General features: G+C 37.5%; 29 protein-coding genes (1 of these 29 running past the window's edge). 15 read left to right on the forward strand and 14 right to left on the reverse strand.

All coding sequences use genetic code 11. The features are described 5' to 3' along the window. Nucleotides 1-405: 405 nt before the first annotated feature. From VB248_RS17845 to VB248_RS17860, 4 genes are all read left to right on the forward strand, one after another. The gene (locus VB248_RS17845; RefSeq protein ID WP_323298176.1) at nt 406-975 is read left to right on the forward strand and encodes an RNA polymerase sigma factor; all 570 of its coding nucleotides are present in this window, start codon (nt 406-408) and stop codon (nt 973-975) included. 78 nt (nt 976-1,053) lie between these two features. Then, nucleotides 1,054-2,136, forward strand: a complete 1,083-nt coding sequence (locus tag VB248_RS17850; protein WP_323298177.1) for a FecR family protein — start codon at nt 1,054-1,056, stop codon at nt 2,134-2,136. 304 nt (nt 2,137-2,440) lie between these two features. Beyond that, nucleotides 2,441-5,656, forward strand: coding sequence for a TonB-dependent receptor domain-containing protein (locus VB248_RS17855; protein WP_323298178.1), 3,216 nt, complete (start codon nt 2,441-2,443; stop codon nt 5,654-5,656). 91 nt (nt 5,657-5,747) lie between these two features. Further along, a complete protein-coding gene (locus tag VB248_RS17860) occupies nt 5,748-9,032 on the forward strand; it encodes a glycosyl hydrolase (RefSeq protein ID WP_407652917.1) in 3,285 nt (1,094 codons plus the stop codon). A 130-nt stretch (nt 9,033-9,162) separates the two neighbouring features. Here VB248_RS17860 and VB248_RS17865 read toward each other — a convergent pair whose 3' ends face one another. The 3 genes from VB248_RS17865 to galB all read right to left on the reverse strand — a co-directional run bounded on the left by VB248_RS17865 (nt 9,163) and on the right by galB (nt 17,557). Then, nucleotides 9,163-11,832, reverse strand: a complete 2,670-nt coding sequence (locus tag VB248_RS17865) for a sialate O-acetylesterase (protein WP_323298179.1) — start codon at nt 11,830-11,832, stop codon at nt 9,163-9,165. Between the two features lie 156 nt (nt 11,833-11,988). Beyond that, complete coding sequence (locus VB248_RS17870) at nt 11,989-14,553, reverse strand: glycosyl hydrolase 115 family protein (protein WP_323298180.1); 2,565 nt, start codon at nt 14,551-14,553, stop codon at nt 11,989-11,991. 223 nt (nt 14,554-14,776) lie between these two features. Beyond that, on the reverse strand, nt 14,777-17,557 hold the full coding sequence (gene galB / locus VB248_RS17875; RefSeq protein WP_323298181.1) for a beta-galactosidase GalB: 2,781 nt from the start codon (nt 17,555-17,557) through the stop codon (nt 14,777-14,779). 283 nt (nt 17,558-17,840) lie between these two features. On the opposite strand from galB, the gene VB248_RS17880 reads away from it, so the two are divergent. From VB248_RS17880 to VB248_RS17900, 5 genes are all read left to right on the forward strand, one after another. Further along, nucleotides 17,841-18,746, forward strand: coding sequence for an AraC family transcriptional regulator (locus tag VB248_RS17880; protein ID WP_323298182.1), 906 nt, complete (start codon nt 17,841-17,843; stop codon nt 18,744-18,746). A gap of 159 nt (nt 18,747-18,905) precedes the next feature. Then, nucleotides 18,906-19,928 carry an efflux RND transporter periplasmic adaptor subunit gene (locus VB248_RS17885; protein ID WP_323298183.1) on the forward strand — a complete coding sequence of 341 codons (1,023 nt, stop codon included), beginning with the start codon at nt 18,906-18,908 and terminating at the stop codon, nt 19,926-19,928. 308 nt (nt 19,929-20,236) lie between these two features. Further along, complete coding sequence (locus VB248_RS17890) at nt 20,237-23,359, forward strand: efflux RND transporter permease subunit (RefSeq protein WP_323298184.1); 3,123 nt, start codon at nt 20,237-20,239, stop codon at nt 23,357-23,359. A gap of 130 nt (nt 23,360-23,489) precedes the next feature. Continuing rightward, nucleotides 23,490-24,776, forward strand: coding sequence for a TolC family protein (locus VB248_RS17895; protein WP_323298185.1), 1,287 nt, complete (start codon nt 23,490-23,492; stop codon nt 24,774-24,776). A gap of 4 nt (nt 24,777-24,780) precedes the next feature. Next, a complete protein-coding gene (locus tag VB248_RS17900; protein WP_323298186.1) occupies nt 24,781-25,374 on the forward strand; it encodes a TetR/AcrR family transcriptional regulator in 594 nt (197 codons plus the stop codon). Between the two features lie 196 nt (nt 25,375-25,570). Here the strand turns inward: VB248_RS17900 and VB248_RS17905 are convergent, their stop codons facing one another. Next, on the reverse strand, nt 25,571-29,209 hold the full coding sequence (locus VB248_RS17905; protein WP_323298187.1) for a family 78 glycoside hydrolase catalytic domain: 3,639 nt from the start codon (nt 29,207-29,209) through the stop codon (nt 25,571-25,573). Between the two features lie 278 nt (nt 29,210-29,487). Then, nucleotides 29,488-30,537 carry a sugar phosphate isomerase/epimerase family protein gene (locus VB248_RS17910; RefSeq protein WP_323298188.1) on the reverse strand — a complete coding sequence of 350 codons (1,050 nt, stop codon included), beginning with the start codon at nt 30,535-30,537 and terminating at the stop codon, nt 29,488-29,490. 406 nt (nt 30,538-30,943) lie between these two features. Between VB248_RS17910 and VB248_RS17915 the strand changes: the two genes are divergently transcribed. After that, a complete protein-coding gene (locus tag VB248_RS17915) occupies nt 30,944-31,312 on the forward strand; it encodes a hypothetical protein (protein ID WP_323298189.1) in 369 nt (122 codons plus the stop codon). Nucleotides 31,313-31,693: 381 nt separating this feature from the next. Then, nucleotides 31,694-32,041, forward strand: coding sequence for a hypothetical protein (locus tag VB248_RS17920; protein ID WP_323298190.1), 348 nt, complete (start codon nt 31,694-31,696; stop codon nt 32,039-32,041). 761 nt (nt 32,042-32,802) lie between these two features. On the opposite strand, the gene VB248_RS17925 is transcribed toward VB248_RS17920, so the two are convergent. Together VB248_RS17925 and VB248_RS17930 are read right to left on the reverse strand one after the other, a co-directional pair. Then, nucleotides 32,803-35,610: a DUF7133 domain-containing protein gene (locus VB248_RS17925; protein WP_323298191.1), complete on the reverse strand. Its 2,808-nt coding sequence runs from the start codon at nt 35,608-35,610 to the stop codon at nt 32,803-32,805. 262 nt (nt 35,611-35,872) lie between these two features. Beyond that, nucleotides 35,873-37,762, reverse strand: a complete 1,890-nt coding sequence (locus tag VB248_RS17930; protein ID WP_323298192.1) for a peptidase U32 family protein — start codon at nt 37,760-37,762, stop codon at nt 35,873-35,875. Nucleotides 37,763-38,116: 354 nt separating this feature from the next. Here VB248_RS17930 and VB248_RS17935 point away from each other — a divergent pair, with 354 nt between their 5' ends. Genes VB248_RS17935 through VB248_RS17945 form a run of 3 tightly spaced genes read left to right on the forward strand, consistent with a single transcriptional unit; the run spans nt 38,117 to nt 41,532 of the window. Then, on the forward strand, nt 38,117-38,938 hold the full coding sequence (locus VB248_RS17935) for an SGNH/GDSL hydrolase family protein (protein WP_323298193.1): 822 nt from the start codon (nt 38,117-38,119) through the stop codon (nt 38,936-38,938). 2 nt (nt 38,939-38,940) lie between these two features. After that, complete coding sequence (locus VB248_RS17940) at nt 38,941-40,122, forward strand: glycoside hydrolase family 172 protein (RefSeq protein WP_323298194.1); 1,182 nt, start codon at nt 38,941-38,943, stop codon at nt 40,120-40,122. A 36-nt stretch (nt 40,123-40,158) separates the two neighbouring features. Beyond that, nucleotides 40,159-41,532: a glycoside hydrolase family 140 protein gene (locus VB248_RS17945; RefSeq protein ID WP_323298195.1), complete on the forward strand. Its 1,374-nt coding sequence runs from the start codon at nt 40,159-40,161 to the stop codon at nt 41,530-41,532. Nucleotides 41,533-41,584: 52 nt separating this feature from the next. Here the strand turns inward: VB248_RS17945 and galA are convergent, their stop codons facing one another. The 5 genes from galA to VB248_RS17970 all read right to left on the reverse strand — a co-directional run bounded on the left by galA (nt 41,585) and on the right by VB248_RS17970 (nt 52,052). Beyond that, the gene (gene galA / locus VB248_RS17950; RefSeq protein WP_323298196.1) at nt 41,585-44,995 is read right to left on the reverse strand and encodes a beta-galactosidase GalA; all 3,411 of its coding nucleotides are present in this window, start codon (nt 44,993-44,995) and stop codon (nt 41,585-41,587) included. A 142-nt stretch (nt 44,996-45,137) separates the two neighbouring features. Then, nucleotides 45,138-46,178, reverse strand: coding sequence for a glycoside hydrolase family 53 protein (locus tag VB248_RS17955; RefSeq protein ID WP_323298197.1), 1,041 nt, complete (start codon nt 46,176-46,178; stop codon nt 45,138-45,140). Between the two features lie 2 nt (nt 46,179-46,180). After that, entirely contained in the window at nt 46,181-47,236 is a 1,056-nt protein-coding gene (locus VB248_RS17960; protein WP_323298198.1) for a SusE domain-containing protein, read from the reverse strand. A 237-nt stretch (nt 47,237-47,473) separates the two neighbouring features. Further along, on the reverse strand, nt 47,474-49,081 hold the full coding sequence (locus VB248_RS17965; RefSeq protein ID WP_323298199.1) for a RagB/SusD family nutrient uptake outer membrane protein: 1,608 nt from the start codon (nt 49,079-49,081) through the stop codon (nt 47,474-47,476). A 19-nt stretch (nt 49,082-49,100) separates the two neighbouring features. Next, entirely contained in the window at nt 49,101-52,052 is a 2,952-nt protein-coding gene (locus VB248_RS17970) for a SusC/RagA family TonB-linked outer membrane protein (RefSeq protein ID WP_323298200.1), read from the reverse strand. A gap of 321 nt (nt 52,053-52,373) precedes the next feature. Here VB248_RS17970 and VB248_RS17975 point away from each other — a divergent pair, with 321 nt between their 5' ends. Next, entirely contained in the window at nt 52,374-56,525 is a 4,152-nt protein-coding gene (locus tag VB248_RS17975; RefSeq protein WP_323298201.1) for a hybrid sensor histidine kinase/response regulator transcription factor, read from the forward strand. A gap of 28 nt (nt 56,526-56,553) precedes the next feature. Here VB248_RS17975 and VB248_RS17980 read toward each other — a convergent pair whose 3' ends face one another. Together VB248_RS17980 and VB248_RS17985 are read right to left on the reverse strand one after the other, a co-directional pair. Continuing rightward, complete coding sequence (locus VB248_RS17980) at nt 56,554-57,504, reverse strand: type II toxin-antitoxin system HipA family toxin (RefSeq protein WP_323298202.1); 951 nt, start codon at nt 57,502-57,504, stop codon at nt 56,554-56,556. Then, nucleotides 57,494-57,671: the 3' portion of a HipA N-terminal domain-containing protein gene (locus VB248_RS17985; RefSeq protein ID WP_323298203.1), read on the reverse strand. 158 nt of this gene lie beyond the right edge of the window; the window shows 178 of its 336 coding nt (coding positions 159-336); the start codon falls outside the window, past its right edge; it ends in the stop codon at nt 57,494-57,496. The genes VB248_RS17980 and VB248_RS17985 overlap by 11 nt, the downstream gene beginning before the upstream one ends.

Genomic DNA, 57,671 nt, shown 5'->3' on the forward strand with positions numbered 1-57,671 from the left:
TAAAAAAACGACCGTTTTAATTTTAAAATTAAAATTGGCTTCGCCTCATATTTTAGTCACTTTACAAACCATTCACCGCACGCATATAAAGGCTTCTTAACATTTTTTAGTTTGATTATTTGTGTAGAAATACATTTTTATCAATGAAAAAGTGATTTGAACTACATTTTTTCAAAGGAAAAATAGTGAAAAGGACTTTTGATGGGCTATTTATTGCTTTGAAGATGGTTCTTAGTCGTTCGATTGTAGAAGATTGTAATGCTATTTTTTACCCGAATTATTCTTAGGCATTCTGGTAATAACAGTACAGTACATGAATGTTGGTACTGTGTATTTGTATTTTTTTGTTTAAAAATAAAACTATTTGTTTATTTTTTGACTGAATAACGATACAGAACCACTAAGATGAGCAGTAAATTAACTGAAAATGAGCTATGGGAGGCGTTTAAGCAAGGGGATGAAAAGGCATACTCTTTCATTTATAAACAACACGTAAGTGCAATGTATAGGTATGGAATGAGCCTCTCGTCGCTTTCTGAATACTTTGTTTTTGACTGTATCCACGATGTTTTTACGGATATTTGGGCAAAACGTAATTATATTATTACGCCCAACAATGTCCGTTCGTATCTGCTGAGGGCTTTAAAAAACCGTATGCAAAATCAGATTTTACGAAAAGAAAGTAAATACTTGGCAATGAACGAAGGTGATTTTGATGAACTTTGGGACGAAGCCATTACCGAAGAAACAATTCATCTCAATAATCTTGAACCTATCTCAAAAGAGGAATTGGTAAATAAATTAATTAGCCAACTTCCCCCTCGCCAGCAGGAAGCCCTTCGCCTGCGTTTTGTAGAAGATTTGGAATATAATGAAGTAGCTGATATGATGAGTATCAATAGACAATCGGCACAAAATTTAGTCGTGCGTGCCGTAGAAAAATTACGTAAAGCAATTCCAAGTTTTAGTTTATAATTTTTTCGATATTTTTTTATATTTAAGTGAGTATATAATAAATGTGCCTGTGTCTATTTTGTAAATAGTAACAAACTTATGGGCAATCATTATTTAATATACTCAGTAACAGACTTTTTGACGGATGATTATTTCGTCACGAGTCAATTACACCCAAGTCCTGAAAGCGAGCATTTTTGGCAAACTTGGTACGCCAATCATCCACAAAAAAGAAGCGAATATACTGAGGCAAAAAATATACTTGTTTCCCTTCAAATGGGTTTGAAAAGCTACGAGCAAACCAATATTTCGACAGAAGCCAAAAACTATATTTTTCTAAGAATTCAAGAAACCAATCAGAAACGAGCATTTTTAAAACCATTACTTCATTTTCGTTCGCCCATTATTTGGGCCGGAGCAGCGGCTATCATTGTACTAATCGGACTTTTTTATTACTCTGTGGTGGTTGATACCTCTTACCACAAAAATCTTAGTGTTTTACCCAAAGCCAGTATCGAGCAGAAAAATACGCTTGATAAACCCATGCTTGTGCATTTGCCAGATGGTTCTGCGGTACTTTTAGCCCCCCAAAGTAAAATTACTTATCCCGAAAATTTCGAAAAAGACAGACGTTTGGTCATTCTTTCGGGTGAAGCCACTTTTGATATTTCAAAAGATGCCAACCGACCATTTTTGGTAATGGCAAACGAAGTAACGACCAAGGTTCTCGGCACAAGGTTTAATGTGAAGGCTTTTGAAAGTATGAAAGAAGTAGTGGTGTCGGTGCAAGAAGGGAAAGTAAGTGTTTTTAAAAACATGAATGTTAGAAAAAAGGAAAATGAACTGAAAGGCGTGATTTTGTTGCCTAATCAGCAAGCCATTTTTAATAGAAGTACCGACCAGTATGATAAAAAGTTGATAAGCTCACCCATGATTGTAAACGCCAATGGCATTTCATTTGAGTTTAATGAAGCTCCTTTGAGTGAAGTTTTTAAAAGAATTGAGCAGGCTTATAGCGTTGAGATTGTCTATAATGAATCGCTTTTGGCTGAATGTCAGGTAACTGGGACTTTTGAAAATGAAAGTCTTTTTCAAAAATTGGACATCATCACCAACATCATTGGCGGTTCTTATGAAGTATTGGAAGGTAAAATTTTAATTAATTCAAAAGGATGTAAGTAATTAGGAATTATGAGTTTTGAATTATGAATTATGGTGAAGTATGAAAGTAATGAGGCAAAATTGAATTTAGGATATATGCTTTTATCGTGAAATAATAAATATTTTGCTTATAGCCTACGGCATAGAGCCTAAAGCAAATAATACAGTTCAAGTAAATGTTTTAATTAAGTTTCAGTAAAAAAAAGAGCCAGAAGGTGTGCAGACCTACTGGCTCAAAAAGTCCCCGATGAAGCACAGTCTAAAAAGGCTTGAAGGGGATTGTTGTGTTCAAAGTTTAGCAAAATCAAACAAAACAGTCAAAAGTATGAAAAAAAAACATGTTTTATTCATCCAATGTATGAAAATTTCGTTGGTACAAGTTTTTATTACACTATCTTTTATCAGCATTGGCGTGGCAAAAGATGTAGAAGCACAAGAAATTCTTAACAAAAAAGTAAGTGTTCTGTCGAACGACGAGAAGTTGAAAAATGTACTTTCTCAGATTGAGAAGTCGGCGAATGTAAGATTTTTTTATAGCCCACAAGCCATTAAAGCAGAGCAAAGAGTTTCTTTTAAAAGTCAAAATGAAGTACTTTCTTCGGCTCTTGATAGACTTTTTAAGAACTTAAATATTGATTATCAGCTAAGTGGCAATCAGATTGTTCTCCGACAAAGAGAAAATGTAGTCATGCCCATTGACGATAAAAGAACGTCTGCTGAAAATACTCCGAGCGAAATTGAAGTGCTAAAACAAGTAGTAACAGGGACTATCAGCAACGAAAAAAACGAACCATTGGTAGGCGTAACCGTCCTGTTGAAAGGCACACAACAAGGCACCGTTACCGACACCAAAGGACAATATCGCATAGAAGTACCTAATGGCAATGCGGTACTTGTTTTTTCATTCATTGGTTATTATTCACAAGAAATAAAAGTAGGTTCGCAAGGCAATATCAGTTTGTCTTTGAAAGAAAACGTGGCGGCTTTGGAAGAAGTAGTCGTAACGGGGGTTTTTGATAAACGTACTCGTATGGAATCGTCGGTGGCTATTTCGGTTTTAAATAGCAGACAATTAGCGATTCAAGCTCCCACCAGTGCGGCGGATTTATTGAAAAATATTCCGGGCGTATTCGTCAATTCATCTTTAGGAGAAATCAGAAATACCGTTTATTCTCGTGGTGTTTCGGTAGGTTCAAACGACGGAGCTTCTGGTTATTATTATGTTTCGATGCAAGAAGACGGTTTACCCGTAACTAACGCAACTTTCGGCAATTACGGCCCAGATTACTTCCTTCGTACAGATGCAACTTTAGGGAAATTAGAAGCAGTACGTGGCGGAACTGCCTCAATTTTAGGGAATAACGCTCCGGGCGGAATTTTTAATTATGTTTCAAAAACAGGAACAACCGAGTTTACGGGCGAAGTGCGTGCCAAGTATGGTTTGGAAGGAAATGGCAAAAATCCATTTTATCGTACAGACCTTAATTTCGGTGGGCCTTTGAATGTTGATAAATCGTTGACTTATAATATTGGCGGTTTCTATCGTCAGGCAGACGGAGCAAGATACCCCGGCTATCCGATGAATAATGGCGGACAAGTAAAAGCCAATTTAGTAAAAACTTATAAAAGCGGTAGCTTAAAATTGTACTTAAAATACCTAAACGACCATAATGCATGGTTTGAATTTTTACCAACTATCGGTTTTACAAATCCTACTTTACCAGCTGGCGTAACGCAAACAAATACGGTTTTGATTCCATCGGTACAAGCAGATTTTACGATAAATGATACGGGTCAAAAAGTACATTTTGATTCGAGAGATAAAATTCACTCAACCGACAAATCTATTGGTTTGAACTGGGAGCAAAGTATTGGCGAGGGTTTAACAATAGAAAACAAGGCAAGATATTCTGATAAAAGTTCCGTTTGGAATACTACTGCCGTAGCCTATCCTTTTGCGGCTGATGGTTTGGTTTTCTATGCGATACCGGGTCTTTTGGGACAATTTGGTACTTATTCTTACAAAGATTTAGCTTCTGGAACACAATTTGGCTCTATTACGCAAGCTCCAAATATCATCAATGGTAATTTTGCAGGCTTCAATTTTATTGATAATGGTAGCAATTTCCCAGGAGCTTCTATTCAGAAAAACTCACTGTACTTCAATCCATTGTTTTATTCAGACAATAGAATGAAAGAATTTATCGACCAGTTTACGATTACCAAAAAAGTAAAAGACATGAGTTTTACGGCTGGTTTATTTTATGCTAATTCTAATTTGGATAGAATGAACACAACAGATGCTGGAATTGCATTTTCACAAATGACTTCGCCACGTCCAACCCTAACAGCCATTACTTTGTCAGGTTTTGATGGCAAAACTTATCAAATCACAAATCCTGATGGTGTAATTGGTGGTTCAGGAAAAAGTGCTGCCGTAAACGTTATCACAGCAAATCAGCAACAAACTGCTTTATTTTTTGGACATAACTGGACGCTTAGTTCTGCTTTAAATTTTGATTGGGGCCTTCGTTATGAAAAAGTGGCTTACTCTGGTACAAACCAAATTGCTACGGCAACGGCTTCAACAACTGGTGGAACAGATGGCAATCCTTTGACTTTTTATGATAATTCGAGCGGGAAAATCACCGCAAAATATAGTTACGATAAGCTAAGTGTGAATACTTTCTCATTCTCTGGAGGTTTAAATTACAAATTTGCTGATGACCAGGCCGTTTATGCCCGTGTTTCGCAAGGAAGTAAAGCACCAGATTTAGATATGTTTGTTACGGTAAATACTGCTTTCGGGGCAGCCAATTTAAATCCAATTGCTCAGAAAATTCAACAAGTTGAAGTCGGTTATAAAGTGAAAAAAGGAAGTACGAACCTCTTTGTAACGCCATTTTTCAGCATCTTGAGTAACGTACCGCAACAAGTGACGGGACAAGAAACAGCAGATTTGTCGTCAACTTACAATACGCCAGTGTTGTACAATAAAATCACGACGATGGGTATTGAAATTGAGGCCAATCATAATTTCACAAAAAACCTAAGTATTCGTGGTGTAGCCACTTTCCAATCTTCAAAAGCAACCGAATACAGAACTTGGATTTTGGGAGCAAACGGCAAAGCGGATGATAAAATTCAGGATTTTTCAGGCAATGAAACAGACAATAATGCCAGAGTAATCGTTAGAATTTCTCCTACTTATAACAAAGGCAATTTCTATTCATCACTTGATTTTTCTTACATGGGCAAGCGTGCTGCCAACGTAGCCAATACCTTTTATTTGCCAGCTTTTACACAATCTAACTTGAATTTGGGCTATAATCTGAATGCTAAATGGCAATTACAAGCCAATATCAACAACATTTTTAACCAAAATGGCGTGATGGGCTGGTCGGCTCCGGGCGGTTTCCCTGCTGCTTTGGACAGACAAGGTTTTACAAAAGCACAGTTAGAAGCAAACCCAAATGCGGTTTATTCAACATTAAGTTTGCCTCCAAGAGCTTATTTCTTGACGGCTACATTTAAGTTTTAAAATACCAAAACACTCATGGCATCAGTGATTGATGCCATGAGTAAATGCTAAAACCTAAAAAATATTAATTTAAACGGTTTATTCAAAAACAATGAAGAGAAAATATCAGCTCCTCCAGACAGCCATTGCTGCACTGATGGTAGGTGTAATGGATGGCAATGCACAGAAAGCCAACCCTTTACATCAAAATTTCCAAACGCCACCTAATACCGCTAAACCCAGAGTTTGGTGGCATTGGATGAACGGAAACATTACAAAAGACGGTATCCAAAAAGATTTGGAGTGGATGAGTCGTGTGGGAATTGGTGGTTTCCAAAACTTTGATGCCAATTTGATGACTCCCGTAGTTGTGCCTAAAAAATTGGTGTTTATGACACCCGAATGGAAAGATGCTTTCAAGTTTACAACTGAATTTGCCACTAAAAAAGGACTTGAAATGGCGATTGCTGGTTCGCCTGGTTGGAGTGTTACGGGTGGCCCTTGGGTTGAGCCTCAAGATGCCATGAAAAAGTATATCTGGACAGAAGCAATCGTTGAAGGAGGAAAAAAACAAAATATTCAATTGCCAAAATTGCCCGAAGCAGTAGGTAAATTTCAAGAAATCGGTACAGAATCAGGCGGATTAATGGGCGGTTTTATTGGTAAAATGCCACAATTTGCAGCGGATGCTCTTGTAATTGCCTATAAATTACCTTCAAACGAAAAACATTTGATGGATTTGAACCCCAAAATGACAAAAAGTGGGGGCGATTTTGATACAAAATTGATGTTAGACCATGACTTGAGCAAAGTGTATGAGCTACCAGCCATGGAAGTTGGCAAAGATATGTGGGTGCAGTATGAATTCGATTCTCCACAGACTTTCAAGGCTTTTGCCGTTGGCGTAGGTGCAGCAGGCGAATTGGCTGAATTCAACGGCGGGCCAACCAACCGTAGTTTAAAAGTAAGTGACGATGGCGTAAATTTCAGAACGGTAGCCAAAGTTCCTAACAGTACTTTGCCATTTATTACCGTGGGCATTCCTGCAACTACGGCTAAATATTGGCGAATTTGCTTTGAAACACTTCCAGGTGTAGCAAATCCTTTTGCGGCTATGGTTGGCATACCAACAGGCGAGCCAAAACCTGAGGGTACTAAAATCTCTGAATTTGTGCTGTTTAATACTTCTCGTATCGACCAAACTGAAGAAAAAGCAGGTTTTGCTCCGTGGAAAGAAGACTCAAAAAGCTATTTGCCCGAAAATGCTGACGTGATTCCTGCGGAGAATGTGGTTGATTTAACGAGTAAATTAAAAGCTGACGGCAGTGTAGAATGGGATGTTCCTGCTGGAAATTGGATGGTAGTGCGTTTGGGATATTCATTAACGGGTCGTCAAAATCACCCTGCATCGCCAGAAGCTACGGGTTTGGAAGTAGATAAATTAGATAAAGAAGCCGTAAGAAAGTACATCAATACTTATTTGGATATGTACAAAGATGCCACGGGTGGCATGATGGGAGCAAAAGGACTTGAGTACATGATTTTGGATAGCTACGAGGCGGGTCACATGAACTGGACGAAAAATATGCCAGCAGAATTTAAGAAAAGACGTGGCTACGACCTTACTACTTGGATTCCAGTACTAACGGGTAGAGTAGTGAAAAATGTAGAAGCCAGTGAAAAATTCTTGTGGGATTTTAGAAAAACCATTGGCGAAATGATTGCCGAAAACCATTATGATGTGATTGGCGAAGAACTGCACAAAAGAGGGATGAAACGCTATACTGAGTCACATGAAGGCGGTCGTATTTACTTAGCGGATGGGATGGATGTAAAACGTAATGCTGATATTCCGATGTCTGCGATGTGGACGCCTGGAAGTTTGGCAGGTGGAAATAACGAAGAAGTACGCAGTGAAGCCGATATTCGTGAAGCAGCATCGGTAGCCAATATTTACGGACAAAATATTGTAGCCGCAGAGTCAATGACTTCTATTCAAAATGCTTTTAGTTGGAATCCAGAAAAATTAAAACGTACTGCCGATTTGGAATTGGCTTCGGGCTTGAACCGTTTTGTGATTCATACTTCCGTTCACCAACCTTTAGACGATAAAAAACCGGGCTTTTCACTTGGACCATTTGGTCAGTATTTTACTCGTCATGAAACTTGGTCTGAAACTGGCGGAAAAGCATGGATGGAGTATTTAGGAAGAAGTAGCTATATGCTTCAACAAGGTAAAAACGTAGCGGATATTTTGTATTACTATGGCGAAAACACCAATATTACATGGATTTGTCGTGAAAAATTACCGAATATTCCAGCAGGATTTGAATTTGATTTCGTGAACGCTACCGCTCTTCAAAATGTGATTGAAGCGAAAAATGGCAAATTAGTTGCCAAAAGTGGCAATACTTATCAAGTATTGATGTTGGACGAATCGGCTAAAGTAATGACTTTATCAGTTTTGAAAAAAATCAAAGCTTTGGTAGAAGCTGGCGTGAAAGTAATTGGCGATAAACCTATAAAATCACCAAGTTTGTCGGATAATGATGAGGCTTTCCAAGCGTTGGCAAATGAGATTTGGAAAAATCCCAATGTAACCATTTTTGATAAACTGAATCTTGAAGCGGATGTGATTATCAAAAATGCTAAAAATAAAATCCTTTTCCGTCATCGTCAAACCGCAGACCAAGATATTTATTGGTTAGACAACAGAAGTCAAGATGATAATGAGGCAGAAATCAGTTTCAGAGTAACAGGTAAAGTACCAGAATTGTGGAATCCTGTTACAGGAAAATCTGAAAAAGTATCATACCAAATCAAAGACGGAAGAACCATCGTTCCATTGAAATTTGATGCTTGGGGAGCTTTATTTGTTGTTTTCAAAGACAAAGCTACTACCAACAGCTATACAGTACCTGTTATAAAAGAGAGCGTTTTAAGTACAATTGAAAGTCCGTGGAAAGTAGGTTTCAATGACAAAAATGTGACTTTAGATAAATTAGGTTCTTGGTCTGAAAACACAGATGTTGATATTAAGTATTTCTCAGGAACGGCTACTTATAGCAATACTTTCAAAATCAATGCTTTAGACAATAAAAAATCTTTTGAAATAGATTTAGGAGAAGTAAAAAATATCGCAGAAGTATTTGTGAATGGTAAAAATGTAGGTGTTGTTTGGAAAAAACCGTTCAAAGTGGACATCACAGAAGCCATCAAAACAGGTGAAAATACGATTGAAGTAAAAGTAACGAACCTTTGGGTAAACCGACTCATCGGCGATGCACAGCCCAATGTGAAAAACAAAACAACTTTTACAACAATGCCTTTCTATCAAGCTAATTCAACTTTACTGCCTTCGGGTTTATTAAGTGAAGTAAAGATTTTGCAGAAATAAGTGATTGAGCAAAATTTTTTTTAAAATTTGCTTTAGGCAGTAGGCTTTAGGCAATAGGCAAAATGTTTATTTTTTGCTTAGAGCTTACAGCTTATTGCCTAAAGCACTACAATTAAATAAGTTCTATTTATTAGTTTTTAAGTGCCTTGATATGCTCCGCTACATTCAGCATTGTATCAATATAAATTTCATTTTCCTTGTCTTTCAAATAATGAAGTAACTGACTGTGAGCTTCTTTTGATACATTCAAACCATGTTCTCCGCCCACACCATGAAACAAAAAGACTAATAACTTACCCGATTTTTGGGCTTCTTTTACCAAATTTATCATCTGTTCGCCCGTTGTGCCTTCCATGCTGTAACAGTCAATATCCATTAAATTCTGTTCATTCAAATTGTGCATTTCACTTCTTACGGCTCTGGCAGCTACAAATTCATTAGAAAGACTCTGCATAAATTCACCTTCTGCTACTTTTTTATGCCCACAAGTAAAAGCAAAAGTACGTTTATCTTTTCCGTCGATGGCTTTCAAATAAGTATTACACATTTTTATTTCATCTTGAATTTTTTTCAAAGAATATTTACTTAAATCATACTCTGGTCTAACCCAACCCATGCCGGGATAAGTAGCGTCGCAAGGATGGTATAAAGTGTGATTACCCAATTCATGTCCATTTCTGGCGGCGTTTCTCCAGTCATTGATTCTTTTAGTAGCAGCATCCGACGAAGCCGTTAAATAAAAAGTACCTTTCAAAGAAAGTGAATCCAAAGCAGGAATTACGTTATCAAGATGAACATTGAGGGCATCATCATAAGTAAGTACCACGCTACATTTTTTCCCTTTCCATGCCTTCGTTTCATCTAATTTTTCATTGTCTGTTCTGAACGAAGAAGCAGGCAAACCTACTGAATTATAGAAATTTACACCTTCGGGATTATCCTGCCAAGCGTAGCGAACGTACTTTGGTTTTTTGATGCTTTCATGCCAAACTACAACTTTGTTTTTATCCACTATTTGCGTTTTTGCCCAAACAAACTTTTTATCATAATCGGCAATCGCAAACCAACGTAAATCTTCGCCATCTTTTGAAGTAATGCCTTCGGCTACGTTGTCGAAACTTAAAATTATTTTATCATTGTCAATTTGCTGATTCACCAGTTTTGGCCCAGAGTAAACAACATTTGTTTCATTATAGGCTAAATTTTGGGCAGAAAGGGCAAGTCTTTTACCAATATCTTTTTTGTTTAATGGATGAATATCATTCCATTCGCCTAAATCTATCGTAACAGTTACAGCAGTTTTTGGCAAAGTAAGTGCTTGATTCTGAGCGTCTCGGAGTTTGGCCCAATTGCTTTCTTGTACTGGTGTAAAGTCAATATCTTGAAAATTAGCTAATTGTACTACCAAAAATGGCAATTGCTCGTTTTTCCAATGTTGTCGCCAATCATTAATCAAAGTCGGCAAAAGTTTTTCATATTGTTGTGGATTTCCAACGTTACTTTCTCCCTGATACCAAATAAAACCTTTAAGATTGAAAGGTAAAACAGGGGCAATCATGGCATTATACAAAGCCGTCGGTTGATTTTGATGCGTGAGTCCCCCAAATCCACCAAAATTTATATGCTGATATACTTCTCCTACTTTGTATTGCCACGTGCCTTTTAGGTCTATTTCTTCGCCATTACTGGTCATAAAATAAGGTTTATCAGATACAAAACCACCTTTTCCAGCAGTATTGCTTACTCTTATGACAAAGATATTTTTACCTTCTTTCAGCAAATCAGCAGGGATTTCGTATCGACGGGGTGGATATTGATAGGTAATATTTCCAATCTTTTTTCCATTTACATACATTTCATCGGCATCAACAATTCTTCCCATGTAAAGCTTTACCGTTTTGCCAAGCCAGCCTTTAGGTACTTCTATCTCTCTTCTGAACCAAACTACCCCATTCAAATCTTTCAAGCCTTGGTCTTCCCAAAAACCCGGAATATTCATATTTCTCCAACCTTTTGGTTGATAGTCAGTACTTTCCCAATGTTCAATCGTACCTAAATCTTTGATAACAGGAGCGGCGTTTACAAAAGCAGGGCGACGATTGAATGAATTGACATAAACGCTGTCTTTATTACGAGCAATCGTCTTTTGAATATCCGTAAAATCTTTGAAGCCACTTTCGCTAATCCAAGCTTCAATCGGCGTTCCGCCTACCGAACTGTTAATAATGCCAATCGGTACTTTATATTTTTCATAAATATCTTTGGCGAAATAATAAGGCACTGCCCCAAAAGAAAGAATGTCTTTCGGAACAGCACTTTTCCATGCTCCTTGTGGGAAATCTTCTTTTGCTGAATTGAGATTCGTAAGGGTTTGTACAAAAAAATTACGAATATCAGGATAGTTGGCAGAAGCCACATCTTCTGGAAAACGTTCTTTGATGCGTTCCATCGTAATCGTCATATTACTTTGTCCGCTACATAACCAAACATCTCCGAAGGCAATATTTTTGATACTGATTTCATTTTTACCCTTCAAAAGCATTTCAAAACCTGTACCTGCGGTTTGGGCAGGAAGCAGTATTTCCCATTTACCATTGTCGGCGGTAGTCGTTTTATAACTTTTTTTATTGAAAAGAAGGGTAACTTTTTCTTTTGGCGAAGCCCAACCCCAAATTTTAATGGCTTGGTCTCTTTGCAAAACCATATTATCGGAAATCAATTTTGGCAAACGGATTTGGGCTTGTAGCATCAATCCTTGGCAAAGGAAAAAGAGTAATAGATATTTGGTTTGTTTCATCATTGTTTTAAAACTTTTTTCATGCTTTAGGCGGTAGGCTGTAAGCTTTTAAATTATCTCAAACTTTTGCTTACACTCTACCGCCTAAAGCTTACAGCTTACTGCTTAAAGCTCACAGCACTACAATTACTATAAATCTACTCAATGTTTTATCATGAGCTATTTTACTATGGTACTTTCTTCTGGTCCTAAATGTGTTTTGGGAATATCCACCGTACTTACAATGATTTTTTGTAAAATAATCGCTGGGTCGATTGCCCATATTTTTAAAGTATGTTTTCCTGTGCCGTTTATCCTGAGCTTATGCGTAATGTACTTAGCATTTCTTGCCACCATTCGTTCCCATTCTCTTTGGCTTTTATCGGCGTGCATATCAATCACCTGTGGCTTTTCGTCATCCAATGAAATCGCTAAATGTAAACCTTTGTAATTGTTAAAATCAAGCGTTGGCGATGCAATGAGTTGTACGGTAGCCTCTCCTTCTTTCGACCAAAACATATCATATTCCAAGCGTGGACTCTGGGCTGTTAACTCTATCGAAGGAATATCTACAGGAAAAATACTGATTCCATTGCCTGTTCTTCCGATGTCTGGAATTACTTTCCATTGAACTTTTCCCATATTTATAGCTCTTGAATAATGGTCAGCTTCCATCGAAACGATTCCGCTATTTTCAAGAAATCCTTTGAAATCAGCAGGATAAGTAAGTTTTGACTTTTGCTCACTCGTTTTTGTTTCTTCTTTGGTCGCTTCGTCAGTGGCTAATCTGGTTACTTTGGGTACAGCATTTTTATTGGGTTGTTGCCAATAGGTATAGCCAATATGTGTTTGGTCGGCAAAATGATTCCACTTACCGCCCGCCAGCGATTGATTGAAGTAATCGCTTAACGCTTGGTCTTTTTTGAAAAGCTCTTCTACTTTATCAGCCCAAGCGTTGGTACTTGCCCATTTGGCGTTGGCAGCTTGTTGGTTTTTTGCTTGAGCGAAATACATTTCATTCAAGTTGGCACAAGCCAAAATTGGATATAAAACCAATTGATAATAAGCGTCTTTGTAAGCAGGTTCTATTTTTTGATAAGTATCCTCTGCCGCTTTCGCCAAGACTTTATAGTCGTTCAGTACGCTTGTCCATTCATTGTTTTCGCCTTCCAAGCTATAAGTGTTGGCATTCAATAATTCTGGTTTTACACGGGCATTGTACTTGGCATATTTATCTAAATAAGTGGCAATTTCACTGGCATATTTTTCACCAAAAGTAGCTTTTGCCCATGTTTTTGAATAAGTAGGAAGTTTGTCTAAAGTCCATGCTTCTGGATTCCAAGCATAATCTAAAAAGAATGAAATGGGAAATTCCATTGGTTTTAAATCGCCAACATTCACAATCCAAATTTCACGAGCTTTGTATTGATAAGCCAAATTCATTTGTTCCCAAATTCTTGGTAATGGATTTGTATTCACCCACTTATAATTTCTTGGCCCACCCACATAATCGAAATGATAATAAATACCATAACCTCCTTTTCTGGGTTTTTCGGTCAAGTTTGGCAGTTTACGAATATTACCCCAGTTGTCATCGCACAATAATAAAGTAATATCGTCGGGTACTCTCATCCCTTTGTCGTAATAGTCTTGTACTTCTTTGTACAAAGCCCATAATTGCGGTTTTTCGGAGGCTGGTTTTCCCGAAACTTCTTCCATAATTTTACGTTGGTCGCCCACAATTTTTTCTAATAATGCTGTAGCCGTTGCTTGACTCATGGGTTCGTCGCCATCGCCACGCATACCAACCGTAAAAATATTATCGTACTGATAACGTTCTTGCGTACTTTTTTTCCAGAAAGCCCTCAGCGTAGAATCGTTGGTGGTATAATCCCATTTTCCTTTTCCAAAACGTCGCCATTCGTCGTGTGCACGCATCAGTGGCTCGTGGTGCGAAGTACCGATGACTACGCCATACTCGTCTGCTAACACAGGATTCATGGGGTCATCGACATGAAAGGCATTTCCCCACATGGCAGGCCAAAGGTAATTTCCTTTCAATCGGAGAATTAACTCAAAAATAGAGGTATAAAGTTTTTGATTAAAACCTCCATTTTTCTCTTTTGTCCAACCAGCCAAACAAGGTGCTTCGTCGTTCAAGAATATGCCACGATATTTTACTTTGGGTTCGCCGTCAGAGTATTTGCCATTGTTTACATAAATTTCATCATGTTTTGCCGTAGGAACATCCGCCCAAAAATGCCAAGGGGAAACGCCCATTTGCTCAGATAAATCATAAATGCCATAAATCGTCCCTCGTCTGTCTGAGCCAACAATCACCAAGGCTTTTTTTACATTCGGAAATGGATTTTCAAGGGTTTGAATTACAAAAGTTTCCCATTTTCCTTTCAGGTTTTGTACATCTATTTTCTTTTGAGCCACCAGTGCGTCAATCCATTGGTTTTTTCCTAAAGTGCCAACAATAATCAGTGTTTCTTGTTGGCTGAGTTCGTTGAGTAGTTGGGGCTTTCTGCCTGTTACTCGTTCTACATCGCTTTGTAAATCGCTTGTGGCTCGGATAACGCCTTTATTGTCATCTTTTGAAACCAAAATGGGCGTGACTTTGCTTTTGGAAGCTACGCAAAAACTCCTTCCTTTTGCCTGAAAGGCAACGTAAGAAGTAGGATTTATACAAAATCCAGTAAGCGGTAACAGCAATAAGAATACGTTAAAAATATGTTTCATCGTTATTTTTTGAGTTTTTTTACAGAGGCAAGTCCTTGTACAAATTCATTCAGTATTTTTTTTTAATGAGCTATAAAAATTTATAGCTCATTAAAAAAACTTTATGTTTTGACAATTTCTCAAGCGTATAAAATTTTGGAGGCGTAAAGTAAGTAGAAACATAAAAATTTGAATGTCACGTAATACTAAATCTATATTCCAAATGTTCAAGCGACCGATATTCTTATTGTATTTTACTTATTAAATCAACACTTGTCGTAGTTAAGTCATCTGCTTTGATATTTAACTTTATTTTTCCTGTCTGTCCTTTTTTAGCACGAACAATCACCAATGCCAAACCATTAAAAGCTTGGCGTTGGTGCGAAGCAAAGGACATTAAATCAGCAGGATTTCCATTATCAGTAGCTACAATTTCACCTGCTCCTTCTATGCTAAAAGATAGTTTATGATTTGCGTCTGGTACGGTTAAATTGTTTTTATCCGTAATTTTTACCGTGATAAAAGCAAGGTCTTCGCCATCGGCTTTGATGATAGAACGGTCTGCCGAAGCCTGAATTTTAGAAGCTTTTTCTGTGGTTTTTACGATTTCTTCAGTCCAAAACTCACCATTTTTATAGGCAATTACTTTTAATTCTCCTGCTTGGTACTTCACTTCGTCCCAACGAAGGCGATACTCAAACTCAGCTTTTTTCTTTCTCCCTTGCGATACTCCATTTAAAAATAATTCTGCTTCATCGCCCGAAGTAAACACATGTACTGGCGTGATTTCGCCCACACGATTGGGCCAATTCCAATGTGGTAAAATATGTGCAATTCTCAAATTGGGTCGCCAACGAGCTTGGTACAAGTAAAATCTATCTTTTTTAAAACCTGCTAAATCAATAATGCCAGAATATGAACTACGGGCTGAATAATAAGGTGTTGGCTCGCCGATATAGTCCCAACCAGTCCATACAAATTCGCCTGCTACATAAGGGTGTCGGTCCTGAGTAGCAAAAACTTTATCGGGCGAAGAGCCAAATTGAGCGGTATAAAGTTCGTAAGCACTTACTTCTTTGCTAACAGGATTTCCGCCTACACCATCGCTTACAGGAGCGGAATTTTCGGAAGCCACAGGAAAAATATACGAACCACGAGTACTTAGTGCCGATGCCGTTTCGCTACTGATAATCATTTTATCAGGAAAAGCCTTTTGAAAAGCTGGATAAGATGGCGAAGTTCTGATACCGCCTTTTAAATGTTGGTAAGCAGGTGCGTCTCGGATGCCTTCGCCTTGATAATTCAAACTCATAAAATCCATTTCTTTTGAAAAAGGCATATCAGCTTTGGCATAATTTTGAGAAGCCGAAGCTGGACGAGTTGGGTCTTCTTCATGAACAATATCGTGTAATTTTTTAGCGATTTTTGCTCCTTCTACATCCGTATATTGTTCGCCTACTTCATTCCCAAAACTCCAAGCGAAGATAGAAGGATGGTTGCGGTCACGACGAATGAATGAACGAGTATCGGGTTCGTGCCAATCTGGGAAAATCAGGTGAAAATCGTGGGGCGTTTTTTTACGTTCCCAACTATCAAAAATTTCGTCAATCACCAAAAATCCCATGCGGTCGGTTAAATCAAGTAATTCGGGAGCAGGTGGATTATGTGACATCCGAATGGCATTGCAACCCAATTCTCTAAGTACTTCAAGCTGACGCTCGGCTGCACGAACATTAAAAGCTGCTCCCAAAGCTCCTAAATCATGGTGTTGATTCACGCCTTGAATCTTGATTTTTTTGCCATTAACAATAAGTCCTTGTGTAGGATGAAATTCAATTTTACGAATTCCGAATGGCGTATCGTATTCATTCACTAATTTGCCTTCACTGAAAAGACGAGTACGAGCAAGATAAAGATGAGGTTTTTGACTTGGATATACTCCCCAAAGTTTTGGATTTTTGAGCTTTAAAGTGGTTTGTTGAAGGTAATTTTCGCCAGTTTTGATACTGATAATTTCTGATGGAAAATTAGCGAGAGCTTTTCCAATGGGTTTTGAATGCGAGTCTAAAGCATAGATTTCGGTTTTTACTGCTACTTTTTTATTCACATTTGCTCTATTGATGATTTGTAAAGCCAAATTTATAGTGGCTTCGCTTTCCGAAACTTCGGGCGTAGTGATAAAAGTACCCCACTGAGCTACATGAACAGGAGCAACTTTCGTCAGCCAAACATTGCGATAAATGCCACCGCCAGGATACCAACGAGCGGAGTGATTGGGATTATCTATTCTGATTGCTAATTGGTTATCGCTCCCAATTTTCAAGTAAGGCGTTAAATCTAAACGATAAGAATTATAGCCATAGGGCCAACCGCCTATTAATTGACCATTGAGCCAAACCATGCTATAAGACATTGCCCCGTCGATGTCTAAGTAAATAATTTTACTTTTGTCTGCTTGGTTGATGCTTATTTTTTTACGATACCAAGCTACGCCTTGACTGGGCAAACGCCCCATTCCGCCACCAACTTCTGGTTTATCGCCTTCGTAAAAGGCTTGATTAATCGCCCAATCGTGTGGTAAATCCACTTTCTCCCAAGTATCATCTGAAAAATTACTTTTTATGAAAGGAAAATCTGCCGTAGGATTTCCAGCGGGAGGAACGTGTTTTTTAGCAGGGTCTTTGATAAAATCGTTGGCTGTGGGAAGAATCCACGCTTTTAGTACTTGTTCTTTTGCTTCAACTTTTACGGCTTCATCGGGTTTTGAATCGGCTACTTTGCTGTCGTTTACTTCTTGTATGGCTGGACGAACGTCATAAATCAGTTTATCAGAATTGGCTTGATAACGCATAAACCGCCAACCTTCGTTGAGTTTTATTCTTTCGGTTTTATATTTTGTTGATGTATTTTGTGCTTGAACACTCCACGAAACAATCGCCCATAAAAAGGCAAGTATTTTAAGTTTTAATAAAAAATTGTTTAATAATTCCGTCTGCATTGATTTTTCGGGTTTGATTATATTCATACTTAAATGAGAAGAGGTACTGAAGCTTTAGAAAATTTATGTTTATCAAGAATATCAAAAACTTAACAGAATTTTCTGTACTAAACAAAGCACTCATAACGAGACTTTTACTGTTTTTTATTGCTATTCGGCATCAAAGCCATAGTAACAGCAAACAATAATTAAGCAAAATTTTCCTTTTGGGGATGATACATTCTGTAAATTACATTTTTTATGTGGCTAACGATGAACTATTTGTAAGGAGTGTTGAGTTGTAAATCTATTGTATTAGCATATAAATCGCATGGCAAAAAAGTCAAAAGATATACCCGTCTTTAAATTACTTGATTTTGTAAAAGAGCATTCTATTGATGCAGATGCTTTTTCAAATGATTTCATCATCAAAATAGATACGGAGGTTTACGAAAACGAAAAGATTGATTACCTGTATAGAACAGAGTTTTTCTTTGTGGTTTTAGTACTAACGGGAGAAATAACCTTGAACATCAACAATCAAGATTATATTGCAAGTAAGCATCAATTAATCATGACTACTCCGAACGATACCAAGCGTTCGGTACATGCTACGAAGGGGGCTATGATTTCGGGGGTTGCTTTTACGCCTAATTTCCTGGGGCAAATTTCTGAGATTAAAAACCTTCCCGAAGTATTTAATTATATTTCGTATCAAGGTTCGCCATTGTGGTTTCCTGATGAAGAAGATTTTATACGCATGAAAGAATTGATGGAGCATTTGTCTTTTAGGTATCTTCATCAAAGCGAGCATCCTTTTGGGAAAGATATTCTCAAGAATCTTTTCAATATTTTCCTTTACGAGCTTGGAGGCATCGCACAAAAATATGCACCTGTCAAAAATGCTACTTTTACCAGAAAAGAACATTTGGTGATGCAGTTTGTAAATATGCTCCAAAAAAAGTTTAAAGAACACAGAAATGTACAATACTACGCCAACGAACTCAATATCAACCCCAAGTATTTGACACAGACCGTAAAAGAGGTTTCGGGTAAAAGTGCTGGCGAGCTTATTGATGATTTTGTGATTCAAGAATCAAAACTTCTATTGACAGATGCAAGCCTCAGTATTTCAGAGGTTGCGGATATTTTGCATTTCAGCGACCAGTCTTTTTTTGGGAAATTTTTTAAACGACACACAGGTTTTTCACCTTCAGAATTTAGAAAAATAGAATAATTGGTTCATTTTTCTGCTAAAACTGACATCATTATAACAAAACTTACTTTTTGACCAATCTTGGAGAATTTCAGACCTTTTGAATAGGCATAATAATATGGAATTTTGTTACATCAATTCTTAACAAGTCAACAATAATTCTCTATGATCAAATCAAGTTTGACACAGGTACTCCCATTGGTGGTGTACACTGTGATGCTATCCTCTTGTGGCAATAAACAACCAGAGCAACAACAAAGCAAAAGTTTAGTACGAGTAAGTACGCAAGAAGTTCAACAAATTAACCGTATCCAAAGCTTATCATACACAGGCTCTATCGAACCCGATAATACCAGTAGAATTGGCTTTGCCGTAGCAGGAGTAATCAATCAAGTGGTAGCCAAAGAAGGGCAATTTGTGCGACAAGGACAGCTTTTGGCAAGTATAGATGCCACAGAGTATGAAAATGCTTTAATTATTGCCAAAGCAGGACTCGAACAGGCAGAAGATATGTATCAGCGTCTTAATGATTTATATCAAAAAGGAAGTTTGCCTGCAAAAGATTTTATTGATATTAAAACCAAAGTCGCCCAAGCACAAGCCAACAAAAACATCAATACAAAGCATATTGCTGATAGCAAATTGTATGCTCCTATTTCGGGGATTATTACCGAAAAACTTGTTGAAAAAGGAAGTATGGCAGCCCCAGGAGTACCAGCATTTAGTATTATCAAAACCGATAAAGTTTATGCTAAAATTACCGTTCCAGAGGCTGAGATTGGTAACTTTAAACAAGGAATGGTAGCGTCGATACATATTCCAACCCTCGGCGAGTCGCTCAAAGGTACTGTGGCAATTATTAACCCTCAGGCAGATGCTATCTCAAAAACTTATATCGTTAAGATTCAGCTAAACAACACCCAAAATCGTATTTTGCCCGGTATGAATACCACCGTAGATATTCAGCCGAACCGAGTAGTGCCAGCCCTTACGATACCTGCCAACGCCGTAGTTCGTGATGCTGACGATATTACTTATGTGTATGTGATGAATGGCGACAAAAAAGTACAAAGAAAAAGAGTAACAGTTGGCTCGCTGATAGGAACTAAAGAAGTAATCGTGAAAGAAGGTTTGAACCTCAATGAACGCATTGTGGTAGAAGGACAGTCTAAATTACACGATGGCTCTGAGGTACAGTTGTAATCACTTCATACCAACGCTTTTGCTTAATCGCAAATAGACTCTTTAAGTTTTAATGAATATTTACTGTAACCAATTTGTGCTAAATCTATCAAAGATTTAGGTGTTATCATATTGCCTAACAGATTCATTATTAGCTAAATAAGGGATTTATCTAAATCCTCAGAAGAGCCGTTTGCCGATTTCAATACTCCATTTTATTTATACGAAAAAGACTCATGAAACGTCCGTGCCAAAAAGTTTGATATACAGAGCTTTGATTGGGCGTTCCATCTGAAACCTTTTAAAAAATGACTGAACATTAAAATCAGATGAAAAAACGAACTATAAATTTTATTGAGGCAGCCATGCGTTACAAACAAGTAACAATTGTGATTACCGCCCTGCTTTTGCTTTTCGGAGTATATTCTTTGAGGAATATGCCAAGAGCAGAAGACCCCAAAATAGAAACGCCCGTAGCGATGGTGTATGCGTTTTACCCCGGTGCAGACGAGTCACAGATGGAAAAACAAGTAACTTCCAAAATTGAACAGTTTCTCTTTTCTTTTGAAGAAGTCAATAAACAAAAAACAAAATCACAAACACGTGACGGGCAAGTATTTATCACGGTTGAATTACATACAAGTATCAAAGACCGTAAAAAGTTTTGGGCTACCTTACAACATGGACTCAATACTACGCTGCGGTCGTCGATACCCTCGGGCGTAATCGGTCCTATCGTAAATAGTAATTTTGGCGATGTGACTGCCCAAATTATTGCGGTTTCGTCCTCGACCAGAAGTTATGCTGAATTGAAGCAATACCTTGATAAAATGGAAGACGCACTTAAAACGATTCCAGAAGTATCAAAAATAAACCGTTCGGGAGAGCAACGTCAGCAAATTTATGTGACTATCGACGACAAAAAAATACAACAGTATGGTTTCGACATCGGAACAATTGTGAAAACCTTGCAAGGACAAAATATTACTCAGTATTCTGGAGAAGTAACGGTACAGTCAAACACGATTCCGATATTTACCCAAAGTCAATATCATACACAAGAAGAGATAGCGAATCAACTTATTTATACTACGCCAAACGGCGAACAAGTACGACTAAAAGATATTGCGTATATAGAAAGACGGTATGAGGAAGAATCATCATTTATCCGCATTGGCAAAGATAAAGTAATGCTCATTTCAACTGAAATGCAGCCGGGAAATAACATCGTAGAATTTGGCGAAAAAGTGGATGCTCAATTAGCGGAGCTACAAAAATCTTTTCCTGATGACATCAAAATTGAGAAAATCGTAAACCAGCCAGCCGTAGTGGACGAAAGTATCAATCACTTTATGATAGAATTTGGCATGGCCATTGCCTCTGTTATTATTGTTGTAATGCTTCTATTACCTCTCCGAATGGCAGCGGTTTCATCAATAGCCGCCCCCATTGCGATTTTGATTACCTTTGGTTTGATGAATATGATTGGTGTAGAACTTCATCAAGTATCCTTAGCCGCCTTGATTATCGTACTTGGTATGGTGGTAGATAACGCCATTGTGGTAGTAGATAATTACATAGAAAAACTTGATGAAGGCTTAACGCCTTGGACAGGTGCTTGGCAAGCTGCCACACAGCTTACTTTACCAATCTTTACGGCAACATTAGCGATTATTTTTGCATTCGCTCCTTTAGCCTTTTTTATGAATGGGATTGCTAAGGATTTTATGGCATCATTGCCAGTTACGGTAGCCATCGCCCTGATTACTTCTATGCTTGTAGCCTTGTTTTTAACACCTTATATGTGTTATGTATTTATCAAAAAAGGCTTAAAACATACAGTATCTGACCGTCCGCCTCGAAAATCGCTCTTAGACCATCTCCAAAATCTCTTCAATATCAGCGTTGAGTTTTGTTTTAGATGGCCGAAACTTACGATGCTTTCTGCATTAATAGCTGTTTTACTGGCTTTTGTGATTGCAGGAAAAGTAGATCAGGAATTTTTTCCAACCAGTGAAAGAAATCAGTTTAATATCGAAATTTGGATGCCCGACGGTACAGCCTTGAACGAAACTGATAAAAAAGTTTCAGAGGTTGAGGCAATTCTAAAAAAAGATAAAAGAGTATTAAGTATCGCCAGTTTTGTGGGAACAAGTTCGCCAAGATTTCAAACTTCTTATGCTCCCGAAATTCCAAGAAGAAACTTTGCTCAACTCTTTATTACTACCGCCAGTAATAAAGCTACCGACGAAATTGTAAAGGAATATCGCCCTAAGTTTGAAGGTTTTATCAGAGATGGTTATGTACGTTTTCGCCAGCTAAGTTTTCAGGAAGGTTCTCCTATTGCCGTTAGAATTATTGGCAATAATATCAGAGACCAAAAGCGTGTTGCCGAACAGATAGAGGCGATTTTGGAAAAAGCCAAAGGAACAAACTGGGTAAGAAATGATTACGAAAATGATTATTTAGGCGTTAGTCTAAAAATCAATGAGGAAGCTGCCGCTCGCTTGGGTGTTCCGCACCAAGTAATTACACAAACCCTCGGAGCTGGATTAAAAGGATATGCCGTTTCGCAACTTTGGGAAGGCGATCAACCAGTGGATATTTTACTACGCTATGCTACCGACAATCGTAAAGACATCAATGCCCTTGGCGATTTGCATTTAAGTACGATTTACGGTAAAAAGATTGCTTTAAGAGAAGTAGCCGAACTGTCACCTTCATGGCACACGGGCGTAATTGCACATCGCAATGGGCTTAAAACCTTGACGGTTCTTGCTGAGGCTCAAAATGGCATCAGGGCTTCGGTGATTTTGAAAGAAGTACAACCACAAATAGAAAAGCTTGATTTACCACAAGGAATCAGCATTCAGTACGGTGGTGATGCTGAATCTAATCAGGAAAATATGCCCGGAATGCTCACAGCACTTTCAGTAAGTTTGATTCTGATTTTTGCTACGCTTTTATTTCAATTCAAGAGTTTAGGAAAAACGCTGATTATTCTGGCTACTTTCCCTTTGAGTTTGTTAGGGGCTTTTTTAGGATTGTACTTAACCAACAACCCTATCGGTATGACGGCATTTATGGGTGTCATTAGCTTAATCGGGATTGTGGTTCGAAATGGAATTATATTGGTAGATTATGCAGACGAACTCGTTTTGGAACATCATTACAGTATCAAAGCCGCCGCTTTGGCTTCTGCAAAACGAAGAATGCGTCCTATATTCCTAACTTCGGCAGCGGCAGCGGTAGGGGTTATCCCGATGATTATCGGAAAGTCGCCACTTTGGGCTCCATTAGGTAGTGTATTGGCTTTTGGACTAATTATCTCGATGATACTTACGCTATTCGTAATACCTGTATTGTACTACCGATTTGTGAAACCTGTTCCTGCTCCAGATGATGAAATCGACTCTAATGTAGAAATACAGTACAAGCCCGAACATTTATAAGAATATTATATCGAAACCTGTCATTGCTCAAAATTTTTAGCAAGAGTCAAATTCACAACTGATTGATTTTAGTAGAGTTTTGACTCATAAGCAACTCAATGTTTGAGCTGACAATCCAACTATAAAACCAATGAAATTACTTCATAAATTTTATCGAGTACTATTAACGACTGTACTAATCGTAAAGGTATTCCCCAACAATGCCCAAACGCCAACGTACTCTTTGGAAGAATGTAGGCAAATGGCATTAAGTCAAAATAAAAAAATAAAGGCGGCTCAATTCCAAATCGAAGCTTCGAAAGTAGCACGTGATGCCAGCAAACTGAACGATAGACCCAATATTGATGCCTCTGTGATAGGGTTACACGCAGGAAAACCTCTGAATCAATTACTCCCCAGTGTTTTGGGGAGTGGTTCTCTTGTAGTTTCACAACCTATTTACACAGGTGGACAAATAAAACTGGGTATTGATGCTAACAATAAAGCCATTGAAATCACAGAGGGACAAAAAGCAATTACCGAAGCCGAACTTTTGCTATCGGTAGAAAGTGCCTACTGGCAAATTGTGCAAGTAAAAGAAAAAATTGTGTTGGCTCAGAAGTATAAAGAGATGCTTTTGCAATTGCAAAAAGAGCTAAAAAATGCCGTAGATGCAGGTTTGACTTATAAAAATGACTTATTGAGAGTAGAGGTAAGTCTCAACGAAGCTGACCTAAATATCACAAAAGCACAAGATGGATTGATATTAGCCAAGTTGAATTTGGCACAAATACTGGGGCAATCTAATCAAGTGGATTTCAATATCGCCGACGAAGTAAATACCTTTAGCTACGAATTGCTTGCTAAAAAAGTAAGCAATGCAGAGGAATTGAGACCCGAAATACAGGTATTAAATAAGGTTATGGAACTTGAGCATATCAAAACTTCGCTGATAAAAGCAGAACACAAGCCACAATTAAGTTTTGTTTTAACAGGATTTACTTCGGTAGGAAATAAGGTTAATTTTTCTAACGGCGAAAACTCATTATCTTCTTATTTAGGATTGCTGAATTTTTCTATTCCAATTTATGATTGGGGGAAAAATGCACAAAAAGTAAAAGAGCAAGAACTGAAAATACAAGCTAAAAAATGGGAACTGGAAGAAAGTAAAGAATTGATTAATCTTCAAGTTCAGAGTGCGTGGATTCAGTTGAACCAATCATTAAAGAAAATTGATTTGACCAATTTGTCAATCAAACAATCGGAGGAAAACCTAAGATTGACCAACGACCGCTATAAAGCTGGAACAATTACAGGCAAAGATGTCCTTGAAGCACAAGTTATTTGGCAACAGGCCTATTCGAGTCATATCGACGCAAAAGTGGAGTACAAAGTAAGTTTAGCAAATTATAAAAAAGCCATCGGCGAAATAAAATGAAAGTATGACAAGCAAACAAATCTTTATTTTGGAAACAGCTCAATTGATGTTTGCTAAACATGGTATCAAAGCTGTGACAATGGACGATATTATCTGTGAGTGTGGTATCTCAAAAAGGACTTTGTACATGTACTTCCCTTCAAAACATAGTTTGATAGTAAAGATCGTGGAATCTTTACTGACAAAGGTTGAGCAGGCGTTCAAAATATGTCCCTTGGTTTCGCCAAGTGCTATTATCGAACTACAAACATTTTTTGAAGAAATCCAAAAGTACTTTGCTAAACTCACAACATCATTTTTAAAGGATTCGAGAGTCTATTTTCTGGAAGCGTATCAAATGCTCATCAGTTTTTTAGATAGTAAACTTTTGCCTTATATTGCTCAGAATATAGCAAGGGGCAAATCTGAATACTTATATCGGCAAGAGTTAGATATTACGGCTTCGGCTGAACTGTATGTTTGGATGCTCAAGAACTTACTCAACGATAGCTTTTTACAAAATGAATGTAATAGGTCTGATTTTATAAAGGGCTTAAATAATTTCTTCCTCAAAGGACTTCTCAACACTTATGGACAAAAAATGGCGATAGGTATATAGTTTTACATCTCTTGATTATCAAGTGTAATGGTGACAGAAGTCTTTTATAGAAAGACTTCTGTTTTGTATTTTTTCCTTTCTACTTTACTTCTAAAGGCTCAAATTGTCTATTTTACAAAATTTAGCTCGTTTTCCTAAAAACAAAAAGGTCTAAACTGCAAGTGCTATTCAGACCTTTTTGCTAAATCAAGAATGACTACTGTACTTCAAATTGATAAGAACCTGAAACTAATGTCATTTTTACTTGATTGTTTTCTATACTTACTTGACTAATTCCTTTCACTTGTGTAATGGCTTTTCCGCCTTCTTTTACATTTGCAATGCTGTTGGCTGGCAAATAGAGTGTGGCGGTTGTATTGGCTGGAATGCTTGTTTTATACACAAAAGTATTGCCTTCATAACGCCATTCACTACTGATTTTTCCATACACTGAATCATAATATCCTTTTGCCCAAGTCATTACTTTGTCAGGGTCGGGCGTTGGTTTTAGAACGATGGCTTTGAAGGCAGCCTTTTCTGGACTTCTCTGAATGCCCAAAGAATAATTATTCATCCAAGCCGCTACTGCTCCGAAAGAGTAATGATTGAAAGAGTTCATGCTATTATTGCCTCCAAAACCATTTTCTACGGTATAAGAATTTAGTCTTTCCCAAATAGAAGTAGCTCCGTTTACAACCGAATACAACCAAGATGGATACTTAGTTTGTTGTAAAAGTCTGTAAGCATTGGCTGAATTTCCATTTTCAGAAAGTGCTTCTGAAATAGAAGCCGTTCCGATAAAACCTGTCATCAATGAATATTCTGGACGTTCTACGCCAAGGTCGTCTTTGTTTTTTCTTTGAATACTTTCATTCAAATTTTGAATGGCATAAGCTTTGTTTGTTTCATCGAAAACACCCAAATCCAAAGGAATGGCATAAGATGCCTGCGTATCAATCAATGTACCTTTATCAGATTTTCCACGAGTATCCGCTTCGTTTGGAGCAGGTATAAAACCTGTTTTAACCCCTGATTTTACGGTTTTGTGCGAATTTTTATCGACATACACTTCATTGAAAATTTTCTTTATTTCCTCATAACGTGTTTTGAAAGCGGTTGCATCTGCTGTTTTTTGTAGAATCTTCGCTACTTTATTCATAATTTCTAAATCATAAGCAAAGTACGCCATCCAAAATAAAGTATTATCGTTTTTATTTCCTTCTGGACTCAACCAGTCGCCCAATGGGCCTTCGTTCAAAATACCAGTCGTTTTATCTACTTTACTTTCTAAAAACTGAATGTAGCGTTTCATGGCATCGTAATGCTCTTTCAACAATTGTACATCGCCATATTGCTGATAAGTTTCCCAAGCAACCACAATACCCGCACTTCCCCAAAGTGTACCGCCAAAACCGCCACCCATCGGAGCAACGTCTGTGAATCTGCCACTTTCCGCTTGTACATCACGCATTGCCAAAAGGTGTCTTCTCAAAAACAAATCTGAGTTGGTAAGATAAGTAGCACTTTTCGAGAATACTGAAATGTCACCGCTCCAGCCCATGCGTTCGTTACGAGCAGGCGTATCGGTTGGGATTGAAAGGAAATTACTTCTCAGCGACCAAGTAATATTTCTCCAAAGTTTGTTGACCAAGTCGTTTGAAGTTTCATAAATTGAACTCAATTCTTTGACCGAACTAATCACCAAACCTTTTACATCCGCCACTGGAATCACTTCATCAATACCAGTTAGCTCAAGATAACGATAACCGTGGAAAGTAAATCTTGGTTGAATGATTTCGTCACCACCTTTTAAGATATACATATCTTGTGTCAATGCCGCTCTGATGTTTTCCATCATTACCATTCCTTCATTTCCTTTATAGTCGGGAAGATTCGGATATTTTACTTCTGCATATCGTAGCGTAATAATTTGTCCTTTTTTCCCATTTTTAATCAAGATTTTCGGAAAACCAACCATATTTTGACCCATGTCATACACAAATATTTTCGGACGAACTTCTTCTACACTTTGGGCAATCATCGTTTTTACAATGCTGGCATTATCGCCCATTTGACCTACAATTTTACAATCTTGATAATCTAAGGTAGATTTTCTACCCATAAAATCCGTGAAAGTTCCTTTGTATGCAGTTCCTTCTAATGGTACTTCAACCGACGCTTTCCAAGCATTATCGTTGTAATTGGCTGTTGTCCAATCTTTAATCAATTCCTCTTTGTTAGCGTCATAGACTTCGCCTTGGAAATAACTTCCATAGCGAATTGGACCGTCGTTGAAAAACTTCCATTCTTTCGGATTTGAAGTAATTACTTGTTCTGAACCATCTGAATAGGTTATGACCAATTTTGTCAAAAGCGATTGACGGTCGCCAAAATAATTCCAACTTTCTCCACTGTAAGTAATGTTTCCACTCCACCAACCTTCACTTAGCCAAGCACCTATCGCATTTTTTTCGCCTTGTTTCAATGCCGAAGTAACATCGTAAGTTTGGTACAAATGGTGTTTGTTGTACTGTGTAAGTCCAGGATTAAAGTAATCGTTGCTAACTCTTTTCCCATTCAAATACATTTCATAAATACCTCTTGCGGTTACGTATAAGCGTGCATTTTTGATGGCTTTCGCTTGCGTAGCAAAAGTACTTCTAAGCATTGGAGCGGCATTTTTACTGGGGTTTGCTAAAATCAACGCACCGCCAGAAACAGCGTAAGTACCATTTTCAATACTTAATTTTTCAGCTTTAAAAATGCCTGAATAATTACTATTCGTCAACTTTTCAGTAAAAAGTGTATTGGAAGGAAAACGGAAATTCTTGATTTCAAGCTCAGAAAAATAGGCTTTCTGATTCTCATTTGTCTGAAAACCAATGTCTGCCAACATCGGAAAACTGATGTAATTATTACCACTTCCAACAGGGTTCAAGTTGAAACCTCTTTGAGCAAAAGGCGAAGTAGGAGCTGCATTTTTATCTTTCAACAAATTTCCCGCTTTTGTGCCATCTACAAAAAACTCAAAAACACCAAAGTTACATTCTACATAAATTTTATGTTTTTCGTACTTATTGGCTTGGTTGATAAGCGTTTGAGGAATGTCAAAAGATTTAAAAATCTTATCTTTTGAGTCCGTTTTATCATAACCAACTCTGTAAATATTCAATTTTGCCAAACCATCAGCAGCGTCGGAAACGTTTACGATGTCTAATTCCAAGGCGATATAGCTTTGGTTTACACCATTTTGTACCGCCATTAAATTCAGATTTTTATCCAACAAACGACGGTCGTTTCCACCAAAAACAAAAGCCGCTTTGGTTGAATTGGAAGCTTTGTCGAGCTGAACGGCATATTGAAATTTATAAACCGAAAGGTATTGCGAGAATAAAACCAAGTCTTCGTCGCCACCGCCAATCCATTTTGCCCCAGACCAAGCCGATAAATCTGGATTGGGGTTCATCAAGCCTGTTTCAAACCATGAAGTATTGCTACTCATTTGGTTGAAATTATCCCAAACGTTTACTTTCCAAGTATAGCGAGTGGTGGCTTTTAGGGGAGTTCCGGCGTACTCAATGCCATGCGAAAGGTCGGAATTTACTTTTTTTGAATCCCAAACAATTTGGTTTTGGGCATCCGAAACGATGATTTGATAAGCCTTTTGAAAATATCCTCTTTTCTGGACATCCGAAACTTTCATTTGCCAAGCAAAATGCGGATTGGGGATGTCGATACCCAAAGGATTAGCTTGATAATCAACCGTTAAATTGTCGATAGAAACGTTGGCAAAAGCATTTCCAAGCAATGAAATAAAGAAGAGAAAAGTAAGCCAACGGGCTTTCTGTTTAAGCATTATTTTAATGTTTTTAAGATTGTATAATAGAAATAGCTGTGAGCCGTAAGCTGTGAGCTATGAGCTGTGAGCTATTAGCTCGAGTTTAAGCAATCCATTATTAAATGAAAAGCCTCATGTTTAAATACTCAAAGCTTATAGCTCACGGCTCAAAGCTCATAACTCACAGCTCATAACTCACAGCTCATAGCTCACAGCTTACGGCTCACAGCTCAAAACTTTCCAATTTATCAAATCTTAGTATTTCAACCTCTATGTACCTACCTGTTTACTAAAACTTAGCTTAGGGCTTTTCTACAATACTCTACGCATCTTTTTACTTCCGCAACTGAAGTAGAACCTTCAGGAATTTTGTACTCCAACTCTACCGTAGCAGGGAAATTATACTTTTGGGTTTTCATCAAATTCAATACCTCTGTAATAGGCGTATCGCCTTGTCCCCATAGCACATTGCCTTTACCATGCTCTGGCGTTTGGCGGTCTTTGATGTGCATACTGACAATTTTATCATGCTTTTGTTTGATAAAATCCAAAGGATTCTGATTGCCAGCCGCCACAAAATGTCCTAAATCAATATTCAAAGCATTCGCTGGTGACTGTGCCAAAGCAGTATCCCAGAAAGTAGGCGTTTGCTGTTCGTGACCATGATAGCCCACTTTGATACCGTACTTTTGGGCAATTGTTCCCAATTTTAAAGTATGGGCATCATTACTTGGGTGTTCGAGCGTCACTTGACTTGCACCCAATGCTCTGGCGGCTTTCATGCCATATTCAATTTCAGCATCCGTATTTTGCATTCCGAAAGCATTCGGTTTGAAAGCATAAATTTTCACACCTGCATCATTGTACATCTTACGAACCTGCTCAAACTTATCCATCGAAGCCGACAAACGCCATTTACTTACTTCGGCATTATAGGCTTTCATTTGCGTTTCTGCTTCTGCCAAAGTTTTTTGTTCGTCTTCGGTAAGTTCTTTTTTCTCACTTCTTTTTCTCATCAATGGGAAAAACGAACGCATATCCACTGGATTTTTAGGTTTTCCTGCAAAAGACTCTGCCGGGTCGCCCATCAATTCAATGGCACTTACGCCAGCATCCAGCACATATTTAAGCGTAGCTTCCGCACTTTGGTCGGGCATATCTCTGAAAGAATAAGTAATAACGCCAATTTGTACTCCATTAATGAGCGAGTTGGGTTGATTGAGATGGCGAATAATGGCAGGAGCAGCCCAGATTTTGTTAGCTCCTAATACGGCACCAGCAACCAAAGCCGAAGTAGTTCCTAAAAACTGGCGGCGAGAAGATGATGAGCTTTGTTCGTTTTTCATGTTGTTCAGTTTTAGTGTTTTGATACGGTTGAAATATCTTTCAAAAGAAAGTACAAAAGCAATCTATTTTAATTATTCTTAGATATAATTGTACAATAAATTGCATTTTCTCAAAAGTAATTCATTTATCATAAAAAAACAGCCGAAAAACGACAAGTGACAGAGAATAACAGATAATCAAGCCTATTGCTTCGATTTATTCAGCACTTGTAAATATTAAAGTATCAGAAATTTTCCTCAGTTTAGAAAGGCTGATATTCTTGATATTTGATAGATTTGTAAAGTAAGATTTTTAAGTGGTTGTAGGAGTGCTTTGTTTAATTAACGACCAGTTGGAGAATGTTGTATTATTTGTAACTAAAGAAAATGAGGGTTTTCATAAACGATACCCTAAATAAAAGAAACAATGATAAAAATATTTTTAAAATTCGTAGGCTATATTTTACTCAAATGGCTATGTTTTTATATTTATGAACTTGCTGTGAATGGGTTTAAATGGAATTCAAAAGCAAATAAGGAAGGGTACATTTTAGCAGCAATTATGTTATTTACACTGCCATTATTAGAAATTATCGTACTCATTTCACCTATTCATTTTGCCTTAAAACAAAAAGGATGTATAATGATTTCTATTCTAATTTTTGCTTTTCTGTTAGAGTTTATGATGAGTTGGTATACAACAAACCAACAAATTCAAGTTTGGATGTTCGTCAAAATGATTTTGAGTATAGGGCTTTTCTATTATTTGTATAGAAAGGAATTGACGAAAAGTTAAATCATAAAAAAGCCCCCTTACTCGGCGTAGTTTTTCACTACGTCGTTGTGTTCGCCAATCTCATGATTGGTAAGATGCGATAGCATTTTATAAAGTGTTGAATAGGTAAAATTCGATACTTTTACTAAAATGGACTTTTTGTACCAAGCTGATCATGAAGCTTTTATTACTTTAGGGTCGCAGGAACGCTTCGCTTAACCAACGACCAGTTAATATTTCCGATAATGGAGCATATAGGTAGTAAAGTATGGAAAATTTAAATTTTACAGAAACTGGTAATAAGCTATTAGAGATTGATTTGGTGAACATTGAAAACTTAATTAATATCAAATTACCGAATCAATATAGAGCCTTTCTCCCCTAACACACAACAAACAAGAAATGACAACTCAAGAATTAATCAAAACAGTTACAGCAACGAACTTTGACCTTATTTCTTTTAATGAGAGAGCATTAGGAGAGATACTTGTTAAATTCACAAGTAATAGAATTCAGTTACACGATATATATCAAACCCGTAGTGATATGTTTTCTGATGAAAATTTTCGCTTAAATTCTAATGATAAAGCTATTTACGAAGGGCTTAAAGATTCAGCTTTTGCCTTAAAAGAAAGTAAGTCTGATAAAATTTTATTTATTGAAGTGAAAACTAATGACAAGGATGAAATAAGTCTTTTTTTTGAAGATGACAGTAAACGATTTTTAGGATATATTTATATACATGAATAACTATACTCCATACAGTCATTGGCTCAGCGAAGCTTTATACCAACCAGACAGAGAGTTTTACCCCAAAAAAATGAAAAAGAAAATCATAGTACTCTCTCTGGTCGTTGGTTAAGCGAAGCGTTCCTACGACCTAAAAGTAAAAAAGAGCGTCTCGCTCGCAATTGGCTATAAAGAGAAGCATTTAACCATTTATGGGAAAAAATGGAATATCAATTGGATGCTTTTAGCATAAAACCCAAAAAGAAGGAAAATAACGAATAGGATAGATAATTATGCTTATCCAGAAATGATGGACGACAACAAAATGTGTAACTCCATAGGGGGCATAGATTCTATCGGGATTAGTTTGGTTGTAAACCTGTGATGCCGAAGGCATCAATCTAAATACATTTTCAATGAGAACAATCCCAAAGGGATTAAAGATTTATAGCTTAAATAATGTAAGACAACAAGAAGTGTGACCCCAACGGGGTCATAGAATCTATCCGAATTAGCTGAGTTATAAATCTGTGATGCCGTTGGCATCAAAAATATTCCTTCTGGTCGTTGGTTAAGCGAAGCGTTCCTACGACCCCAAACGGAGAAGAGCGTCTCGCTCGTAATTGGCAACAAGAAGAGAATTTATTATTTACAAATTCAAAATTGCGTGAGCATAGAAAGCATAAGTAATTTTAACTGATGTAGCTACCGAAATAGACCTTTCAGTCATCAACTGCCAGCAAATACTGACCGCTGATGACCGAAAGCTGAAAGCCATCATATTATTTCTGCCCATAAATCTTCAATTGCCTCATCGACCATGGAATGTCTTCTCCGTCTTTTACAGTATTTCCTTCTAATTTTATCCTCACAAACTTGGCTTTTGTAGCATTAAAAGTAATCGTATTATCTCCTTCTGTTCCTTTTTGAGCTTTCATATTTTCTTGCCAATTTGTCCCGTCCAAAGAAGTTTCTACCACATATTCTCTCGGATAGGTTTGAATAAATGGGATAGGAGTATTGGGTTTGAATTTCCAACCCTTAGGAAAATTTTGTGGAGCATTGAAATTTATTTCTGTTAAATCAAATACAGTAGGTAATTCAATTTGATACCACATTCCTTTTTCTTGCTTAATACCTGTTGACCAACCTTCATAAGTAAAGGCACTCAATGGAGAAACATTTCCACCGATACGAGTGGAAGCTGTATGACTGGCTGTTACTTTCAAGCCATCTTGGACTTGGATTTCCTTTGGCACTAATTTTAAAAGTTTATCGTGCTGATACATCGTTTTTTGTTCAGCCGTTTTGGCACGTACTTTAGCGACTTGCTGAGGCGTAATCAATGAAGCATCGTTCGACAAACCGTTTCGGATATACGAAACTACATCTGCTACCCATTCGTCAGACTGGTCTTTCATACTTGCCATTACGCCTGCGGTGTAGGTTTTGCCGTCAATTGCCCCTTCCATACCATGTAAAATTACTTTGATGGCATAATCTGGATGTGATTGAATCCTAAGCGAACCTGCCAAAGCTGGTGCCATTAGTTTTCCGCCACTTCCTGCGGGAGTTCCCATGCCATTATTCCCATGACATTGCGAACACAATTCATTATAAATCACTGCCCCTCTGGCCACTACTTCTTTCTGTCCTTTACTTAATTCTGGTGAACCAAATGGCCCCATATTCTGGGTTTTGGGCGGTGCGACGATTTGTTCTCCTACCAATTTTACGCCAGCAGCTTTGTTTTTCGCCATTGCCATTTTGATTTTATTATTCAAATCAGGCACATTTAAAAACTTGTTCGTCATCATCGCTTGAATAACAACATCCGTATTTGGGTCATTTAAACTTGCCGTGTAATTTGCTTCTAAACTTTTATCGCCAGCTTTATATAAAGTTTCGCTGGCACGCAAAGCCTGAATGCGTAGGCGAGGGGAGGAGTCTTTTAATAATTTTTGAACAAGGCTTGTTTTTAAAGCTCCCAAACCTTCTAATGACCACAAGGCTTGTATTCTGGCTTGCGTATTTTTGCTGTTCAATACCATGGCAGTTAAAGCAGGAACGGCAGTTAAATCTTTTCGTAAAACAATTAATTGTTGGGCGGCATCTCTACGCCAACCGTTTGGATGTTCGAGATGTTTTACCAAAGTAGCTGTACTTTCATTCAACATTTTTGGCTGATTTTTATCACGTTCTTTTCCGTCATAAGTAATTCGCCAAATTCTGCCCAAACCCACTACTTTATCTAATTGATACTGTTCAATTTTAGTCCGAAGATATGTTCCTTTTTGTGTCCATTGTCCTTCTTGAATAATGCCATGATACATATCCACAATGTACATTGTACCATCTGGGGCAGTTGCCATATCCACAGGTCTAAATAATGGATCGGTTGAACGCAGGAATTCAGATTTTTGGTCTTGATATACATTATGCAATGTCGTGAGTCCTTCGGTAACCACAGGATTAATTTGTCTGACAATTCTTGCCACAGGTTCACCATAAAAGTACTGTCCTTTGATATTTTCGGGAAGTCGGTCGCCACGGAAAACATCATTTCCTGCCGAACCCGTTACTCTGTTCAAAGAACCATCAGGCTGACGAACTTCGTCCATACCGCCCTGCATATCTGCAATTTTTACGGCTGCACCCCAAGGTACTTCAAAACCTTTGGCTAATTCATTGGGTACTTCAAAATTGCCATATTGAATCGGAAACTGAAAGTATGAAGGCACGCCACTTGCTCCGCCTTGAAACCAAAGTTTACCATCATCGTCTTGTGTAACTCCCCATTGAGCCCTGTTGAAACCTGTTTTTTCACGAATTACTCCGTTGGGCGTTTCTCTTACTCTAAAAGCATTTACTGTACTGTACAGCCAGTTGTCCATGCCATAATACATAAAAGCTTGCTGATGTTCAACATTGCCCGAACGACCGTATTTGGTCGTGAAAAGTTCTTTTTTATCCGCCTTTCCGTCGCCATTGGTGTCGGTATATTTATAAACGTTATCAGCGTCGGATTCCATCGTAAGGATACAATCTTTGCCATAAGGCAACACAAAACGAGGAAAAATTAAATGGTCGATAAAAGTTGTCCCTGTTTCATATACGCCATCGTTGTTTTTATCTTCCCAGCGTGAAATTCTACTGGTTGGCTCTAATTCATTCTTTGAATCGGCATCTAACATATACGAACGAAGCTCCAACACATACATTCTACCGTTTCCATCAAAAGCAATTGCTCCCGGTTGTTGAATAGCAGGTTCTGTAAGAATTGGTTGGATATGATAACCGGGAGGCAACAAAAATCTTTTACTTTCTTCATCAACCGTCAACGGTTGAACGGGTTGTTTCGGAGCTAAATCTATCCCTTTCCAGTTTTCATCATTAGGGTCAACACCTTCTGGAAGTTTTACTTTAGGGAGGCTGTCGGTCAGCATAATCGACAACTGATTGACCAAAGCTTTGCGTTTTTGTGGTTTCGAGATAATAAAAGAACAAAATACAATTATTAGCAAAGTAAAGAGCAAAGCAATCTTAATTTTCGGTTTTCGATAGTTAAAGGAGAGGAAATATTTTTTCATTTTTTTGAGATATAATTGTACAAAATGAGCAATATCCAAAAGTACCTATTTTAGACTAAAGTATTTGATAAAAAACGACCAGTACCTTATAATACCAGACAACTTAGCTTTTCTGTACGATTTTATCGGTTTGAAATGGCAAGAAGGTAACTTGTACTAATTATTGAACAGTTAAAACCCCCAAAGCGGTCGAAATTTTTTCAACAACTTTGGGGGGTTATAATATGTATTTCACAAATTTTACTCGCTACAAATAGCTTACTTATCTTCTTGCAACATAGCCAATTTGTTCGTCTTCATCTTCAAATTCAAGCTCTGCATCTTTTTCCCAAATTTCCATTTCGCAAGGCTTGCAATTAAACTTGAGCTTGTACTCATTTTCCCCATGTTTCAGTGTTAGGGGTTCTACCAGTTTTTCGCCCATCGTATCACGCTGGAATCTGGCACATTTACCTAATTCATATTTTACGCAGTACTTGGTTGTCATTACTCTTGCCTTGCCGGGGTCCCACTGCAATTCAAAAGCTTTTTCAATTTCAGTTACGCCATGTCTTTTATAAAAAGCTCTTGCCATTTTATTAGACACATTATAAGTAAAATCTAATTTAGATACTGGATAAGGGTGATCTGTTTTTGTAATCTGATACTCTTCACGATGATACTCTTGTACACGAATATCTACTAATTGCTCCAATACTTCTCTTCTGATTTCATTGACTTTTGAAATCGGTAGAAACCAGTTGTTTGAAAAAGTTACTTCTATTTCATCCACCATAAATGGCGTATTTCCTGTTTTTGCTAAATTCTTTTTGATATTTGGAATCACAGAATCAGGGTTTTTTGCCACTTCTTTATTGGTTTCAAGTTCCATGCTACATTGATGCCCGTCTTCATCTACCGCCAATAACTGGAAGCCCGCTTGGGTTTCGGTAAAGTATAAGTTTACACCAATTTTACGAACGGCACTATTTTCTTTTTCAACCATTTTGTTGAATTCGGCATCAGAGTTTCTGTAAATATCTGTGCCAATTGCTAATGGTTTAAAAGTATTAGGTATCACCAAATTATTGAAAATGATATTGATTTGAGCTCCATCTGCTTCGCCGTTTTCATTCACAAAATACAGCCCGTCGCCATTGTTGAGTAGCTCGTAGTTTTCAATCACATAACCATTGGCTTTGATTTCCAATACTTTACCGATGTATTGCCCTTTCGACTTCGGACTTTCCCAAGAACCAATTTTCTCTTTACGTTTATTGACAAAATAATCGGTATAACCACGGTTGAAACTTCTGTCCATTTCTGGCTCAAAATTATAGAAAGTTCTTCCCGATGAAGCCTTTTCGTACTTATCGCTACCTTCTAAAAAAGCATCTAATTTTTTACGCAAATAAGAAGTATTGTTTTTTACGTAAACGATGTCTTTTAGTCGTCCTTCTATTTTGAAAGAAGAAACGCCTGCTTCAATCAGATTGGGTAATTGGTCGCTAAGGTCTAAGTCTTTGATTGACAATAAGTGACTACTCTCAATCAAAGTTGTGCCTGTGCCGTCTATCAATCGGTAAGGTAATCGGCAGTTCTGAGCACAAGAACCACGGTTGGCACTGCGTTCGCCATTAGCAACACTCATATAACAATTACCACTAAACGACACGCACAAAGCACCCGATACAAAAAACTCTAATTCTACGTCAGTAGCTTCGTGAATTTCTCGTACTTGATCTAAATTTAATTCACGAGCCAACACTACTCTTTTCATACCAGCGTCTGCCAAAAACTTTACGTGTTTGGCATCTCTGTTATTGGCTTGCGTACTGGCGTGAATCACGATTGGCGGTAAATCCATTTCCATGATGGCCATATCTTGAATAATAAGGGCATCAACACCGATATTATACAATTCATAAATCAGTTTTCGGCATTGTTCAAGCTCGTTATCATACAAAATCGTATTGATTACCACAAAAACTTTCGCCTTGAATAAATGGGCGTACTTCACCATTTCTGCTACATCTTCCACAGAATTGGTAGCATTTGAACGAGCCCCAAACTGATGAGCTCCAATATATACTGCATCTGCCCCTGCATTAATGGCAGCCATTCCTTGATAAAGGTTTTTGGCAGGAGCAAGAATTTCGATTTTCCTTTTCATATAATTGAAAAAATAATAAAACACAAAGTTAAGACATAGAGGACAAAAAACTGGCTTGTTCTGAAAATAAGCTTCAATTTCTAAAGATTGTCCTTCAAAAAAATGCTCAAAAGCAATCGTCCAAGCCCTCCAAATACGGATGGAGAATTAATTAGCTATTTATAAATTGAAAATATTTATAAAAAATATACAGAAAGCACAATTTGTATGATGCTCAATGAAGGATTTGGAATTGCTGATTTCGGGTTTCGGATTTCAGTAATCATTCAATATTAGTTTTAGACAATAGGCAAATTTGAGCTTAAAGCAGATAAAATTAATTTTGCTCAACTACAATTACAAAACAATCGAAAAATGAAAAAACTTGTACTCTTATTGTTCATTGGCTTGTTCACAGCCTTTTCGCCCAAAAAAATTACATGGGTAGCCATCGGCGATTCTATTACTTATCTGAACGACCATCCGAACGAAACTGGCAATAGAATTACAAAAGGCTACATGAGCAGAATTGTAGAACAAAGACCTGATATTGAATACATTAATCAAGGACATAATGGCTGGACTTCGGTAAGGATTGCCGAACAAATCGAAAAACTGGGATTAGTGAAAGCAGATGTGTATTCTATTTTTTTAGGGACAAACGACTGGTGGGGCGGCAAAGCCTTGGGGACTTTGGCGGATTATCAAGGTAACACTGGCACAAATACCGTGTATGGAGCTTTCAGAATTATTATTGATAAACTCAAAAGTTTGAACCCCGACGCAAAAATCATTTTGATTACTCCTATGCAAAGAGTAGATTTTGTGTATATCGCCAATATGAAAAACAATGCTTATGGTTCGTATCGAGCCAAAAAAGATCAAGAATTATCGCAATTTGCTGATGCAATTATCAGTATTGCCAAGCTTGAAAATTACCCTGTGGTGGACTTGTATCATCATAAAAAATTGCATTTAGCAAAACTTGTGCATTTCAAACGCCTAAAAGACCCACAAACGGGTGCGTACAGAAATTATCCTTATCCAGATTTTATAGACGTACCTTTCAATCCAGAAACAGACGAATACCCTTATCCTTTAGAAGCAATTGATATGACTTACGACGGACTTCATCCATCCGATAAGGGCTATGAAGTAATTACAAAAAGTTTAATGAAAATCATGAAAAAGCTTTGATTATGAGAAATATAGCCATATTAATAACGCTTTGCTTGAGTTTTTCGGCTTGGTCGCAAGTACTTTATCAAATGCCACAAGGAATCAAAAAAAGTAGCATCAGTACTTTTGAAAATCTGAATGGACTGAAAAATAATGGAGGAAAAACCAATCAAACAGCCAAAGGAAATGCTTTTGAGGAATTGAAAGCAGGGCAGTCGAAAGTATTGTTAAACTTGTCGGGAGCAGGTATTATTCAGCGAATGTGGTTTACCATTCAAGACCGTTCGCCAGCAATGCTTCGTTCGATACGCCTAAGAATGTATTGGGACAATGCCACAAAAGCCGCCGTTGATGTTCCTTTCGGAGATTTTTTTGGTTTTGGCTTGTCTAAACCTGTGAAATTTGAAACCGCACTTTTTTCAAATCCAGAAGGACGTTCTTTTAATTGTTATATCCCGATGCCCTTCAAAACAGGAGCGAAGATTGTCATAACCAATGAAAGTAATAAAGGTATTGGTTTACTCTTTTTCGATATTGACTTTGTTCAATTAGAAAAACCAGCACCAAACGCCATGTATTTTCATGCGTATTGGACAAGGCAAAAAACGTCTGAACTGGGAACAGATTTTATTTTTTTACCCAAAATTGAAGGCAAAGGAAGGTATTTAGGCGTAAATATGGGCGTAAATGCCGATAAACGCTATGCTGATACTTGGTGGGGCGAAGGCGAAGTAAAACTGTATATGGACAATGACGATAAATTTCCTACTTACAACGGAACAGGTACAGAAGATTATATCGGAACGGCTTGGGGTTTGGGAGTTTTTACCAATTTATATCAGGGAAGTACCATTGCCAACGATAGCACAAAACAGTATGCTTTTTATCGTTTTCATATTCCTGACCAAGTATTTTTTCAGAAAAATTTCAAAGCGACCATTCAACAAATTGGCGGTGGCGAGCGTGACCTTGTAAGAAAATTATTGCAAGAAAAAGTGCCGTTGAAACCCGTAACAGTACAGTGGGATGGCGGATTTAGACGATTGCTTGATAATCCTTTGGACATTAATGATGCTTCTTTTCCTAAAGGATGGGTGAATTTTTATCGAATAGATGATTATTCGGCAACTACCTATTTTTATTTAGATAAAAGCACAAGTACCTTAGCTTCTTTGCCCGACGTAAAAGCAAGAATTGAATAATATCAGAATCTCAAAAGTTTATTTTTCTTTTTGAAAATGAAAATACAAATAAAACTGTTGCTCAGTATTTCGGCACTTTTGTTCCTGAATATCAGAAGTATAGCTCAGACTTTTACTGTAAGCGAAAATAAACATTATGTTTTAAAAGACGGAAAACCTTTCTTTTGGATGGGTGATACCGCTTGGGAATTATTCCATGCACTCGACCGAGAAGAAGCTACTTTTTATCTAAGTAGAAGAGCCTCACAGGGTTTTACCGTGATTCAAGCAGTGGCTTTGGCTGAGTTGGACGGTTTGCATAAACCCAACGCTTACCATGAAAAACCATTGATTGACGACGACCCCACTAAACCAAATGAAGCCTATTTTAAACACGTAGATTTTGTGATTGATAAAGCCGCAGACTTGGGTTTGGTTATTGGTCTTTTACCTACTTGGGGAGATAAAATTTATAAAGACCGCTGGGGAAACGGCCCTGAGATTTTTACGGTTGATAATGCTAAAATTTATGGTAAATGGATTGGAAATCGGTATAAAAATCGAAAAAATATCATTTGGATTTTGGGTGGAGACAGAAACCCACGAGCCAATACCAACGACGTAGCGATTTGGCGAGCGATGGCAAGTGGCATTACTGAGGCTTTGAATGGAAATGAAAAAGCTATGATGACTTTTCATCCACAACCCAACCAAGAAGGAGCAAGTGAATGGTTTCATAGCGACGAATGGCTTGATTTTAATATGTTTCAAACAGGACATTGTAGAGATGCGGCGGTTTATGATAAAATTTTGACGGCTTATCATCGACAAATCACCAAACCTGTGATTGATGGCGAACCCATTTATGAAGACCATCCCGTTTGTTTCAATGCTCTGGAGTATGGCACAACCAACGCTTATGATGTCAGGAAAGCTCTTTATCTTGATGTTTTTGCAGGAGCTTTTGGCTGTACTTATGGTTGTCATGATGTTTGGCAAATGTATTCGCCGAAAGCAGAAGGAGTAAACGGCCCACATTTTTATTGGCAACAAGCACTTGATTTACCTGCGGCTAAACAAGTAAAATACCTACGAAAACTCATAGAATCTCGTCCGATGCTGACGAGAATTCCAGACCAATCTTTAATAGTTGAGCATGATTTATCGGCTTATGAACGTATTCAAGCTACTCGTGGTGACGATTATTTGATGGTTTATTCTGCTTTGGGCAAAAAATTTACGCTGAATTTAGGTAAAATTTCAGGGGTTCAATTATCAGGATTTTGGTTTAATCCTCGCAATGGCGAAGTAAAAGAAATAGGTGTTTTTGAGAATAAAGCAACAAAAGTATTTACGCCACCAAGTACTGGCTATGGTCAAGATTGGGTTTTGGTAGTTGACGATGCTTCCAAAAAATATCCGAAACCTTGATTGTTTTTTGCGTTATCTCAAAACTTAAATTGAGATAACGCAAAAACGCTCTTTATTTCACTAAAAATCTTTTAGAAAGTTCATCATAAATAGCCAGTAAATGATTGGATTTTCCATCTTTTTCAAAGAAAGCTTCCCAAGTACTGAGCGGTTCCCAAATACAAGTGCCTTTTCCTTTGCCGTTGGGTAAATTGAAAGCAATGGCATTCACGTCTTCTTTTAACTGAGAGTATTCTACTACAATTACGTCTTTGTTATAACGCTGAATAAGATTACCCAAATTATCTCTTAAATCGTCTGTTGTTCCGTGCCATTTTGGATAATAAGATTCGCCAATTACGTCAAAATGTACGCCTCTTGCCAACATCGCATCAATAAAATTCACAGATTCATGATTTTGTCCGCCCAAAGCTACGTGCAACATCATGCTTACTGTTGGGTCAACAGATTTTACGGCGGCAGTTCCTGCATTTAATAATTGAGCCAATTCATCCAGATTTTTCACATTGCCATCTGGCCAAATGATACCATGATTGATTTCGTTGCCAATCTGCACCATATCTGGCGTAGTACCTTGGTTTTTCAAGGCTTGCATTACTTGTTGGGTATATTCAAACAAAGATTTTTTCAAATCTGTGAAAGCTAAACCTGACCAAGCTTTGGGTTTGTACTGCTTGCCGGGGTCAGCCCAAGTATCGCTGTAATGGAAATCAAGCAAGAGTTTCAAGCCTGCTTCTTTTACTCTTTTTGCCATTTTTTTGGTTTGCTCCAAATCACAAAAACCTTTTTGTGGTGAGTATCCCTCTACATCGGCAGGATTATGAAAAATACGTAAACGAACGTAATTGAAACCATGTTCTTTCAAAATCTGAATGGCATCTTTCTCAATTCCTTTGTCAGAAAATTTAATATTTTTGGCTTCTAATTCTGGTAAAAATGAAATGTCCGCTCCTATCATTTTATCGACAGGACGAGCTTTTGCGGCTTCTCCTTTCAATTCATAGCTTTTATCAATCGTGATTTTAGTCGTATTTTCTGGAGCAATCGTAATAATATCCGTCGAACCTGCATAAAGTCCTGCGGCAGTAGCTTCAAATTTTATCAAATCTGGCTTTGTACCTGCCTGTACAATTACTTGACATTTTCCATTGAATAAAGCTCTTTGCCAAGCACCGTCCATACATTTATCGGGTTCGTGGCTACTTGGGTCGCCATTGCCAACGCCGATAATTTTTGCATCTCCTTTGATTGAAAATTTAATCAAATTATCCGCATTGGGTACTTCCCTCCCATCTTTATCTATCACGCTGATATTGATAATACTTACATCATTTCCATCCGCCAAAGTTGTGGTTTTGTAAGGCGTAACGACTACTTCTATGGGGTTTGAAGTTGTCTCAACTTTTGCCGTCAATTTTCTTCCTTTTTTATAAGCGATGGCTTCTAATTTTCCTGCTTGATAATTTACAGCCCATTGCAAATGTCCGTTTCTTGGCATTTCTTTTTTGCCTAAACTTTTACCATTCAAGAATAATTCTACGTCATCGGCATTGCTATTTACCCAAACATCAATCGGCTGACCTTCTTTCCCTTGCCAGTTCCAGTGCGGACTGATGTGAAGTATATCTTTGTCGGTCCACCAACTTTGATAATAGTAATAAATGTTTTTAGGAAAACCACAAACGTCCATTACGCCAAAATGTGAATTGATATTGGGCCAACGGTAAGGCGTTGGTTCGCCACGATAATCGAAGCCTGTCCAGATAAAACCGCCTAACCAAAAATCATTCGTAGCTGCCAATTTCCACCATTCTTCTGCCGTACTTGCCCACCACGGAGCAGTAATATCTTGGTCTGGCACGTAAGCTCTGATGGTATCTTTTTCATAAATTCCTCTGGTCGTTAAAGTACTTCCCATTTCTGTTCCGATAATAGGTTGATTCGGATGCTCTTTATGATAATCCGCTACACCAAATTGACGATAATTGAAACCTCTTACAGGAATTACTTCATTTACGCCATGAAATACATTGGCTAAATCGGCGGCATAGGTACAAGTACGAGTGGGGTCTAATTGCTTTTGTTTTTCGATAAGCGTCAAAGCGATTCTTTTCCCAAAAGTATTGGTTTGAATGCCTCCTTCTTCGTTTCCGATACTCCACATAAAAATGGAAGCATGGTTTCGGTCACGTTTAATAAGACGTTCAAATTGATTGATGTATTCCGTTCCGCTGTTGAGTAAACGCTGTTCGTCCATCACCAACATTCCCAGACTGTCGCAAGCCGCTAATAATTCAGGCGTTGGGGCGTGGTGACTGGTTCGGTAAGCATTTGAACCCATGTTTTTCAATAAACTGATGCGATAATATTGTAAATAATCAGGCAAAGCACTTCCCAAGCCTGCATGGTCTTGGTGATTGTTCGTTCCCAGAATTTTCACATATTTTCCATTCAAGAAAACGCCATTACTTTTTACTTCAATCGTTCTGATACCAAATTTAAAACTCTGTTTATCAATAATTTGACCATTTGATTTCAGTTCAACCAAGACTTTATACAAATACGGGTCTTCCAAATTCCAAAGTCTTGGATTGTTGACGATAAAACTCTGTTTGGTCGTTTTTTCTTCTAAAGCATTTTGACTGAGAGCCTGTTCAGCAGATTTTCCAACGATTTTGCCCGACCTATCAAGCAAGTACGAAGTAAGTGTATAATTGGCAGAGGCAAAATTTTCATTGCTGACAGAAGTTTCAATATTGATTGTCGCTTTATTGTCTTGAATTTTCGTATGAGCAAAAATTCCATCTGTATTAATGTGAAGATTTGAATATTTATTCAACCAAACGTGACGATAAATGCCTGCACCTTCATAAAACCAACCTTCATACTGCGAAGCATCCGCCCGAACGACAATGACATTTTCATCTTTGAAATTGATAAAATCAGTAATATCATAAGCGACACCCAAGTAACCACTTTTGTTGTTTCCTAAGTAAAAACCATTTATCCAAATGTTGGCATCTCTGAAAATACCATCAAATTGAATTTGGAAACGACTACCAGAATCAGCAGGAGCTACTTTGAAATGTTTTCTGTACCAACCCACCGAAGTTTCGGGAAATAAACCGCCCACAGGTTTAAAACCATGTGCTTCCACATTCAAATCTTCTGATTTTACAAAAGGTAAGTCAAGCAACCAATCGTGTGGAAGGTTTACTTTTTCCCATTGAGCATCTTTAAACTTTGGTTCAATGGCAGAATTTTCAGCAATTCCAGACTTTACAAAAGCCTTTGTAATGCTATAATTAAAGTCTTTTTCAGGATTGGAAGTATGTCCAAAATGAAATTTCCAATCTTTATCAAAGTTAATTCTTTGTCTCTGTGTGATTTGTGAAAAGGATAAAAAACAGGAGAAGTAAAACAGATAAAAGCCAACTAAAAAAGTAAATGTTTTTTTTTGCATAGTGATTTAAGATTAGGTAAATTAAAAATTAGGCTATCTGAAAATGAAATTTCAAGATAGCCTTCCAATTTAAGCAAACAAGTACTCTACCGACTCATTTACAATCTTAGAAAATGATTTTCAACCAAAAAAACATTTTCAATTAAGGCAAGAAAGCATCCATGGCTACCGTCGGTTTTCCCGAATTATCGAATGCTCCCAAAGTATAGCCAACCCAGTTATAAGCTTGTGGTTCCCAGTACAGTACGCCCAAGCCTTTATCATTGCTAAGTGATTTGGTTTTGGCAATAATATCGCTGATAAACAATTTGCATTCTGCGGCACTGTCCCACGGCATACCTACTTCTACAATCATTACTTCTTTGTTGTAGCGTGTTATCATGTCGTTCATGTTCGTCAAACATTGCTGATTTACTTTTGCCCAACCGCCAGTCGCATAATCTGGTGCATAAGTTGGGTACAGCGACATCCCGATTACATCATACTTCGCTCCGTTGGCTTTTAGTCCATCGAACATCCATCTAAACAATTGATTATCATAACCATTAGAAATATGAACGATTACTTTTGCTTCTGGAAAAACAGCTTTTACGGCATCATAACCAGCATTAATCATTTGGGCAAAATTCCCCATACTCGTCGAAGCTCTTCCTGTTGGCCAAAGCATTCCATCGTTGGTTTCGTTGCCTACTTGTACCCACTCTGGCGTAATGCCATTTTTCTTGAGTTCAGTCAAAACCTCCGTTGTATGTGTTCCGATGGCAGATTTCAAGCCTGCTAAATCCAAATTATTCCAAGCCGCAGGTTTGGTTTGTTTGCCGGGGTCTGCCCAATTATCGCTATAATGAAAATCAATCATGATTCTGAAACCTAAGCTTTTAGCACGCAAAGCTTTCACCACTACATCGGCAGTATTATTATAAGCTGGCGAAGGATTTACCCAAACTCTCAAACGAATGGAGTTCATCCCCAAAGCTTTCATTAAAGCAAAGCATTCCGTTTCTTTACCTGTTTTGTCGTAAAATTTTCTTCCTGCCGCTTCCATTTCAGTTATCCAACTGATGTCTGCACCTTTGGCAAATTTTGAAACTGGCGGTTCTACCACTGGTTGAACCACTTCTGGAGTATTGCTACATGATAATAACAAAAGTGAAAAGGCAATAAAATTGATGAATTTATTCATAACTATTCGATGGTATAAGTATAATTTCCTGCTTTTAAATCTAAAGTAATAGTATGTGTTCCTGCTAAATTAGCTGGAATAACAATGTTATCGCCATCGTATTCCAAACTTAAATCTGCCCCAGTATCGCCCATATTAATTGCCCAAGCACCGTTGGCCCTGAATTTTAATCCTCCTGCTTTTAAAGTAGTGGTTACTTTCCAAACATTTTTGGTGGCATCATAAGTCATTTTTACATCATCCGCCCAGCCGTTTGCGGTGGCATCGCCAATAATTCCCCAAGTGGTTTTGGTGGCACTCCAAGTATTGTTGTTGGTATTTCCTTTCAATAAATAGAAGCCGTCTTCGGGTACGAATAAATTGCCTCCTGAGCTACTAAAAGTACCTGTTACGTCGCTTCCTGTGGTAGTGCTACTTGCCCAGCCATAACTTATTCCGTTCCAATCTGGCTGACTGGTGTATTTGAACTGACGAGTTCCGCCTACGATATTGACATATCCTTCGTAAATGCCATTAGAGTTTCTGGAAGAAATTTTTGGAGCAGTTGCAGGATTCCAACCTTGGTAGTCGCCTGCTACCCAAAGTGATGGATAATTAATCACAACTAAATAAGGAGTAACCGATAGCGTAACAGTATTTGAATAAATATCCGCCACGGCATCTGAAATTGATGATTTTACTCTTACTTCTAATTGACCTAAATTATTAGGTTTTAGTCCTTGAATGATTGCTAATTGATTAAAATCAGCCGTGGTGTATTTCAACTGTAACAAATTGCCTAAGCTGATTTCCTTGGGAGCTGAAAATTTTGTACCAGCTTTGGCAATTTGTAAAGTATAACGTACAGCAGCTTGAAATCCATAATTTGAACGATTCCAAGAAAATGCCACAGTAGAGTCGCTGGCTGTGGCTGGACTTAATACAAAGCTTGTTTTAGAAGCCGACAAGCTCGGGGCTTGACTTGCACTACTCATCACGGTTTTGATTTCATCGTTTTCACAAGAAAAAATACCAATGCTCAAGAGGCACAATGAAAGTATTTTAAATATATTTTTCATAATCGTATGTTTGGGAGAATTTGTGAATTTGAAAATTTGGTGATTTGAAGATTTGAAAATGCGAGGTGAATTTGGAAATTTGAAGATTTGAAAATGAGGATTAAAAAGATGAATACCAATCTTTTAATTCATGTTTTCTATAATTCAAATCCCAATCTTTAAAATTCATAAATTACCAAATTCAACTCTTATCATCTTTAAATTTTCAAATTGTCATTCATTTTCAAATTAATAAAACTAATACCCTTGGTTTTGCACCAAGTTTGGGTTTGATGATAAATCATTTGAAGGTATCGGGAAAAGATTGTACTTGTCTTCCACAGCTCTACCATTGGCAACTCCGCCTTTCCAAACCCACAAGTACGCACTGGTCGTGAATTTTTTAAAGCGAATCAAATCCGTTCTGCGATGAGCCTCATAGTATAATTCTCTTCCTCTTTCTGCTAAAATAAAATCAAGCGTCAGTTGCGAAGCGGTAATATTGCCCGTCGTTTTTCCGCCATAAGCTCTGGTTCTCAATTGGTTGATATAAGTAAGAGCCGTAGCCAAATCGCCACCTGTTCCACCTCTTAGCACAGCTTCGGCATAAATCAAATTGATTTCACCCAATCTGAACAAAGGAAAATCAATGTCCGTCCAGTTGCCTGATGGGTCAGCATTAGGAGCTTTTGCTCCTGTACGGGTTTTATTTCTGTATTTTGTTGAAGAATAACCGTCTGTTCCTGTGTATAAATCTGCCATCAAACGATTTTGACCTACGGTATAAAACATCGCTCTTTGGTCGGTATTGCCAGATTCATCACTGAATAAGTCCACAAAATTGTTGGTATGACGCAAACCTCCCCAGTTACCACTCGTTCCCGAAATATCTCCCGGCACAGCCGCAGGCCCGTGAGTTAAATAAGTAGTACCGCCCCAGTTTTGCGTATGTGTAGCATCGTAAGCAATCATAAAAATATTTTCTGTGGTATTCAGATGATTGTCTGCCAAAGTCAATTCACGATAGTTGGGATGCAATGAAAAAGATGCTGACTTTATTTTATTACAATAAGTAATGGCTTCCGTGTATTTTGCCGTTCCCGTATAAACCTCAGCATTCAAATACAAACGAGCTAATAATGCCCAAGCGGCTGGTTTTTCGGCACGTGGGTACTCATTTTGTCCTTTTGCCAATAAATCATTTTCAATCGCTTTCAATTCTGTTTCGATATAAGTAAACAGTTCTTTTCGCTGAATTTGCTTTGGCAAAGTAGCTCCGATGGCATCGTTTTCGGTAACGAAAGGAGGATTTCCGAATAAATCCATCAAAACCCAATATTGATAAGCACGGATAAATCTTGCCTCTGCACGGTACTTTCTGATGTTTTCGGCATCTGTTCCCGAAATGCCTCTTTTGCTTAGATTTTCGTCAGACGACTGGCGAATAAAATCATTACAAAGCGTAATTTGAAAAAAGGCACGATAATAAATTCCGTTGATAATCGGATTCACCGCCGACCAACTCATTTCTTTTAAACCTTTTACGCCTGCATCATTTTGCCAAGTCCAAGCGGCTTCGTCGGTGGTGAGTTCTTGTAAATTCCAGTATAATCTCAAGAAATCTGAGTTTCCTTCGTCTGAAATAATTTGTGAAGGAATATCTGGACTTCCCGTTCCGCCCGTGTTACCCGTCAGGGCGAAAGCTGAATATACTTTTGCCAAAGCTTGTTTGTAGCCCAGTGGCGTTTTATACACTGTTTCGGCAGTAATATCATTGGTTGGTAACAAATCCAATTTATCAGTACAAGCGTTTGTCATTAAGACCATTACACTTGCTACGGCTATTTTTATATAGTTTAATTTCATTTTTCTTGTTGAATTTTTATTAAAAATCAAGATTCAATCCTAAAGCAATGGTACGTGGACGTGGATACACATTATTGTCAATTCCCGAAGCTACTTCTGGGTCTAAACCTTTGTATTTTGTAATCACAAAAACATTCTGAACGCTGGCGTTGATACGTAAATTGGCATTGCTATTTTTCAAGAATTTGCCCAAATCATAACTCAGGTTGGCATTGTCCATTCTTAGGAACGAAGCATTTTGGATATAATAATCGCTCAATAATTGTTGGCTATTGCCTTTGAATTGCGTTTCTAAATAATTACTTGAAGCATTGTAAAGGACGTTATTTCCCAAAATTTGATTCAATACTCCGCTTTGACTAAAGTTATTGTTATACACATAGTTGTCGAACGAAGCACGCATCACAAAACCTAAATTCCATTTCTTGTAATTCACCGAGTTGCTCAAGCCCAAGAATACTTTGGGTACAGAACTTTTGCCTTTGTAAAGGTCATCTTGATTGATGATGCCATCGCCGTTTTGGTCAACAAAAACGCCTTCAACAGGTTTTCCTGCTTCGTTATATACTTGTTGGTACAAATTGAAAGTATTTCTACTGAATCCTACGGCATTGATAAAGGCAAACTGTCCGCCTACACCACCTGCAATGCCACCAGAAGGGAAGCCCGGATAATTTTTATCTTGCGGAATTACCGTTAAGTTGGTAATCGTATTTTTATTATAAGTAGCGTTGAAATCTAAATTCCAAGTCAAATTATTTGTTCTGATAATTTGCGTTCCGATGTTAAATTCAATCCCTTTGTTTTCCATTGAGCCAACATTTGCCACAATAAAAGCCGTGAAATTCGCTCCGGCAGGCTGAGGAATGTTGTTCAATAAATCTTTGGTGTTTTTTACATAAAAATCAATGCTCCCTTTTACTCGGTTATCAAAGAAACCATAATCTAAAGCAATGTTTTTTGAAGCTGTTTCTTCCCATTTACGATTGCTGTAAAAACCGCCCGGACGATAACCTTGATAATAAGTATCGCCAAATTGATAAGCAGCATTTGCGGCACTCAAAGCAAAATAAGAGTAATAATCATAGTTCCCGATGCCATCTTGCTGACCCGTAACGCCATAGCTTGTACGAAGTTTAAGGGCTGAAATTACTTTACTGCCTGCCAAGAAAGCTTCATCTTTGATGTTCCAAGCCAAAGCGATAGAAGGGAAAAGTCCCCATCTGTTGGCAGGTGCAAAGCGAGAAGAACCATCACGGCGAAGCGTTGCCGTTAGAAAGTAACGGTCATTCAAAGAATAATTCGCACGACCGAAGAAGGAAATCAACGTATTTTCGGGCTTATCGAATGGAAAAGCGGGGTCAGTATTGGGGTACTTCACACCCGCTGCATTGTAACTTGCGTAATTATAATTAGTGGTTTGGTAATTATTAAACGAGTATCCAGCCATCACATCAAACTTACTTTTGATGGCTTTCAATTCTTTGGCATAGTTCAAGTAAAATTCTAAAAGTGTATTTTGTTTCGTTTGTTTATAAGTATTGTTCGTTCCGCCAACGCCACCTGCTACATAACCAATGGCTGCACTGTCTGAAACATAAACCGTTCCTGCTCCTTTTGATACATCGTAACCAATGTTTAAATTGGCTCTTAGTTCTGGCAAGAAATGGAATTTGTAATCAAACTGAATATTGCCGATACTTCTTTGTGGCGTACTTTCATCAAAACGTTGTTCTAATTGCCCCAGTGGATTTCTGCCTGCCAAATTCACTAAACCTGTGGCACTGGTTTTATCCAACCATTCAAAGTAACCGCCAAATCTTTCAGGATTTTCAGTAGCGTAAACGGGTTGCGTTGGGTCGAAACTGATGGCTGAACCGATTGCCCCCAAAGCCGCAAATCTTGCCTTTTGCATACTTCCTTTCAAGCTAATATCTACTTTTAAATGATTGTCAAAAAAAGTAGGATTCAAAGCAATGGACAAAGAGGTTCTTTGTAATTTATCTGTTTTTAAAACTCCCGTTTGGTTCTGAAATCCTAAGGAAATTCTGTATGGCAATTTTGCTACTTCTCCGCCCAAACTTAGGTTATTGTCGGTCATGAATGCCGTTTGGTAAATTACATCTTGCCAGTTTGTATTGGCTTTGCCAAGCATCATTTTTTGGGCAGCCGTTCCTTTTTCGTTCACAATAGCACGAAATTCATCGGCACTCAAAACACTTACTTGCTTGGTAATACTTGAAGTAGAGTTTGTCGAAGAAAAATTCACTCGCATTGCTCCACTTTTTCCTTTTTTAGTCGTGATGATAATTACACCGTTTGAAGCTCTTGTGCCATAAATCGCTGCCGCCGAAGCATCTTTCAACACCGTGAAAGTTTCAATATCGTTTGGATTGATAAAACTTAATGGATTCGACGCTCCAGAAATACCGCCTTCGCCTTCCAAAGGCACGCCATCAATCACAAACAAAGGATTGTTACTGGCACTCAGCGACGAACCGCCACGAATACGAATGGTACTTCCTGCTCCAGGCTGACCGCTATTTGAAATGATAGAAACACCCGGTACTTTTCCAGCTATCAATTGCTCAGGTGTAGTGATTGCCCCCGTCTGAAAATCTTTGGCAGTAATGGTCGTCACTGCTCCTGTCAAATCTTTTTTACGTGATGTTCCATAGCCTACTACCACTACTTCGTCTAAAGCAGTGTTGTTGATAGTCATCACTACGTTTATCGTGGTAGCCGTACTTACTGGCACTTCTAATTTGCTATAACCAATAGAACTAAATACTAAAATATCGCCTGTTGTAGCCTTTATTTTAAATTCTCCTTTGGCATCGCTAATGGCTGCCGTCTTCTTATTTTTCACCGTGATACTTACTCCAGGAATACTCGATTCTGCCGAATCTACTACCTTTCCTGCTATCAATCTGTCTTGTGCATTGGCATTTAGATTGCTTAAAATACTCATGACTATCAAGACATAGTACAGTAATTTTTTTCTCATCTCCATTCTTATTATAAATAAAATACTATTAATTATTTTAAAAGTCAAAATTAGAGAGGATTTTTTGCTCAGATTTATCTCAGCAATCATAATTTTGGTGCTATTGTTCTAATTTTGGAGAATGAATGGTTCAACACAAAAAATGATTTATTTTAGATGAAGTATTCTTACTGAATTGTGAATGGCATTTGTGAATTTGTAATCCTAAGACAATTCAATACTGATACTCAATCATTTTTTCATTAAAATTCAAAACACAACATTCACAAATCAGCAATCTTTTTAATGTTCCCAATCAAGCCAATTACTTTTATCCTTCGTTTTACTTTCCTATACTTTTGCTTAGGTCACATTACTTTTGCTCAAATTCCGAACTTAAAATTCAAGCATATCACCAACGAACAGGGGCTTTCAAACAGCACCATCGAAAGTATTTATCAGGATAGTCGTGGCTTTATTTGGTTTGGTACAAGGGACGGTTTGAACCGCTACGACGGCAACGAAATGGTGGTTTTTAAGAATGACCCCAAAGACGAAAAAAGTATCAGCGATAATTATATTACCTATATTCAAGAAGACAGAAACAGCAATTTATGGATTGGAACAATCAACGGACTCAACCGTTTTGATGAGCGAAAAAATACTTTTACTCGCTTCAACCATACTGCCAACAAAACCAAAAGTATTAGCGATAATTATATTACCTGTATCAAAAATGACAGTAAAAATCGTCTGTGGATTTGTACACACAATGGCATAAACCTTTTGAAGGAAGACACAATTTTTGTTGCTTTTCAGCATCAAAAATCAGCAAGCAATACACTGTCTAATAATCGTGTGAATTGTTTTTTTGAAGACAGTAATCATAATTTTTGGGTTGGAACAGAAAGCGGTATTCAGCTTTTTGAAGTATCAAGTGGCACTTTCAGAGAAATTGAAGCTTTCAAAAATCTTCCTTTTTCGCTAAAATCTTATGCTGTTAATTGCATCAATGAAGACCGACAAGGTAATCTTTTAATCGGTACAAATGGCAATGGATTGATTATTTACAATCATCAACTCAATACCATTAAACAGTACAGTCACCAAGAAACGGTAGCGAAATCGCTTGGAAATAATTTAGTAAAAACCATTTTGGTGGATGCCAAAAAGAATATTTGGGTTGGTTGTATCAATGGAGGTCTCAATCTTTTCGACCCAGTTTCGGGTATTTTCTTTAATTATCAGTACAGACCCGATGAACCCAAAAGCCTTTCTCAAAGAACGGTTTCGGCTTTGTTTGAAGACAATCAGGGCAATCTTTGGGTTGGTACGCACCGTGGCGGAATCAATTTATATATGCCACAAACAGAAAAATTTACGCTTTACCGACAAGAACCCAACTTAAACAGTTTGAGCTACAACGATGTAAAAGCCTTTTGTGAAGACAGTTTCGGTAATATTTGGATTGGCACAGATGGCGGTGGACTGAATTTATTCAACCGAAAAAATAATTCTTTCAAACACTTCAAATACAGTCCTTTCAATAAAAATTCTATTGGCTCAAACGAAGTATTAGACATTCACGAAGACAAAAAGGGGAATTTATGGATAGCCACTTGGGGCGGTGGTTTGAGTTTGTACAACCGTTCAAGCAATACTTTTACTCGTTTTTTGAATAATCCTGCCGATAAAAATAGCGTTAGTTCAAATTACATTCAGCAAATTTTTGAAGACAGTCATCAAAACCTTTGGGTAGCAACCTACTTTGGTGGTTTGAATTTGTTGAATGCTGAAACAAAACAATTTACTCGTTTGGTTTATGGAAAAAATAATCGCTCGCAGTTATTCGGAAATAATATTATTGCCATCAACGAAGACAAAAAAGGTAATATTTGGATAGGTACAGACGACGGCGGACTAAATCGCTACAATACTTCAACGCAAACTTTTACGCATTACTTCAATAACGAAAGTAAAAAACCTGATTTAAGAGTCATTTTTATTGACAAAAAAGGCAGGGTTTGGGTTGGTCAAAAAGGATTATACTTATTCGATGAAGCCGAGAATACGTTTAAAATTTTCAGTGAAAAGGCAAATCTTGATACCGAATTTATCAAAGGAATGGTAGAAGATACCGAAGGAAATTTCTGGATTGCTACTTCAAACGGCATCACTAAAATCAATCCTGAAACAAAGCTTGCCAAAAAATATAATACTGTTGATGGTCTGCAAGGACTTGAATTTGAAGCAAATGCCTTTTTAATGACTAAAGACGGACAAGTATTTTTTGGAGGCGTAAATGGTTTTAATACTTTTTATCCGCAAAAAATCACGACAAATACTTTTACGCCACCCGTTTATATTACTGATTTTCAGATTTTTAATAAAAAAGTAGCTATTGGCGAAGACACTCCATTGGATGAAGACATCAGTTTTGCCAAAACTATCGACCTTTCTTACAAAGAATCTACTTTTTCGTTTGGCTTTGCTGCCTTGAATTTTACCGCATCTGAAAACAATCAATATGCTTATAAATTAGAAAATTGGGACAAAGATTGGATTTACGTGAGCAAAGAAAAAAAGGCATCTTATACCAATGTGAGTCCGGGAAATTATACTTTTCAAATCAAAGCAAGTAATAATGATGGTATTTGGAATGAAAAAATTTATCAGCTCGAAGTACATATTTCGCCACCATTTTGGGAAACTTGGTGGTTTAGAATCCTTACGGCTTTGGCGATTTTTAGCGGTATCATAGCATTTTACAATTTCAAAAGAAGGTTAGAAATTCAACAATTACAAGAGCAGAAAAAAGAAGAAATTCATCAAGAACAATTGCAGTTTTTTACCAATATTTCACATGAATTTCGCACGCCTTTATCGCTGATTTTGGGGCCTTTAGAAAAACTAAAAAAGGAATTTCCCAATTCGCCTGCACATCCATATTATGATTTGATGTACCGAAACGCCAACCGTTTGATTGGACTTATCAATGAATTGATGGATTTCAGAAAAGTAGAATCGGGTGTATTGAAACTAAATGTGATGCAAGGCAATATCAATACTTTTCTGAAAGAAATCTCTGATGAGTTTGCAGATTTGGCACAGGAAAAGCAAATCAATTTTGAAGTACTTGAAGAAAATAAGTTAATAGAAACGTGGTTCGACCGACAAATTTTAGAAAAAATCATCATCAATTTATTAAGCAATGCCTTTAAATACATCGACAATGGCAGGCATATCACACTACAAGTATTGGATACGCTCGAAAATCATAAAGCACTGTATAGCAATGAATTGAAAATTTTGAATGAATATAAAAGTTCAAAATACTTGTACATCAGAGTTGCCGACGATGGCATCGGGATTTCTAAGGAATCAATCTCTAATTTGTTTGAACGTTATTACAAAACGACTGAAACGCATTTGGGTTCGGGCATTGGTTTGGCATTTGTCAAAAGCCTGACCAAGCTACACAAAGGCAGTATTTGGGTGTATAGCGAGAAAGACAAAGGCACGGAAATTATCATTGGCATTCCTTGTAAAAGGGAAGATTACGATGAAAAAGAACTTTGGATTAAAAACAAAGACGTATTCGTAAAGCTTGAAAGTATCAGTACAAAGTCTGTTGACAATCTGACGAATCAGGATGAAGTAAAGGAGAAATCTAAAACAAAAGCGACGGAAGAACTCAACAAAGCAACCATTTTGTTGGTAGATGACAACGACGAGCTAAGAAGTTTTTTAAAAGAAACACTCAGTAAAAATTACAAAATTATAGAGGCACTCAACGGACAATTGGGTTATGAAAAGGCAAAAGAAACTTTTCCAGACTTGATTATCAGCGATGTGATGATGCCCGTAATGAATGGTAATATTTTTTGTAAAAAAGTAAAAGAAGACGATGAAATTAGTCATATCCCATTTTTGATGCTGACAGCAAAAGATGGGACAGAATCGAAAATTGAGGGCGTAGAATCTGGCGCAGATTTTTACTTTTCAAAGCCTATCAGCATTGAATTATTGGAATTGACGATTAAAAATATCTTTATTCAAAAACAAAAACTCAAAGAAAAGTACGGAAACGACCAGTTGACCGAAGTAGTGGAATTGGCTCATTCACAGAAAGATAAAGCCTTTTTGATGGAATTGATTGAGATGATTGAAGCTCATTTAAGCAACCCTGAAATGAATATTGATTATATCTGCTCGCAAATGGGCATGAGCCGCACGAAATTATATACCAAAGTAAAAGAATTGACAGGACAAGCCATTGGGGATTTTATCCGAACCATTCGTTTGAAAAAAGCCGTTCAACTAATGACCCAAGAAAATATGGCTATTGCCGAAGTAATGTACAATGTTGGCATCCAAACGCAATCGTACTTTACGAAGGCTTTTAAAAATGAATTTGGCAAAACGCCAATGCAGTTTTTGAAGGATTTAAAGAAGTGATTTGTGCGATAACGATTGGATTTTCGCCCTATTCTTTTGTTAGAAAATCCAATCGTTCGCCTCTGGTTTGTATTAATGTTTTATATATTTCTTTCATTTCTTCGCTCAAAAAACTTTCATCAACTAATACTTTCATCGCTGGAATTTTATTAGAAAACTTTTTGTAAATATTGTCTTTTACTTTTTCGTTGATACCCAAGTTTTTGGCAAAAACATCAAAATCTTCTCTTTTTAAGCGATTTTTTCTACCGTTAATTGTTAAAGCCATTTCTTCGTCATCAGGTATCACCAATTTTGTTGACACTAAATCATAAGCTGGAGCAAATTGTATTTCTCCTGATTGAGCATAAAGTAATGAAAAGTTCTTCAAGTGCATATCTGCATTGCCTGTTAAAAAACAGAAAATACTTAGTTCAAAAAATGATATAAGGTCAAAACCTGCATTAGAACTAAATTTTCTAATCGTTTTACCAATTTTTTCCATCGAAGACCTGTACTTATGTTCCGTCAAGGTTTCTGTTAATTGACAAAAATCTTCTACGTGAATTTTACCAGATTTTGTTCTGTCAAATCTTTTGGTCAAGTACGCCAATTCTCCCGATTCCAAACGGATTAATGAATGTTCTGCTGTTTTGATACCACATAAAGTTGCCAATTTCATGCTTAGGTCTTCATTTTCAGGCAATTGCTCATATATTTCAGTTGGAGGTTTTAAAATATAATTTCCCCACAAACCAACGACGGTCAATCTACTTTGTTTACCATCTATTTGCTCAATGTCTAAAGAAAGTTTTGCTTGTACGCCTGTAACGGTAATACTTTTGGCAATGACTTCCTTCGCCATTAGCTTTAAGTCATTTTTGCCAAAAGGTAACATTGGAGGATTATTAAGCTCGAAAAATTTCTTTGAGCATTTGGTATGAAAATCAATTTCTCCTTCTAATAAAGGTTGATAACAGTATAAACATTTATTCATCATTTCCTTGTTTTATCGCTCTAACACTTACCGCCCCGATACAGTCGCCACAAACAGTCAATAATAAACCCATACGGTCTCTTTGGTTGAGTTTCCAATTTTCAACCGCTATATTCAACAACCAACCTTCGGGAATCAGTCCATCGAAAAAAGGAAATAAAGTTTTACTA

It is taken from the genome of Arcicella rigui (assembly GCF_034929435.1).
Classification (GTDB): Bacteria; Bacteroidota; Bacteroidia; order Cytophagales; family Spirosomataceae; genus Arcicella; species Arcicella rigui.

Coding starts and splice junctions, on each gene's coding strand:
- VB248_RS17970 (WP_323298200.1), bottom strand. CDS start 52,052: ATGAGTATTTTAAGCAATCTAAATGCCAATGCACAAGACAGATTGATA.
- VB248_RS17905 (WP_323298187.1), bottom strand. CDS start 29,209: ATGCTTAAACAGAAAGCCCGTTGGCTTACTTTTCTCTTCTTTATTTCA.
- VB248_RS17865 (WP_323298179.1), bottom strand. CDS start 11,832: ATGATGAAACAAACCAAATATCTATTACTCTTTTTCCTTTGCCAAGGA.
- VB248_RS17965 (WP_323298199.1), bottom strand. CDS start 49,081: ATGAAATTAAACTATATAAAAATAGCCGTAGCAAGTGTAATGGTCTTA.
- VB248_RS17955 (WP_323298197.1), bottom strand. CDS start 46,178: ATGAATAAATTCATCAATTTTATTGCCTTTTCACTTTTGTTATTATCA.
- VB248_RS17980 (WP_323298202.1), bottom strand. CDS start 57,504: ATGATGAATAAATGTTTATACTGTTATCAACCTTTATTAGAAGGAGAA.
- VB248_RS17900 (WP_323298186.1), top strand. CDS start 24,781: ATGACAAGCAAACAAATCTTTATTTTGGAAACAGCTCAATTGATGTTT.
- VB248_RS17855 (WP_323298178.1), top strand. CDS start 2,441: ATGAAAAAAAAACATGTTTTATTCATCCAATGTATGAAAATTTCGTTG.
- VB248_RS17860 (WP_407652917.1), top strand. CDS start 5,748: ATGAAGAGAAAATATCAGCTCCTCCAGACAGCCATTGCTGCACTGATG.
- VB248_RS17895 (WP_323298185.1), top strand. CDS start 23,490: ATGAAATTACTTCATAAATTTTATCGAGTACTATTAACGACTGTACTA.
- VB248_RS17935 (WP_323298193.1), top strand. CDS start 38,117: ATGAAAAAACTTGTACTCTTATTGTTCATTGGCTTGTTCACAGCCTTT.
- VB248_RS17890 (WP_323298184.1), top strand. CDS start 20,237: ATGAAAAAACGAACTATAAATTTTATTGAGGCAGCCATGCGTTACAAA.
- VB248_RS17925 (WP_323298191.1), bottom strand. CDS start 35,610: ATGAAAAAATATTTCCTCTCCTTTAACTATCGAAAACCGAAAATTAAG.
- galB (WP_323298181.1), bottom strand. CDS start 17,557: ATGAATATAATCAAACCCGAAAAATCAATGCAGACGGAATTATTAAAC.
- VB248_RS17940 (WP_323298194.1), top strand. CDS start 38,941: ATGAGAAATATAGCCATATTAATAACGCTTTGCTTGAGTTTTTCGGCT.
- VB248_RS17910 (WP_323298188.1), bottom strand. CDS start 30,537: ATGAAAAACGAACAAAGCTCATCATCTTCTCGCCGCCAGTTTTTAGGA.
- VB248_RS17845 (WP_323298176.1), top strand. CDS start 406: ATGAGCAGTAAATTAACTGAAAATGAGCTATGGGAGGCGTTTAAGCAA.
- VB248_RS17945 (WP_323298195.1), top strand. CDS start 40,159: ATGAAAATACAAATAAAACTGTTGCTCAGTATTTCGGCACTTTTGTTC.
- VB248_RS17880 (WP_323298182.1), top strand. CDS start 17,841: ATGGCAAAAAAGTCAAAAGATATACCCGTCTTTAAATTACTTGATTTT.
- VB248_RS17975 (WP_323298201.1), top strand. CDS start 52,374: ATGTTCCCAATCAAGCCAATTACTTTTATCCTTCGTTTTACTTTCCTA.
- VB248_RS17850 (WP_323298177.1), top strand. CDS start 1,054: ATGGGCAATCATTATTTAATATACTCAGTAACAGACTTTTTGACGGAT.
- VB248_RS17960 (WP_323298198.1), bottom strand. CDS start 47,236: ATGAAAAATATATTTAAAATACTTTCATTGTGCCTCTTGAGCATTGGT.
- VB248_RS17915 (WP_323298189.1), top strand. CDS start 30,944: ATGATAAAAATATTTTTAAAATTCGTAGGCTATATTTTACTCAAATGG.
- VB248_RS17870 (WP_323298180.1), bottom strand. CDS start 14,553: ATGAAACATATTTTTAACGTATTCTTATTGCTGTTACCGCTTACTGGA.
- VB248_RS17930 (WP_323298192.1), bottom strand. CDS start 37,762: ATGAAAAGGAAAATCGAAATTCTTGCTCCTGCCAAAAACCTTTATCAA.
- VB248_RS17920 (WP_323298190.1), top strand. CDS start 31,694: ATGACAACTCAAGAATTAATCAAAACAGTTACAGCAACGAACTTTGAC.
- galA (WP_323298196.1), bottom strand. CDS start 44,995: ATGCAAAAAAAAACATTTACTTTTTTAGTTGGCTTTTATCTGTTTTAC.